The 57671-nt window shown below is 65.3% G+C and carries 47 protein-coding genes and 1 pseudogene (1 of these 48 only partly in view); 21 read left to right on the plus strand and 27 right to left on the minus strand.

Features of this window, described 5'->3' with window-relative positions; all coding sequences use genetic code 11:
* On the minus strand, positions 1–645 hold a 645-nt coding region (locus ACIPUD_RS34655; RefSeq protein ID WP_446482440.1), incomplete at its 3' end, for a flagellin N-terminal helical domain-containing protein.
* Between the two features lie 319 nt (positions 646–964).
* Between ACIPUD_RS34655 and flbT the strand changes: the two genes are divergently transcribed.
* On the plus strand, positions 965–1402 hold the full coding sequence (gene flbT, locus ACIPUD_RS34660; protein ID WP_085357252.1) for a flagellar biosynthesis repressor FlbT: 438 nt from the start codon (positions 965–967) through the stop codon (positions 1400–1402).
* A 118-nt stretch (positions 1403–1520) separates the two neighbouring features.
* Here the strand turns inward: flbT and ACIPUD_RS34665 are convergent, their stop codons facing one another.
* The 9 genes from ACIPUD_RS34665 to ACIPUD_RS34705 all read right to left on the minus strand — a co-directional run bounded on the left by ACIPUD_RS34665 (position 1521) and on the right by ACIPUD_RS34705 (position 15591).
* Positions 1521–3017, minus strand: a complete 1497-nt coding sequence (locus tag ACIPUD_RS34665; protein WP_446482441.1) for a pyridoxal phosphate-dependent decarboxylase family protein — start codon at positions 3015–3017, stop codon at positions 1521–1523.
* Entirely contained in the window at positions 3014–4267 is a 1254-nt protein-coding gene (locus ACIPUD_RS34670) for an ATP-grasp domain-containing protein (protein WP_446482442.1), read from the minus strand. Before ACIPUD_RS34670 ends, ACIPUD_RS34665 begins: the two co-directional genes overlap by 4 nt.
* Position 4268: 1 nt before the next feature.
* Positions 4269–5918, minus strand: coding sequence for a hypothetical protein (locus tag ACIPUD_RS34675; RefSeq protein ID WP_446482443.1), 1650 nt, complete (start codon positions 5916–5918; stop codon positions 4269–4271).
* Complete coding sequence (locus tag ACIPUD_RS34680) at positions 5908–6690, minus strand: hypothetical protein (protein ID WP_085348252.1); 783 nt, start codon at positions 6688–6690, stop codon at positions 5908–5910. The genes ACIPUD_RS34675 and ACIPUD_RS34680 overlap by 11 nt, the downstream gene beginning before the upstream one ends.
* A gap of 71 nt (positions 6691–6761) precedes the next feature.
* Positions 6762–9164: a flagellar hook associated protein gene (locus ACIPUD_RS34685; protein ID WP_446482444.1), complete on the minus strand. Its 2403-nt coding sequence runs from the start codon at positions 9162–9164 to the stop codon at positions 6762–6764.
* Positions 9165–9185: 21 nt separating this feature from the next.
* Positions 9186–11069 carry a flagellar hook-associated protein FlgK gene (flgK, locus tag ACIPUD_RS34690; protein ID WP_446482445.1) on the minus strand — a complete coding sequence of 628 codons (1884 nt, stop codon included), beginning with the start codon at positions 11067–11069 and terminating at the stop codon, positions 9186–9188.
* Between the two features lie 35 nt (positions 11070–11104).
* Positions 11105–13357: a flagellar hook-basal body complex protein gene (locus ACIPUD_RS34695; protein WP_204511751.1), complete on the minus strand. Its 2253-nt coding sequence runs from the start codon at positions 13355–13357 to the stop codon at positions 11105–11107.
* Positions 13358–13535: 178 nt separating this feature from the next.
* Positions 13536–14048 (minus strand): peptide-methionine (R)-S-oxide reductase MsrB, encoded by a 513-nt coding sequence (msrB, locus tag ACIPUD_RS34700; RefSeq protein WP_085357245.1) that lies wholly within the window; start codon positions 14046–14048, stop codon positions 13536–13538.
* Positions 14049–14133: 85 nt separating this feature from the next.
* Positions 14134–15591, minus strand: coding sequence for an NAD(P)/FAD-dependent oxidoreductase (locus ACIPUD_RS34705; RefSeq protein ID WP_446482446.1), 1458 nt, complete (start codon positions 15589–15591; stop codon positions 14134–14136).
* 194 nt (positions 15592–15785) lie between these two features.
* Between ACIPUD_RS34705 and ACIPUD_RS34710 the strand changes: the two genes are divergently transcribed.
* The 3 genes from ACIPUD_RS34710 to ACIPUD_RS34720 all read left to right on the plus strand — a co-directional run bounded on the left by ACIPUD_RS34710 (position 15786) and on the right by ACIPUD_RS34720 (position 17326).
* Positions 15786–16319, plus strand: coding sequence for a SixA phosphatase family protein (locus ACIPUD_RS34710; protein WP_446482447.1), 534 nt, complete (start codon positions 15786–15788; stop codon positions 16317–16319).
* A gap of 104 nt (positions 16320–16423) precedes the next feature.
* Positions 16424–16849, plus strand: coding sequence for a universal stress protein (locus ACIPUD_RS34715; protein ID WP_007602088.1), 426 nt, complete (start codon positions 16424–16426; stop codon positions 16847–16849).
* Between the two features lie 15 nt (positions 16850–16864).
* The gene (locus ACIPUD_RS34720) at positions 16865–17326 is read left to right on the plus strand and encodes a hypothetical protein (protein WP_085393893.1); all 462 of its coding nucleotides are present in this window, start codon (positions 16865–16867) and stop codon (positions 17324–17326) included.
* 894 nt (positions 17327–18220) lie between these two features.
* Here ACIPUD_RS34720 and ACIPUD_RS34725 read toward each other — a convergent pair.
* A complete protein-coding gene (locus tag ACIPUD_RS34725) occupies positions 18221–18457 on the minus strand; it encodes a DUF1127 domain-containing protein (protein ID WP_162496269.1) in 237 nt (78 codons plus the stop codon).
* Positions 18458–18641: 184 nt separating this feature from the next.
* Between ACIPUD_RS34725 and ACIPUD_RS34730 the strand changes: the two genes are divergently transcribed.
* Complete coding sequence (locus tag ACIPUD_RS34730) at positions 18642–19985, plus strand: aminotransferase-like domain-containing protein (RefSeq protein ID WP_247563330.1); 1344 nt, start codon at positions 18642–18644, stop codon at positions 19983–19985.
* Between the two features lie 18 nt (positions 19986–20003).
* Here the strand turns inward: ACIPUD_RS34730 and ACIPUD_RS34735 are convergent, their stop codons facing one another.
* Together ACIPUD_RS34735 and ACIPUD_RS34740 are read right to left on the minus strand one after the other, a co-directional pair.
* Positions 20004–20603, minus strand: coding sequence for a YdcF family protein (locus ACIPUD_RS34735; RefSeq protein WP_085383989.1), 600 nt, complete (start codon positions 20601–20603; stop codon positions 20004–20006).
* Positions 20604–20679: 76 nt separating this feature from the next.
* Positions 20680–21267 carry a hypothetical protein gene (locus tag ACIPUD_RS34740; RefSeq protein WP_446482448.1) on the minus strand — a complete coding sequence of 196 codons (588 nt, stop codon included), beginning with the start codon at positions 21265–21267 and terminating at the stop codon, positions 20680–20682.
* Between the two features lie 79 nt (positions 21268–21346).
* Between ACIPUD_RS34740 and ACIPUD_RS34745 the strand changes: the two genes are divergently transcribed.
* A complete protein-coding gene (locus ACIPUD_RS34745) occupies positions 21347–21781 on the plus strand; it encodes a hypothetical protein (RefSeq protein ID WP_377792157.1) in 435 nt (144 codons plus the stop codon).
* Between the two features lie 2 nt (positions 21782–21783).
* On the opposite strand, the pseudogene ACIPUD_RS34750 reads toward ACIPUD_RS34745, so the two are convergent.
* From ACIPUD_RS34750 to ACIPUD_RS34760, 3 genes and pseudogenes are all read right to left on the minus strand, one after another.
* Positions 21784–24172 (minus strand): annotated as a pseudogene (locus ACIPUD_RS34750) (EAL domain-containing protein).
* Positions 24173–24284: 112 nt separating this feature from the next.
* Positions 24285–25688: an MFS transporter gene (locus ACIPUD_RS34755; RefSeq protein ID WP_446482449.1), complete on the minus strand. Its 1404-nt coding sequence runs from the start codon at positions 25686–25688 to the stop codon at positions 24285–24287.
* Between the two features lie 153 nt (positions 25689–25841).
* A complete protein-coding gene (locus ACIPUD_RS34760; RefSeq protein ID WP_007612365.1) occupies positions 25842–26348 on the minus strand; it encodes a YciE/YciF ferroxidase family protein in 507 nt (168 codons plus the stop codon).
* 415 nt (positions 26349–26763) lie between these two features.
* On the opposite strand from ACIPUD_RS34760, the gene ACIPUD_RS34765 reads away from it, so the two are divergent.
* The 9 genes from ACIPUD_RS34765 to ACIPUD_RS34805 all read left to right on the plus strand — a co-directional run bounded on the left by ACIPUD_RS34765 (position 26764) and on the right by ACIPUD_RS34805 (position 38725).
* Positions 26764–27846, plus strand: a complete 1083-nt coding sequence (locus tag ACIPUD_RS34765) for a lysylphosphatidylglycerol synthase transmembrane domain-containing protein (RefSeq protein ID WP_018457547.1) — start codon at positions 26764–26766, stop codon at positions 27844–27846.
* A gap of 154 nt (positions 27847–28000) precedes the next feature.
* Entirely contained in the window at positions 28001–29953 is a 1953-nt protein-coding gene (locus ACIPUD_RS34770; RefSeq protein ID WP_446482450.1) for a hypothetical protein, read from the plus strand.
* Positions 29954–30252: 299 nt separating this feature from the next.
* Entirely contained in the window at positions 30253–31593 is a 1341-nt protein-coding gene (locus ACIPUD_RS34775) for an MFS transporter (protein ID WP_446482451.1), read from the plus strand.
* Between the two features lie 123 nt (positions 31594–31716).
* Entirely contained in the window at positions 31717–32622 is a 906-nt protein-coding gene (locus ACIPUD_RS34780) for a LysR substrate-binding domain-containing protein (protein ID WP_446482452.1), read from the plus strand.
* A gap of 124 nt (positions 32623–32746) precedes the next feature.
* On the plus strand, positions 32747–33691 hold the full coding sequence (gene kdgD / locus ACIPUD_RS34785) for a 5-dehydro-4-deoxyglucarate dehydratase (protein WP_446482453.1): 945 nt from the start codon (positions 32747–32749) through the stop codon (positions 33689–33691).
* A 24-nt stretch (positions 33692–33715) separates the two neighbouring features.
* The gene (gene gudD, locus ACIPUD_RS34790; protein ID WP_446482454.1) at positions 33716–35059 is read left to right on the plus strand and encodes a glucarate dehydratase; all 1344 of its coding nucleotides are present in this window, start codon (positions 33716–33718) and stop codon (positions 35057–35059) included.
* A 17-nt stretch (positions 35060–35076) separates the two neighbouring features.
* A complete protein-coding gene (locus ACIPUD_RS34795) occupies positions 35077–36525 on the plus strand; it encodes an aldehyde dehydrogenase family protein (RefSeq protein WP_446482455.1) in 1449 nt (482 codons plus the stop codon).
* Positions 36526–36654: 129 nt separating this feature from the next.
* Positions 36655–38196 carry a galactarate dehydratase gene (garD, locus tag ACIPUD_RS34800; RefSeq protein ID WP_085383954.1) on the plus strand — a complete coding sequence of 514 codons (1542 nt, stop codon included), beginning with the start codon at positions 36655–36657 and terminating at the stop codon, positions 38194–38196.
* 259 nt (positions 38197–38455) lie between these two features.
* The gene (locus ACIPUD_RS34805; RefSeq protein WP_027518960.1) at positions 38456–38725 is read left to right on the plus strand and encodes a hypothetical protein; all 270 of its coding nucleotides are present in this window, start codon (positions 38456–38458) and stop codon (positions 38723–38725) included.
* A 55-nt stretch (positions 38726–38780) separates the two neighbouring features.
* On the opposite strand, the gene ACIPUD_RS34810 is transcribed toward ACIPUD_RS34805, so the two are convergent.
* The 3 genes from ACIPUD_RS34810 to ACIPUD_RS34820 form a co-directional block, all read right to left on the minus strand.
* A complete protein-coding gene (locus ACIPUD_RS34810) occupies positions 38781–39137 on the minus strand; it encodes a hypothetical protein (RefSeq protein WP_446482456.1) in 357 nt (118 codons plus the stop codon).
* Positions 39138–39516: 379 nt separating this feature from the next.
* On the minus strand, positions 39517–40119 hold the full coding sequence (locus ACIPUD_RS34815; RefSeq protein WP_204511761.1) for a DUF2147 domain-containing protein: 603 nt from the start codon (positions 40117–40119) through the stop codon (positions 39517–39519).
* Positions 40120–40235: 116 nt separating this feature from the next.
* The gene (locus ACIPUD_RS34820; RefSeq protein ID WP_446482457.1) at positions 40236–41264 is read right to left on the minus strand and encodes an NAD(P)/FAD-dependent oxidoreductase; all 1029 of its coding nucleotides are present in this window, start codon (positions 41262–41264) and stop codon (positions 40236–40238) included.
* Between the two features lie 179 nt (positions 41265–41443).
* Between ACIPUD_RS34820 and ACIPUD_RS34825 the strand changes: the two genes are divergently transcribed.
* The gene (locus tag ACIPUD_RS34825; protein WP_446482458.1) at positions 41444–41911 is read left to right on the plus strand and encodes an acyl-CoA thioesterase; all 468 of its coding nucleotides are present in this window, start codon (positions 41444–41446) and stop codon (positions 41909–41911) included.
* A 12-nt stretch (positions 41912–41923) separates the two neighbouring features.
* Here the strand turns inward: ACIPUD_RS34825 and ACIPUD_RS34830 are convergent, their stop codons facing one another.
* Together ACIPUD_RS34830 and ACIPUD_RS34835 are read right to left on the minus strand one after the other, a co-directional pair.
* The gene (locus tag ACIPUD_RS34830) at positions 41924–42244 is read right to left on the minus strand and encodes a 2Fe-2S iron-sulfur cluster-binding protein (RefSeq protein WP_045008721.1); all 321 of its coding nucleotides are present in this window, start codon (positions 42242–42244) and stop codon (positions 41924–41926) included.
* Positions 42245–42409: 165 nt separating this feature from the next.
* Positions 42410–42754: an Hpt domain-containing protein gene (locus ACIPUD_RS34835; RefSeq protein WP_446482459.1), complete on the minus strand. Its 345-nt coding sequence runs from the start codon at positions 42752–42754 to the stop codon at positions 42410–42412.
* A gap of 425 nt (positions 42755–43179) precedes the next feature.
* Here ACIPUD_RS34835 and ACIPUD_RS34840 point away from each other — a divergent pair, with 425 nt between their 5' ends.
* Positions 43180–49020 (plus strand): apolipoprotein A-IV repeat region-like domain-containing protein, encoded by a 5841-nt coding sequence (locus tag ACIPUD_RS34840; RefSeq protein WP_446482460.1) that lies wholly within the window; start codon positions 43180–43182, stop codon positions 49018–49020.
* A 204-nt stretch (positions 49021–49224) separates the two neighbouring features.
* Here the strand turns inward: ACIPUD_RS34840 and ACIPUD_RS34845 are convergent, their stop codons facing one another.
* The 3 genes from ACIPUD_RS34845 to ACIPUD_RS34855 are packed head-to-tail and all read right to left on the minus strand — an operon-like array spanning position 49225 to position 52023.
* On the minus strand, positions 49225–50103 hold the full coding sequence (locus ACIPUD_RS34845) for an MlaD family protein (protein ID WP_085383964.1): 879 nt from the start codon (positions 50101–50103) through the stop codon (positions 49225–49227).
* 16 nt (positions 50104–50119) lie between these two features.
* Complete coding sequence (locus ACIPUD_RS34850; protein WP_247377986.1) at positions 50120–50890, minus strand: ABC transporter ATP-binding protein; 771 nt, start codon at positions 50888–50890, stop codon at positions 50120–50122.
* Positions 50890–52023: an MlaE family ABC transporter permease gene (locus ACIPUD_RS34855; protein WP_317246094.1), complete on the minus strand. Its 1134-nt coding sequence runs from the start codon at positions 52021–52023 to the stop codon at positions 50890–50892. Before ACIPUD_RS34855 ends, ACIPUD_RS34850 begins: the two co-directional genes overlap by 1 nt.
* A 143-nt stretch (positions 52024–52166) precedes the next feature.
* Here ACIPUD_RS34855 and dgcA point away from each other — a divergent pair, with 143 nt between their 5' ends.
* Positions 52167–53162, plus strand: coding sequence for an N-acetyl-D-Glu racemase DgcA (gene dgcA / locus ACIPUD_RS34860; protein ID WP_446482461.1), 996 nt, complete (start codon positions 52167–52169; stop codon positions 53160–53162).
* Here the strand turns inward: dgcA and ACIPUD_RS34865 are convergent.
* Entirely contained in the window at positions 53132–54328 is a 1197-nt protein-coding gene (locus ACIPUD_RS34865; protein WP_446482462.1) for an MFS transporter, read from the minus strand. The genes dgcA and ACIPUD_RS34865 overlap by 31 nt on opposite strands.
* Positions 54329–54403: 75 nt before the next feature.
* On the opposite strand from ACIPUD_RS34865, the gene ACIPUD_RS34870 reads away from it, so the two are divergent.
* On the plus strand, positions 54404–55786 hold the full coding sequence (locus ACIPUD_RS34870; RefSeq protein ID WP_446482463.1) for a hypothetical protein: 1383 nt from the start codon (positions 54404–54406) through the stop codon (positions 55784–55786).
* Positions 55787–56008: 222 nt separating this feature from the next.
* Here ACIPUD_RS34870 and ACIPUD_RS34875 read toward each other — a convergent pair whose 3' ends face one another.
* Positions 56009–56404, minus strand: coding sequence for a hypothetical protein (locus tag ACIPUD_RS34875; protein WP_018457527.1), 396 nt, complete (start codon positions 56402–56404; stop codon positions 56009–56011).
* Between the two features lie 88 nt (positions 56405–56492).
* Here ACIPUD_RS34875 and ACIPUD_RS34880 point away from each other — a divergent pair, with 88 nt between their 5' ends.
* Complete coding sequence (locus ACIPUD_RS34880; RefSeq protein WP_247377992.1) at positions 56493–56810, plus strand: antibiotic biosynthesis monooxygenase family protein; 318 nt, start codon at positions 56493–56495, stop codon at positions 56808–56810.
* Positions 56811–56840: 30 nt separating this feature from the next.
* Here the strand turns inward: ACIPUD_RS34880 and ACIPUD_RS34885 are convergent, their stop codons facing one another.
* On the minus strand, positions 56841–57284 hold the full coding sequence (locus ACIPUD_RS34885; protein WP_247377994.1) for an RbsD/FucU family protein: 444 nt from the start codon (positions 57282–57284) through the stop codon (positions 56841–56843).
* A 164-nt stretch (positions 57285–57448) separates the two neighbouring features.
* On the opposite strand from ACIPUD_RS34885, the gene ACIPUD_RS34890 reads away from it, so the two are divergent.
* On the plus strand, positions 57449–57671 hold the start of the coding sequence (locus tag ACIPUD_RS34890) for a caspase family protein (RefSeq protein ID WP_446482464.1). Its footprint extends 1577 nt past the window's final position; only the first 223 of its 1800 coding nucleotides appear in the window; the start codon lies at positions 57449–57451; its stop codon lies off the right edge, out of view.

Genomic DNA, 57671 nt, shown 5'->3' on the forward strand with positions numbered 1-57671 from the left:
AAACGTGATGGTCTTGCCGTTGACGGTGACCGTGTCGCCGTCAGCCGGCTGGGCGGTGCCGACCAGGCCGGTCGCCGTCGCCGCACCGCTCGCGATCAGGGTGATGCCAGCGGAGAGAGCCGTCGTGCCGTCACCAGCCGTTGCAGTCGCACCGGTGTTGACGCCCTGGGTCGCGCCCAGGGTGATCGCCGAGGTCGCCGCGTGCGTGCCGCCCGCCGTGCCGTCATACAGCACGTTGCTGAGCGCGGTGGCGCTTGCATAGGAAGTCGTGCCGCGCAGGTCGGACGCCGTCGCGCCCGAGATCGTGGCCGAGACGTTGGACTTGGTGGAGTAACCGACGGTGGTCTGCAGCGCCTGGTTGGCGATCGACTTCGCGCTGTCGATCAGCTTCTGCAGCGAGGTGATGCCGGTGTTGGCAGCCTGCAGCACCTGCACGCCGTTGGCGATACCGTCGAGCAGATTGTTGATGTCGCTGGCGCGGTTGTCGAGCGACTGGGCGGTGAAGAAGTTGGTCGGGCTGTCCAGAGCCGAGTTGACGCTCTTGCCGGTCGACAGACGGTTCTGCGTGGTGGCGAGAAGATCAGCGGTGGACTGGAGGGAGAGCAGGTTCTGACGAACCGAGGAGGAGAGAACGATACCGGACATTGGGTGTTACCTTTCTGGTAAACGACGCTTACTGTTACGCGTCTGCTTGGATCGAGCATGATCCAGCGACCGGCGGACCGTGGCGCCGAGAATCTAACGAAGCATGAAATGAAACCGGCGCTTTCGCTGAGTCGCGGCATGATTCGAAGGGGCAAACGGCTTCTGCCGCTCCGGCGCCGCATAGTTCGGCGTTGAAATGATTGGGGTTTTTCGTCCCCAGACCCGAGATTTACAACTCGTTAACTAGTCTTGATGGAGTATTGCGCCCTGATCCGCCGCAACACACGCTCGGTTACGAAAGCGTTGATGGAGAACAGGCATGGCCCTCAAGGTCGAGCTCAGACCGCACGAACGCATCATCGTCGGTAACTGCGTGATAACCAACACTGAACAGCGCGCCCGCCTTCTGATCGACGGCGACAACGTGCCGATCCTGCGCGAGCGCGACATTCTCACGCCGGAGACCGCCGATACGCCCGCCAAGCTCGTCTATCTGGCCGTCCAGCTCATGTACATCTCGCCGGATCCGCAGAGCCAGCACGGCACCTATTTCAACCTGGTGCGCGACATCGTCACGGCGGTGCCGAGCGCCTGGCCTATCATCGAGGACATCAACAACCACATCATGAGCGGCGACCTCTACCGGGCGCTGAAAGACGCCCGCAAGCTGATCGCCTATGAAGACAAGCTGCGTGAGCAGTTCGAGGCCACCCATCCCAAGGATGAGGTCAAGGAAGACGTCAGCTCGGCCGCCTGAGCGCTTCACGCATTGCAAACAAAAACGCCCCGAACCTGGTTCGGGGCGTTTTTCGTTCAACCGCTTTCAAGCGAAGGTACCGCTTCGCTTGAAGAAACCGCATCAAAAAAACCTGATGTCACTGCGCCACAAGCGGCGGCGCCTCGACCTCGATCACGCCGCCGCTGCGCCGTCCGCCGAACTCCAGCACGGCCGCGACCAGCGCATCGATATCCATCTCCGCGGTGCGGTGGTTGACGATCGCGGCACGGATCGCGAACCTGCCATCCAGCGTCGTGCTCGACGGCGCCGCGATGCCGGACTCCTGGATGTCGGCGACAATCTCGCGATTGATCGCATCGCCGGCGCGGTAGCGGAAGCAGACGATGTTGAGGTTCACTGGCGCCAGCAATTCCAGTCGCGGGTCGGCCAGAACGCGCGTCTCCAGATATTTCGCCAGCGCACAGCTTCGCGCGATCACCGCACCGAGCCGATTTGTGCCGAACGTCTTCAACGTGAACCACGTCTTCAACGCACGGAAGCCGCGCGACAGATCGGGGCCGAGATCGCAGGGCCAGATTGCGCCGGCCGCAAGCCCCCTCGCCTCGCGACGCAGATAGGCCGCGGGCTGCGCAAAGGCGTGCCGATGCTGCTCGCCGTCGCGCACCAGCAGGAAGCCGGCGTCATAAGGCACCTGTCCCCATTTGTGGAAGTCGAGCGCAATGGAGTCCGCAAGCTCGATGCCGCCGAGCAGCGGCGCAAGCTCGGGCGACAGAATCGCGAGCGCACCGAACGCCCCGTCGACGTGAAACCAAAGTCCCTCCTCGCGGCACAGCGCGGCGACGGCCTTGAGGTCGTCGATCGCGCCGACATCGACCGAGCCGGCGGAGGCGACGACGAGGAACGGTTTGAAGCCGACCTCGCGATCGGTAGCGATCTGCGCACGGAGCGCGGCAACGTCGATGCGATGATCCGCGTCGACCCCGATCTTGCGAAGGGCGTCGGTCCCAAATCCCGCGATATCCATCGCCCGCGATATGCAGCCATGCGCGGCCCGCGAAGTATAAGCCGTAAGCAGCGCGCCATCGTTGCCGATGCCGTACTGCCGCGCCAGCGCGCCGAGCGCAGCGGTGCGCGCGACCAGCACCGCCATCAGATTGGCCATCGACGTGCCCGTGACGAAGATGCCGCTCGCGCTCTCGGGAAACGCGAACAGGCGGCGCATCCAGTCGACGATCTGGCGCTCGACCTCGATCGGCATGTGGTCGCGCCCGCCGAGATTGGCGTTGAGGCCCGCGGCGAGCATCTCGGCGATCATGCCGACGGCCGTGCCGCCGCCATGCACCCAGCCCATGAAACCCGGATGAACATTGCCGGTCGCATAAGGCGCGACATACTCGGCGAATTCGCGGTAGACATCGGCGAGATCGCTGGCATCGCGCGGCACGTCCGTCCTGAATGCCGCACGGACCTCGTCGGGGATCGGCTGCCACACCGGGCGCGCGCGAATATTGGCGATGCCGTCGATCGTCTCGTCCAGCATGCGATGGGCGAGCGCGCGGAAATCGCTCCAGTCCTGCGGATCGAGCGAGGTGTGCGTGACGGAGCTTTGCGTGTTGCGGATGAGCTCGTTCATGCCGCACTCTCTTCTCTGGCCTGTGCATGCCGCGACAGCATCGCCGTGAATGCCGCAAAGATCTTGCGCATCTGCGGCGGCTTGTACGGAAACACGGCCGGCGGATCCATGTTGTGCACGACGGCGGTATTGTCGGCTTCGAAGACCAGCAGCTCGCGGTTCTGGTTCTCGGCGCAATCGACGATGAAGTAATCGAGGCCGACGCGCCTGCTCATCTCGTCGAGCGCGATTTTGTGGCGCGCGGCGAAAGCATGGTCGAAGTCGAGCATGAAGACGGCTTCCTCGGCCCGCTTCTCTTCGCTGAACGCCATGAAGGCGTTGAGATACCAGATGTCCCAGCGATCGGCGATTGCCATGTGGCACGCATAGGCTTTGCCGTCGACCATCGCGAGACGATATTTGCGGTAGAGCCCGTCCGGACTCGCATAGTCGACGAAACGTGCGACGAAGAAGTCCTGCTCTTGTCGCTCGGCGAGATAGGCCGCGAGTGCTCCAGCATCGTCGAGTTTCGCGAGACCGACGCCGGCATGCGTGCCGCGCGGCCGCACGATCATTGGAAAGCGCAGTTCGCCCGTGATCTCCTCGCAAACGATCCTGCCTTGCGAAAGATCCGACAATTGCGCACGCGTCGTGGGGGCGGTCACGGGAATGTCGAGGCCGGGCACGCCCGTCAACAGACGATACAGCTTGTCGCGATCGAGATTGCCAATGAGATCGGGACGATTGAGCAGCGGCTTCGGCCAGTGCGGCGCGGCCTTCTCGATCAGCGCGAGCGCCTCCCGGCACTCCTCGGAATCGGATGCGATCACGATGGCGACGTCGTGCTCGGGCAGAGTCTCCGGCAGGCCGATGCCCTTGACAACGTAGAGCGTCAACAGCTCGATGTCGGAATCTTCAAGCAGGAAGTCGATCGGCGTGTTGCCGCCCATGTCGATATCGGCGGCGAGCGCGAGCACGCGCAGGCGGGGTTTTGGAGCCGCGCAAGGCGTACGAAACAATTGGTGGAAGGAGAGCACCTCGGTCTGGATCACCAGCCCAGCCTCCTTCTCGCCGAGAAGCTGGGCAATCAGCGAGAGATCGAGGCCTTCGCCGGCCTCCGCCGTTCCCTCCTCGATCCGCGCCAGCAGCCGCTCGCGCAACGGATGCAGGTCACCGCCCTCGAAGGCGCGGCGCGTCAACTGCGCAAAGCCGATGCGGTCGGCATAGGTCGGCGCGGTCACGCCGCTCGGCGCGGAAACTGGATGTTGCATCTCACACCTCGAACGCGGACTTTGCCGGCACGGCCGCAACCGCGCCACGGTCAAGCAGCAGCTCGATCTTCACCAGCACATGGGCGATGCGATCGAGAACGTGCTGCACATTGCGTTGCGCCTGCATTGTATCCGGCGACCATGCCTCGGTCACCAATCGTGCGCCGACGCAGAGGCGCAACACGGCCTGCGGCGCACCGTCCTGCCGCTCCAGTCGGACCGGCTGGCCGACGAGACAGCGCTGGGCGGCCACTTGCCGGTCTGCCGCGCTGCCGCTGATCTCCTCGGCCATGTCGCACGCCAGCGCCCGATGCACGGCGCTGGTCTCGGCGAGCGAGACCGGCTTGCCGCCGCGCAGCAGCGTGAACGGAAAGATCGTGGCTTGCACGAACTCCTCGTCGTCCGCGCCGGACTTCTCGATCGCGGTGGGAACGGCACGAAGCGACGGCGACAACGCGATCATGCTGTCGGTGCCGGCTGCAAGCTCGGCCAGCATCCTGGCGCGGAAAGCCCCGGGCACGGCGTAGTAGCTGCCGATCTCGGCCAGCGCGGCCTCCCAGCGCAGCCATTGACCGAAATTCGGCCGGCGCTCGAACCGCGAGCGCAGCATCGTCCACGCCACCGGCCAGTCGCAGCGGCCGGCATAATCGAAGATGCCAGGCGCGATCCCGCCCATCCGGTCGATCGACCGCGACAGGCCTTTCGGCAGCAGCAGCGCACCGCTGAAGGCCGGTCCGCCGAAAAATTTCGAGCCGGTGATCAGCACCATGTAACCACGGTCGAGATAGGCGCGCAGCCGCCGGCGACCGAGCCGCGCCTGACAGGCATCGACGACAATTTGAACCTTGCGCGGCCAGCGCCGCGCGATCTCGTCGAGACACGCCTCGCTTGGGGCACGCCAACCGAGTTTTGACGAATCCATGATCTGCAACAAAACGCGCCGGCCTTGCGCGAGGCTGGTCTCGACCGCATGCAGCACCGCGGCATCGGCATCGGTGCGCATCGCAATGCCGGCCGCCATGTCGATCAGCGGCACCGCGATGCTGTCGCCGGCCAGCCCCGTCACCGCGCCGTCCTTGCGCACGGCCATGCCGCCTGCCGTCATCGTGCTGAAATGGTGGCCGCGTGCGGTATGCGGCGTCCCGCTTCCGGTCTGGTCGGCGCCGACCACGATCGTCACCGGCGCCGCGCCGAGCACCGCGCGGGCCACGAACAGGGCGTGAAGCTGGGAGTCCGTGCCGGACGGCGAGAACACGACGCCGATGCGCGACGAGAGCGCAAGGTGGCCGCGCAGCTCCTCGCGCATGTCCTCGCAGCGGGCGTCGAAGGCGATTTCGACCTCGTCGAACAGGCACTTGTGCATCAGCTCTTCGCGCGCCAGCGCGGCGCGGTCGTAGGCCATCTGCGAGATCGTCGATGCGGTCGCGGAGGCGAAATTCCAGAGCTCCGGCTCCGGCGAAGCCGCGCAGCCGTAGGCGTTGACACGGTCGTTCGGATCGAGCGCCAGCCGCGGATCTCCGCCGGAGGCGAGCAGCGTATCCAGTGGTGTGAAGAGATCGCGCAGGCGATAGCGCGAGCCGCCGACGGACGCGCGCTCGCTGGCTGACAGACGGGATGCGCCGGCGCTCATCCCGAAAGGCTCACGCCGCATCGGCCGCCGCCGCGGGCGCCGGTGCGAATTGCGAGGTGATGTCGCCGTGGAACACCGACGGTCCGACGTGATCGAGCGAGCTCTCGATGTCGGCCCAGATCTCACCGCCGATATCAGTCCAGCGCTTGCAGAAGGCGAAGTCCTCGGACAGATAGGTGCCGGTCGCCGCATCGATCATGCATTCGAACAAGGCAAACCGGTTGTGGCTCGCCGCCAGCGTATCGTGCGAATGCTCGTGGAAGAATTGCAGGGCCGCGTAGTCCGGATGGCGGCACATCGCCTCCAGCACAGAGCGCCGGATCATCAGGAAGCCGGTGCCGGCGTAGCGCACGCGGGTGAAGCCGTTCACTACCACGATGCGGTCGGGGTCCTCGATCTCGAGCACGTAGTCGAGCGATGCGGCCGGCACGTCGGCGCGGCCGGACTGGATCGCCCGCGCGGCCTTGTCCCAGTTGATCCGCTTGATTGGATAACAGCCGGCGACGACGTCCGCGCCGCACTCGATCAGCCGGAACACCTGCTCCGGCTTGAAGCCGATGTCGGCATCGATGAAGAGGAAGTGCGTCGCTTCGGGATCGTCCAGGAACATCGCGGCCAGATTGGCCCGCGCGCGCGTGATCAGCGCATCGCCGTCGCGCAGCAGCACCTTGAGCTCGAGATTGGCCATGCCGTGCACGGCGCGCTGGAGCGCGAAGATCGAGCTCGCATAGATGCTCGTCACCTGCCCGCCGAAACATGGCGTGGCCACCACCAGTTTCATCTTCTCCGACATCGTCAGCTCCGCCCCGCTGCAATCCTCACCAAGAGGTAAAGAGGCATGGTTAACGGCGCCTTAACGCCCGCTTACAGGAACTTGACGAGCGAGAGCTGCGCGAGGTTCGAGGTCACCTGGTAGGACGCCTGGAGCGCATTCTGGAGCGACAGGATCTCGCTCGCGACCTGGTCCGGCGAGGCTGATTCCGCCTGGTCGATGATGGTCTGGAGCTGCGCCTTGGCCTGGGTCTGGCGCGTGCCTGCGTCCTTCATGGTGTTCTGGGCCATCGCGATGTCGGTCTGGATGTCCTCGATGCGCTGCTGGCCTGGCTGCTTCGTCAGGGCCTGTGTCACCCGCAGACTCAGCGCGGCGACCTGCCCGCCCGAATACTGCCCGGTCGGTGAGGTCGAGAACGTCCCGAACACGGCGACCGCCTGCAGCTCCTTGCGGATCGCGTCCTCGTTCGCCTGCGCGCCATACTGCACCGTGACGGAATCGTCGACCCGGGCCATCGCGGTGGAGCGCGGCGAGCCGGGGCCGTCATTGCCCAGGTACCATTGCACGGTGGTGGCCGAGCCGTTCACCAGCGTCGTCGCCGAGCCGAGGGGCGACGAGCCGACGCGCAGCGGAGCCTTTGCCGCCGTGACCGGGGAGATCGTGAAGCCGAGCGCCGCGAACGCCGTGCTGTTCGAGCTCGTGATGTTGAGGCTCCCGGGATCGTCCGTGTTGATCGTGATCACGCCGCCATGGATCGTCGACGGCTTCGTGGTGCCGGTGATCTGATCGATCTTGCCAAGCAGAGTTGTGATGTTGTCGGTGATGTTGATCTGGTTTGGGCCGCTGGCGCCCGAGGGGACAAAAGTCAGCGTCTGACCGTTCACCGTGATCGTATCGGGATTAACGGCAGGCGGACCCGCCGACCCCGCCTGGAACGCCGCTGAGAGGACTTCCGGGCCGCCCGTAGTCGCAATGCCGCTCAGCACAGTTGAACCGGTGATCTGAGGCGTCGACGCCACGCTGCCGCGCGTCACGCTGCTGAGACCGAGCGCCGTGGCCGCCGCGCCGCCGGTGACCGCCACATCCGTGCCGGTGCCGGTCGCGATCTGGATATTGCCGCCGGCGCTCAGAGTTACGTTGGCGGCGGGGATGCCGGCGGCCGTCGCGATCGCATTCAAGATATCAGACACCTTCGCGGCGCTGCCCGAAGCCAGTCCGATAGTGGTATTGCCGCTGGCCGTTGTGGTGACGGTAGTGACGGTAGGGTCGAAGGTGATCGTGTGGGCGCCGCTCGCGCCGGTGATGGTCAGTGTGGTACCGGTCGGAGCGTTGGCGAGCGCGTTGAGAATGGTCCCGTTGAGATGGGGTGTCGCCGAAGAATCGAGCGACGTGGTCGTAGACGCAATCGCCAATGCGCTGTCCTGCAACGCGACCGAGCCCGTCCCGGTCGTCGAGGTATAGGAGCGCAGATTGCCGGTGGCCGCCACATTCGCCGTGGCGGATCCCGCCGTATTGAAGAAATTGTCACCGGCCGTGATAGCGGACGCCGCCACCAGCGAGGTGCCGGCGAGCTTCTTGATCGCGGTATTCAGCGCGGTGTTGAGGTTCGTCGCCGTGATGTTCGGGTCCGGAGGAACGACCGGAACGACATTGGGGTTACCGGGATCGATCGCAAAGCTGCCGACAGGTGTCGGCGTCGCGGTGGACGCCGTCAGGTCGATCTGCTCGGTCGAGCCATCGGGCAGCGTGAACTGCACGCTGAGCTTGTCGCCATTTTTCGGATTGACGCCGTTGAGGTCGACCGAGAACGACACCGGCGAGCCGCTCGGGCCGGTGACCGTCGCGCCGGTCAGCGTCGAGGAGACCGCGGCGATCTTCAGGCCGAATGGCGATGCCGCGAAGTCCTCGGACACCTTCACCGAGCTCGGCGTCGGCTGTGGCGTCGTCAGCACCAGCCGGCCCATGCCGTTGGCGCCGAGGTCGGCGGCCTGACGCTCCGCCATGACGGTCTTGAAGCCCGCCTGCGTCGTGGTGCCGTTGATGATGTCGCCGGCATTCGCGACCGACGGCGTGTTGAAGGCGGTTCCGGAGAACAGATAGCGGTTGCCGGACTGCGTGTTGAGAACGCCGACCATCGAGCCGAATTGCGCAGCCGCAGTGTTCTGCGCAACCGTCTGGCCGTTGACGTTGAGATCCTGCGCGGTGTTGGCCGAGCCCGTCTGCACCGTGTTGCGGATCGTGGTCAGCGACTGCAACGCAGTATTGGCGAGGTTGATGCTGACGTTGACATTGGTCATCGTGTCGGTATAGGCGGCGATGTTGGAGAGCTGCGCGCGCCCGGCGATCGCAAAGCCCTCGTTGGTGCCCATCCCGGAATAGTTCTGCGACAGCTTGCCGGTCGAGAGCTGCGTCGAGAGGTCGGTGAGCTGCTGGTTGATGTTGCGGATCTGCGAGCCGAGAACCGACGAAGAGTAGTTGATGCTGCTGATCGACATGTTTCAGAGCCCTGTTACTTGTTACACTTGAGCCTGGAGCAGCGTATTCATCATGCTCTGCACCACCGACATGACATGGGCGTTGGCGGCATAGGCATTCTGGAGCTGGATCAGGTTCGACATCTCCGAGTCCAGGTTGACGCTGGCGGTCGAGTTGAACTTGGCCTGCAGAGTCGAGACCACGACGCTCTGGCCCTGCTGGAGCTGGGTCGCCTGGGTCGCGGCATTGCCCTGAACGCTCAGGAACTGCTGGAGGTAGTTCGAGACGCTGCCGGTGAAGGGCTGGCTCGCCGAGCCCAGACCGGATTGCGGCGAATAGGAGAACACCGCCGAGGTGAGCTGCGAATAGAGATAGTCCGAGCGCGTGGTGTCGCCGGTGGGCGTCACCGGCGAGGTGTTGTAGACCGACAGCCTGGTCGAGTCGGTGGTGAGCTGCGTGTTCACGGCGATGCGTCCGGCAAGGCCGGTCATCTGCGAGCCCGATGCCGTGATCGCACCGGTGTAGAGCGCCTGCCCGCCATCGGTGAACAGCGGCAGTTGCGGATTGCCCGAGGTCAGCGACGAGATCGTCTTGGTGATCGAGGCCGAATTGACCTTGGCGAGGCCGCTGTTGTCGTCGGTAACCCGCAATGTGGTCGCCGTTGCCGGCGACGGGGCGGCGGCGAACGACAGATGCGAGCCGTTAAGCGCGGTGTTGAGCGCCGAGGCGATCGCGCCCATGCCGCCGGAGAAGTTCACCCCGATCTGCATCGGATTGGCGTTGGTGGGGTTCTGGAGCGGCAGCGCCGCCGGATCGGTCACGTTGACCAGCGTGACCTGCCGCTTGGTATTGGTGGTCGTGTCGGTGTAGGTGAAGTTGACGCTGTTGCCCGGCGCCGCCCCGGCAAGGTCGAGATCGAAGCCGGCCGGCGGGCCGGTGACCGTGCTGCCGGCCGTGGTCTTGTCCGACAACGCGCTCGACATCGTCGCGGCGAACTGGTCGATCTGGTTCTGCGCCTGCACCAGCGTCTGGTCGCGCAGCTTCAGATCGGCCGCGATCTGGCCCGAAGACACCACGTTGTTGGCGATGACGTCGACCGAGGATCCGTTCGGGAGCTTGATGTTGAACGCGCCGACGCCGGATTTGGCCGGATCGATGTTGTAGAGCGAAGTCGCCGACAGCGCGCCGGCGGACGCAAAGGTGAATTGCGACGCCAGCCCGGCGCCGACCAGCTGGATGCCGGTGGTCGTGTAGATGTTGGCCTGATTGGACCCGTCGGTGGTGACGTGGACGTCGACATATTTCGACAGCGTGTTGATGGCCTGGTCGCGCTGGTCCATCAATGTCGCAGCAGAGGGGTCGTGTTCCGACAGGCCCTGGAGCCGGGAGTTGATGTCGGCGACCTGCTGCATCGCCGCGTTGGCAGCTAGCGCCGAGGTGCTGAGATCCTGCTCGACGTTGGAGCGCAGCGACTGGATGCCCTTGGTGGTGAGGTTGAGCTGCTGCGCCAGCGTCTGCGCGGCGCCGAGCGCAACCGTTTGCGCCGACGACGAGCCCACGTTGGTCGACAGCGCCTGCAGCGCCGTGGTGAAACTGTTCAGCGCGGTTTCGAGCGTACCGCTGTTGCCGGGCGTGCCATAGACATTCTGAAGCTGCTTCAGGATGTTGGCCATCTGGTCGGCGTAGCCGCTGCCGCCGGTCTCGGTGCGCAGCTGTTTCTGCACATAGGTGTCGAGTTCGCGGCTGACGCCGGTCGTCGTCACCGTCGAACCGAAGTCGCCGGTGGTGACCTCGATCTGGTTCGGCGTCTGGACGACGTAACCCGGCGTCTGCGAGTTGGCGACGTTCGACGAAACGATCGAGAGTGCAGCCTGATTGGCACGCAGACCGCTCATCGCACTGGCGAGGGCTGAACTCAAACCCATGTTGGCTTGCCGCCTTTGGTTACGTCACGCCCCAATCAGCGCAACACGTTCAAAAGATCCTGAACCATCGTATTCGCCGTCGTGATCACCTTGGTGTTGGCCGAATAGGCCTGTTGGGTCACGATCAGCTTGGTGAATTCATCGGCGATGTCGGTGTTCGAGCCTTCCAGCGACGAGCCGCTGATCGAACCGGAAGCACCGTCGATGGCAGGGCCCGACTGTTCAGTCGCGGCGTAGGCGCCGCCGTCCTGCGCCTTCAGGTAGTTGGTGCCGTTAAAATGCGACAACGAGACCTGTGCGAGGTCGAGGTTCTGACCGTTGGAGAAGGTGCCGACCACGAGGCCGTTATTGTTGACGGCGACCGAGCGAAGCTGACCGGCGGCATAGCCGTTCTGGGTGATGGTGTTGATGGTGACCGCGCCGCTGGTGCTGGCATATTGGGTCAGTCCGCCTGAGGAGATGTTGAAGGAGACCGAGCCCAGCGACTGGCCGCTGACGCTGACATTGTTGATGGTGATACCCGAGCCGCTCGGGGAGGTCAGCGAGCCGTCGGCGGCAAAGGTGAAGGCCTGGCCGGTATTGACCCAGCCGACCGTCGTGCCGGTCGCATTCGGGTCAGTCTGGTAGAACATGTTCCAGGTATCGGCATGGCCGGCGCCGAGCGAGGCACTGTCGGTCTTGGCCCAACGCAATTGCAGGTTCACCGGCGTGCCGGCCGCGTTGTAGGCGGTCACCGCGCCACCGCTGATCGATTCCTTGGTGAAGGTCGCGATGTCATTGCCGATCACGCCGCCGGTGCCGGCAACGCCACCACCGTCACGATTCTTGGTGATGGTCGAGGTGAACCCGAGCGCGGCGAAGGCGGCGCTGTTGGAGCTCGCCACCGAAAGGTTGGAAGCTGTGCCGGTGTTCAGCGTGATCACGCCGCCACTGCTGACCGACGACCCCGTTGCACCGGAGAGAGCGTCGATCTTGCCGAGCAGCATCGTGATGTTGTCGGTGACGTTGATTTGGTTCGGGCCTGACGCGCCGGCGGCCACGAAGGTCAGCGGCTGACCATTGACCGTGATCACGTCGCCGGCGGAGAAGCCCGATGTGATCACCTCGGCGCCGCCGGCCGCTGCTGCGCCGCTCAGCACCGTGGCACCCGAGATCGCGGGCGAGGACAGCACGTTGCCGCCGCGCGTCACGCTGCTGATGCCGAGCGCCGTGGCCGCCTGGCCGCTACCAACCGGTACGTCGGTGCTCGTGCCGCTGGAGATCACGATGTTGCCGCTGGCGCTGAGCGATGCGGTAACGCCGGCGCCGCCGGCGGTCTGGATCGCGCTCAGGATGCTGGCCACGGTGGCCGTCGTGCCCGCGCCGAGACCGATCGTGGTGTTGCTGCCGACCGTCGTGACGGTGGTGCCGCCGTTGAACGTGACCGTGTTGCCGTTGATGTTGAGCACCTGGCCGCTAAGCGCGGTCAGGGTGGTGGAGGCGAGATGCGTACCCAGGGCGTTGTCGAGCGAAGTTGTGGTCGATGCGACCGCCGCAGAGTTGTTCTGGAGCGCCGTTGTGCCGGTCGCCGTGGTCGACGAGTACGGCGAGCGGACATTGCCGGTCGCGGCAGCGCCGGACGTCGTGGCGTTTGCATAGGGCGGAGGCGGCGTGCCGACCGGCAGCGGGTTGGCGGCGAAGTCCGACGGGTTCAGTCCGCCGGCGGCCAGCAGCGTCTTGGTTGCCGCCGTTGTGCTCGCCACGGTGTTCGGCTGGGTCGGCAAGTTCGCCGCGTATTGGATCGAGGTCGTCGCCTGCGCCGGGATGAAGTTGTTCTGGAATTTCAGGACCGTCGCAACGTTGCCTTGCGGGTTGCCGGTCTTCGGGTCGACCGTGACGCCCATCAGGTAATAGCCGGCTCCGTTGACCAGATTGCCGTTGGCATTGAGCTGGAAGTCGCCGCGCCGCGTGTAATAGGTGACGCCGCTGAACACCGGCGCATTGTCGACGACGCCCGTCGCCTTCTGGATCGAGAAGAAGCCGTCACCGGTGATCGCCATGTTGGTGGCGACGCTGGAGCCCGAGATTGTGCCCTGCGTGGTGATGGTGGCCTTGGCGTTGGCGGTCACGCCGCCCGCGACCTGCTTGCTCGGGACCGAGGAGTCGGGAATGAGATCGACGAAGCTGGTGCCGATGCCCTTGTAAGCGGTGGTGGATGAGTTCGCGATGTTGCCGGAAATGTTCTGCAGCGCGTAGGACTGCGCCTGCAGGCCACCCACCGAGGTGTTCATTGCATCGAAGATACCCATAACTTTGTCTCCAGATCCGATCTCGGCGGCCGGTCGACCATGGCCGCAGTCGGAGGAGACTGTCGCAAGGGCTATGCCAATGCGGGTTTTCTCATAAAATCAATGACTTAACGAAAAAGCCCCGGCCTGATGACCGGGGCACAATTGCCGGGACCGGCAACAATTGCCGGGACAAAAGCTAGGTTGCGGATGCAGCCGCGGGGTGGAAGACCAGCCCGAAACCGTCGATGCAGTAGCGCAATCCGGTCGGCTTCGGACCGTCGTCGAAGACGTGGCCGAGATGGCCGCCGCAGCGCCGGCAATGCACCTCGGTGCGGAGCATGCCAAAGGTGCGATCCTCGGTCTTGCCGACATTGCCCTCGATCGGCTGGTAGAAGCTCGGCCAGCCCGTGCCGCTCTCGAATTTGGTGTCCGAGGCGAACAGCGGCAGGTCGCAGCCGGCGCAGGCGAAGACGCCCTTGCGGTGCTCCTTGAGCAGCGGGCTGGAGCCCGGCCGCTCGGTACCCTCCTTGCGAAGGATCTCATATTGCTGCGGCGTGAGCTGCGCACGCCATTCGGCGTCGGTCTTCTCGATCTCGAATTTTTGCGCGGCTTTCTCTCCAGCCTCAGCCGGCGATGCTCTGAGCCAGCGAAAGGCCGCAAGGCCGAACAGGCCGGCGACAGTCGTCAACAGGATGCGGCGGTCAAACATCTCATTCTCCATGCGGGAGCGTCTACGCCCTGAGATACGGGCTCTAACCGTCGACGTTACACTTCCGGGCGGAGTTTTTCTCACCTTATCGCGAGGCGCTGTCGTCCTGCGGGACTGGTTCCACGGCTTCCGCCACAGGCTTCGGCGGTAGGGCCGGCCGGGGCCGAACCCCGGGCTGCGGACGGCGCGGACCGGTCCCGGCGGCCCGGTTGGCTTCGGCCAGCCGCGCCTCGCGTTCCCGGTCCTTGACCCTGGCACGCTCGCGATAGCGGGCCAGCGAGCCTGTGGCGGCGGAACTCGCCCTGCCCCAGATTCCGACCAGTTGCCCGGCAACCCGCCCCGTCGTTCCCCCCGCCCAGACCAGCTCGAACGGCGAGAACAGCTTCCAGCGCTCGTCGCCCCACAGGATGCTGCGGGCGATCATCTGCCCGGCCATGGCCGAGGTGTTCATGCCCTGGCGGCCGAAGCCGCTTGCGACCCACAGGCCTTTGCGCAACTGGCCGATCTGCGGCATCCCGTGCACGGTCTGGCCGGTGGCGCCGCCGAACATGTCGGTGATCTCGACATTGCCGAATTGAGGAAAGATCGACCGGATCCGCCGCCTGACGCTGCCTGCAAAGCGCTGCGGCCGTGCGGCCCAAGTGGTCTCCGGACTTTCCCACATCAGCCGGTCGCCATCGACGATCCGGAAATGGTCGACGCCGTCGGAATCCATCACCGATCCCTTGAAGCCGATGATCTCGTGCACGCGCTCGCCGAGCGGCGCGGTGATGCCGGCATAGCGCCAGACCGGCAGCAGCGTCTCCGACAGGCGCCGCAACGGCGCGCCGAGATGGATGTTGCCGGCGAGCACGATATGGGTGGCGCGCAGCCGCGCCGAGGGCGTGACGATGCGCTTGCGGATGCCGGAATGATCGATGCTGACGACCGGCGTGTCCTCGAAGATGCGGGCGCCTGCGCGCCGCGCCAGCGCCGCGAGGCCGTGCACATATTTGCGCCCGTCGACCTGGAACGCCTTCGGATAATACACGCCGTGGAAGTAGCGATCGGTCTTGAGTGCGGCGCGGACGCGATCGACCTGCCAGCCCTCGGCCTCGGTGTCGAAATCCTCGTTCAGCATCTGCAACCGGCTGATCAGCCGGTCGCCGGCATCGACGTTGGAGACCTCGAGCACGCCGTCGGTCGGGCCGATCCCGGGCATGTTCTCTTCGGTGGCGTTGGCCCGGACGAACTCGGCGCCCTCTTTCGACAGTGTCCACAATTCCCGCGCATCCTCGAAGCCGATGCGCTCGATCAGCTCGGCGAGCGGCAGCGCGAAGCCCGGCATCACGGTGCCGAGTTGATTGCCGGAAGCGTTCCAGCCGATGTGGCGGCCCTCGAGCACCGCGACGCTGGCCCCCAGCCGGGCCGCCTCGAGCGCAATGGAGAGCCCTGCAAGCCCCGCCCCGATCACGCAGATATCGGCGTCGAGATCAAACGACAGTCGCGCGCGTTCACGAAAGCCGGCTTCTTCCTGGGACACGCTTGTGAAAGTCTCGCTCATGCCGTTTCTTAGAGCATGATCCGGAAAAGTGTGCAGCGGTTTTCCGAAAAGATCATGCTCAAAACAAAAATTTAAAGCGCGATGGGGATTGTCCTAATCTCATCGCGCTTTAGAGGACTGTGCAGGCCCTTGTCACCTTGCCCTCAACCGGCACCTGTAGATTATTCTGGAACGCGTAACGATTCGAGAGTGCCATGCGCCGTTTGATGCTGCTGCGTCACGCCAAGACCGAGACTGACGCGCCGAGCGGCCGTGACCAGGACCGCCGGCTCGACGACCGCGGCCACAAGGATGCCGCCGAGATCGGCGACTGGATGGCCTCCCATCCCCCCTTTCCCGAGGCCGTACTGGTATCGCATGCCGTCCGGGCTCGGCAGACCTGGGACATTGCCTGGGAGACCATGAAGGACCGCGTCGCAGCGCCGCAGGTCGAGGTCCTGCCGGAACTCTACGCCGCCGATCCCGCCCACATCCTGGAATCCATTCGCACTGCAACCATTCCGGCTGATCCGAGGCAATTGCTGCTGGTCGGCCACAATCCGGGCATGCACGAGATCGCCCTGATGCTGACGGGCGGCGGCGATCCGGCCGCCGCCAAGGCGCTCGCCGACAACCTGCCCACGTCGGGGCTTGCGATCTTCGATTTTGACGTCAAGGATTGGGGTGACGTGGCTTACCGCCACGGTAGGCTGGTGCTGTTCGTCAGTCCAAGGCTGCTTCGAAGCTAAGGCTACTTCGAAGTTAAGGCTGCTTCGAAGCTAAGGCTGTTTCGATCGGGTTGATCGCGCGACGTGCCGGCAAGACGTCCTGACTGGAAGATTTGGAGGCGCAGATGTTCAAGTCGATCCTCGTGCCCATCGACCTCGCCGACACCGACCTGGCCAAGCCGGCGATCGCGACCGCCGCAACGCTGTCGCAGACCTGGAGCGGCGTGGTGCGCCTGCTCAACGTGCTGCCGATGACGCCGGTGATGCTGGCCGAATACGTGCCGGCCGATTTCGACGAGCAGCAGCGCCAGACCTCGGAAGAAGCCCTCGCCATCGTCGCACGCGAGTCCGGCATCGAGCCTTCCCGCATCTCCAGCGTGGTGCGCCAGGGCGGCATCTATCACGAGATCCTGGAAGAAGCCGTTCACATGAAGGCCGAGCTGATCGTGATGACCTCGCACCGGCCGGCGATGCGCACCTATTTCCTCGGCTCCAATGCCGGGCATGTCGTGCGCTACGCAAAATGCTCCGTGCTGGTGGTCAGGCACTGAGCTCGGAGCAATGTCGTGAAGCAATGGTGGCGGAGATGGACGTACGGGATCCCGCTCGCGATCGGCGATGCTTTATGGGAGGTGCTGGTCGTGCAACTGGCCGCACTGCTGGACAGGCTGACGGTGCGGAAGGTGATCGCCTTCATCCCCGTCGTGATCCTCGTACTGGCTTACTACCACAGGATCCCAATCCCGCCGGAATTGATGCTGGTCGGCGACTTCCTCGCCTATATCGACATCTTCGCGGTGCTGATCCTGCTCGGCGCGCTTAGCCGCGTCACGACGATGCTGTTCGTCCTTAAACAGGCCGCCGCACGTATCGCCAAGTTCGCGGGCAACGTCGCTGCACATTTGCCGCGTCGGGATGTCCGGCATCGGCGCCAACGCGGCGCAGCGACACGACCTCACCGCAAGCCCGAGCGCTCCGAAGACGATCGAGCTCTCGGCGGTGTTTGGGACCAGGCCGCCTTCGCCTGAGCCATATACAAGCTCGTAGCCCGGGTCAGCGAAGCGATACCCGATTCCCGGATATCGCTTCGCTCAGCCGGGCTACAAGCCTTGCATCGCCCGTCGGGCAAAACACCCAAGCTGTCGGTCAACGCGCGCCGCGAAAAATATTCCACTTACCGAAATTCGGAAACGGCGTATGTGTCGCGGCAACCCGGCCCAAGGAAGAGGGGCGTATCGCGATCGTCACGAACGCGGGCCGGACAGCGGCGGACGCTGGGCCACACCGGCGCGAATGGTTTCGCAGGGCGGGCAACCGTGAGCGAAGGCGTCGCGCACACGACCGGTGCTGACAGCGTACGGCAAAACCGTGTCGTCCTGACGCCCGGAGTCTGTGCGTCAAGTCTTGTGGTGATGTGGCGGCCCGACCGGGTTCGCGCATCAGCCATCCTTGAGGCGACGAGGGCAATAGTGCATCGCTCCCCGGGGAGAGCACGGCATAAGCCGTAAAACCGCTGCGCAGGGAAGGCCGGACGTTTTGGCTTCACCTGTATGCCGCTGTGCAGATTTTTTACTGCAACTTCGCACAGTGGACCGCCCGGCGCCCGGTCTTCCCTGCGCCCCTCTTTCATTTGAGGGTGAGGCATCGAGGCAAAGCTCGGGCGAACAAGCCGCGAGAGGGCGAAGGTGTGTCTGCAATGAAAGCGCGAGCTAAAGGAGCGACAGTGCTATCCACAAACGCCGTCATTGCGAGCGCAGCGAAGCAATCCAGGGTCTTTCCGCGGTGGGATTTCTGGATTGCTTCGCTGCGCTCGCAGTGACGATGTTGAAGCAGGCGTGCCCGAAACGCCAGTCTCGTGCCCCCGGACGCAGCGCAGCAGCCTCAGAACGCTGCTGCGCGTCCGGGACAAGGGCGAAAGCGTCCTACAGATACCGCGTCAGCTCTGCTTTAGCCTGACCGTAGACCGCGTCCTCGATCTGGCTGCGCGTGATGCCGATGTCGCGCAAGGCGCGGTCATCGAGGTCGTTCAGCGTCTTGACGGCGGAGCGGCGCTCCAGACTGTCGAACAGCGCATAGGCGCCGTTGGCCAGCTTGCGGAAAAATCCGTTTGACGAGGATGAGCGTAAACTCCGCCCGGCGGTCTGCGAGATCGTGGTCATTGTCCTTCTCCGGCCTGTTGTCCACGCGGCGAAGCGGATGCCGTTGGCGCAAGCGCCTGAGCGCATGCACCTCATTTGCCGTTGGATTGCTCTCGCTCTCCTCGGCTCAATCGTGAAGCTTGATGGAACTTAAATGCTCCAGTACACTACTCGGAGCAAGTGAAACATTGCTCTCGGTGCAATAATGTCCAAGTTCGAGTACGTGAAGCTTGCCGATGCCATTGCCTCGGATATCTCTAACGGCACGTTAAGGCCCGGCGACCGGCTGCCGCCGCAGCGCAATTTTGCCTATGACCGCGGCATCGCGGTCTCGACCGCGAGCCGGGTTTATACGGAGTTGCTCCGCCGCGGCCTCGTCGTCGGCGAAGTCGGCCGTGGCACCTTCATCTCCGGCGACATCAGGCGCGAGGTCGAGGCGCTGAGCGAGCCGCGCGACGCGCGGATCGATTTCGAGGTCAATTACCCGCTGCTGCCGCAGCAATGGGCAATGATCGCCAAAAGCCTTGCGGGCCTCGAGCGTGTCGACGCGCTCGAATCCGCATTGCGCGTCTCCACCAGCACCGGGACCAAGAGCGCGCGCAATGCGGCCGCCGCCTATCTCGCGCGCAAGGATTTTGCGCCGCAGGCCGAACAGATCGTCTTCACCGCGAACGGCAAGCAGTCGCTCGCGGCCGCCCTCGCAGCCCTCGTTCCCACCGGCGGTCGCTGCGGCGTCGAGGCGCTGACCTATCCTTACGTCAAGAGCATCGCCGCGCGGCTCGGCGTGACGCTGGTCCCGATACCGATGGACGAATTTGGCGCGCGCCCCGACGCCATCCAGAAGGCGCATCGCGAGGCGCATCTGTCGGCATTGTATCTCCAGCCCATCATCCAGAACCCGCTCGGCGTCACCATGAACGCCACGCGGCGCGCCGACATCATGCGCGTCGCCGAGAAGCTCGATCTCACCATCATCGAAGACGCCGTCTACGGCTTCCTGGCCGATGACACGCCGCTGGCCGCGCTCGGCCCCGACCGCTGCATCGTGATCGACAGCCTGTCCAAGAAGGTCGCCCCTGGCCTCGCGCTCGGCATCCTGGTCGCGCCGCCTCGATTGCGCGAGAACGTGATGAGCGCGGTCCGCACCGGCGGCTGGATCGCGTCCGGTCATGCGCTGGCATCCGGACAGCGACTGATGGCAGACGGCACCGTCGCCGAGCTGACGCGGTTGAAACGCATCGACGCCGCGCGCCGCCAGCAGACCGCGGCAAGGCTGCTCGCCGGCTACCAGCTCGCCGCGGATCCGCGCTCCTATCATCTCTGGCTCACGCTGCCGGCGCACTGGCGCTCGCAGACCTTCGTCGCCGCGGCAGCCCGGCGCGGCATCGCGCTGACACCGTCCTCGACCTTCGCGATCGCCCATGGCCACGCACCGAACGCAGTGCGGCTCGCCCTCGCTCCGCCTTCGTTCGAGCAGCTCGATTCCGGTCTGCGCACGCTCGTGTCGTTGCTCGGCACCAAGGAAGAGGATTTCGACTCGACGGAGTAGCGCGCGCTTGCCCCAAGCTCAGGCCGCCGGCCATTCCGCGATGAAGCCCCTCGCCTTGTAAGGCTCGATCTTGTCCCATTCATGCAGCATGCGGCGGCAAAATTCGGGATCGGTGTGCCAGAGCGCGCGCGACGTCGCAAAGCTGTCGACCGTGAGCAGCATTTTCTCGACCTCCGGCCAGTGCCGGTGCAGCGTCATCGGATAACGCCGCGCGGTCCAGGTGTTGCCGAGGCAGATCACGCGGCGGACATTGTGCAGCCCGAGCGCCGCGTCGATGATCGGCAGCGAGAGGATCACGTTCTCGCCGGTGTTTAGGGCACGATGCTCCTCGAGGATTCGGTCAGCCGGAATGCCCGCCGCGACCATCGCCGCCTTGATGATCGTGCACTCGGATTGCTCCGAGCCCGCCGTCACGCCGCCGCTGACAATCGACCAGCGAAAATAGCCCTGGCGCCACAGTCGCCCCGCCGTATCGGCCCGCAGCGCCACGTCCTCTCGGGTGCCGAACATGAACAGGAGGTCCGCCGGCTGCAGCGGCGTATCGATGAGGTGGGCGCGGTTGATCTCGGAGATCTCATCCGCCGAAGGCCTCCGCGTGCTGCGATCCAGGGTTGACATGGCAGCACGATGCGACACCGCCGCAACGGCGCGAAGTCACGTTTGATTGCGGCCCATTGCACCAAAGGCAAGGCATTTAGGGCAGCAACGCTCTCGGCAGGCGATCGAAGCTGTAGCTCCGCGGCTGGTTACGCCGGACGAAACCGCCGATCTGCCAGGCGAACAGCGCGGCAAAACCGATGATGAACAGCGCGCCGGCGAATTCGCCGATCGCGAGCGCCCGGACCAGTAGCCCCGTCATCGCCACTGCAAGCACCGCAAGAAAAGCCAGCATTGTCGCGTAGGTCTTGCGGCCAAGGCCCGCGGTCAATTCGGCGCGGCTGCCGGCCTGCGCCATGCGCGCGTGCAGCGCGACGATGAAGTTGCGAAATCCATTGTCCTGCGGCGCCATCAGGGCCGCGGTCTGCCAGCTCGTCGACAGGATCGCGATGCGGCCGCCACTGGCATGGCTGACATCGGCGCGAAAGCGGTGCTGCTGCATCGACACCGGGCGGAACGACAGCCGGATTGCACTGATCTCGTCATAACGCCACAGCGAGCTGCGGCCGCCGATGTGCCAGGACAGCCCCTCCTCCGTCAGTTCGAAGCGATGCGCCGAGCCGATCAGCGATGCCTTGTAGGCATAGCTCGCGCCCGCAGCCATCTCAGCTCCCGAATCCCGCATCTTCACAATCGATCCTATCCGGGCGATCCACTCTGCGATCCGCTTGCGTGAGCGCCCTGCCCCATCCTACAAGCGAGACATGGCTGAGACGATTTTTTTTCCGCGCCGCCTGATTCTCGGCGCCGCCGTGATCTCCGGCGTGCTGCTCGCGCTTGCCGTGCACATGCTGGGCGCGCGCTACGGGCTCGATCTCGGCGGTCTCTGGCACTCGGACACGCAGGAGTTCATACCGGCGGGCGCGGCGATCGCCTGGTGGCTGATCGCCTCCGTCGGCTTCTCCGGCGGCTATTTCACGGCGACATTGATGCAGAGCGCCGTCTCGGGCCAGATCCCGCAACGGATGCGACAATTCCTGATCGCGGTCGGCGTGCTGCTGCTTGCGGGTGCTGGCCAGGTGGCCTCGGCGCCGAGCCCGGTGCCGACGGTCTCGGGCGTGCTGGCCGGAATTGCCGCGCTGGGCCTCGGTGCTGTGATGGCGTTCTGCGGCGCGCATTTCGCACTGCGCCGCGGCTAACCTCAGGCGGTTGCGCGCAACGGCGGTCGGTCCAGCATGATCGCGACATCGGAAGCCGGCCGCGGCTTGCTGAACAGATAGCCCTGCGCCTGGGTGCAGCCTTCGCGCCGGAGCAGCTCGAGTTGCCCGTCGTTCTCGACCCCCTCTGCCGTGGTGACGATGCCGAGGCTGCGGCCGAGGCCAGTCACGGCACGGATGATCGCCATGGAATCCTCGCGCGTCGCGAGTTCCGACACGAAGGAGCGGTCGATCTTGATCTTGTCGAACGGGAAGCTGCGCAGATAACTCAGGGACGAATAGCCGGTGCCGAAATCGTCGAGCGAGATGCGCACGCCCATTGCGCGCAGCTCGTGCAGGGTGGTCAGCGTCGCCTCACTGTTCTGCAGCAGCACGGATTCGGTGATCTCGAGTTCGAGGCGGCGCGCGTCGAGGCCCGACAACGCCAACGCCTCGGTCACGGATGCGATCAGATTTGGGTTCCTGAACTGCACGGGCGACAGGTTGACCGCGACGTCGACATCGTCAGGCCAGGTCGCGGCGTCGGTGCAGGCGGAGCGTAGCACGAAATCGCCGAGCTGGATGATGAGGCCGGTCTCCTCGGCCAATGGAATGAAGCTGAGGGGCGCGATCAGGCCGCGCTGCGGATGATTCCAGCGCAGCAGCGCCTCGAACGCGACGACGCGACCGCTGGCGACGTCGCGGATCGGCTGGTAGTACGGCTGGAACTCGTCACGTTGCAGCGCCGCGCGCATATCCATCTCCAGCAGACGCCGTGCTTGTGCGCGCGCATCCATGCCGGTCTCGAAGAAGCGATAGGTCCCGCGACCATCCGCCTTGGCGCGGTACAGCGCGAGGTCGGCGTTCTTCAGCAGTTCATCGGGATTGTCGCCGTCCTGCGGGGACAGCGAGATGCCGATGGAGACACCGATGATGATCTGATGGTCGTCGATCTCGTAAGGCGCCGAGATCACCTCGACCAGGCGGCCGGCAAGGGACCTTGCCGCGGCTTCCTCGGAACGTCCGATCTGGACCACGGCGAATTCGTCGCCACCGAGCCGCGCCACGGTGTCGCTCTCGCCGACGGTGACCTTCAGCCTGCGCCCGACCTCCTTGAGCAGCGCAGTGGCCGAGCGAGTCGTTGATGTCCTTGAAGTGATCGAGATCGAGACAAAGCACGGCGAGCTGGTCGCCCGATCCGGTCCGGCGCAGTCCCTGCACGAGCTGCTCGTGGAACAGCACGCGGTTCGGCAAACTGGTCAGCGCGTCATGGCGGGCCATGTGCGAGATCTTGGCCTGGGCCGCCAGCCATTCGGTGATATCCTCGAAGGTCGCGACCCAGCCGCCACCCTGCATCGGCTGGTTGACGACCCGGATGGAGCGGCCGAACCTGGTCACGATGTCGGTCGTGGTGCGGCTCTCGCGCGCGTCGGCGACGAGGCGCGCGAAGAATTCGCCGGCATCGCCCTGCCACTGACCCTTCGCCTGCTCCTCCCGCAGCACGTCGACCAGCAGTCGGCCGGTGAGCAGGATGTCGGTGCGGCCAAGCATCGCAGCATAACGCTCGTTGAACAGGATGATCTTGCCGTCCGCATCGAACATGCACAGTCCCTGCGACATGTTCTCGAGCGCGGTATCCAGCACGACCTGCTGGCGGCCCAGTTCGCCCTTGGCGCGGCGATCGAGCAGCGCGGCCACCAGCGCAATCGCGATGATCGCAACTGCGGCACCCGCGGTAACAAAGGACAATGAGGCCGGCGGGATCGATAACCCGCTGATCGCGAGCGTCGGATCCGGCGTCAGAACGACAGCGCCCATTGCGGTGAAATGATGTGCGACGATGGCGACCGTCAGCAGTGTGCTTGCGGTCAGCGCGTGGAAGAGGTCGTCGCGCCGCGCAGCGACGAACAGCGCGAGCGCCGCGAAAACAATTCCGAACAGTACCGAGGCGGCAACCGTGCTCCCGATCCAGTCGACCCGTGCCGGCATCTCCAGGGCCGCCATTCCGGTATAATGCATCGTCGCGACCCCGGTGCCGACGATGGCGCCGCCGAGCACGATCCACGGCGCGCGCGCGGAAGATGCTGCGAGACTCAGCCCCACAAAGGTTACGGAGATCGCGAAGATCAGCGAAAGGATCGTCACCGGGATGTTGTAGGCGCCGGCGCCGCCAGGCCCGTAGGCGAGCATCGCGATGAAATGCGTCGCCCATATGCCGCATCCGCTGACGGCCGCATCCAAGGCGAGCCAGGCCAGGCGCCCCGGGCCGTGCGTCGCACGTGCCCGGTGAAACAGGCTGATCGCCGCCGCGCTTGCGAGCAGGCACACCGCGCCGCCAAGCGCGACGAGCCGCCAGTCGTGCTCCTCGGTGAGACAGTAGAGAACTTGATACATTGCGGGCCCCTATCGACCCGCACTTGAACCGACAGAGATGGACAGTCGGTAACCGGCTACGCGCCTGTTTCGGGGATGGTGAACGGAAGCTGTGTTCATTCGCTCGGATTGTTCATCCGCGCGAAGGCGCGCCGAGGCCGATCACGGCGGCGGCGAGCACGAGGACGATGGCCGATACCACCAGCGATGCGTGAAGGCCGGTCATGAACGCGCCTTCCGAGGCCAGCAGCGAACCGAACAGCGCAACGCCGAGCACGCTGCCTGTCTGCCGCGTCGCGTTCAGGACGCCCGCCGCGATGCCGGAGCGTGCCTTCTCGACGCTGCCCAGCAAGGTCGAGGTCAGCGGCGGCACCAGCAGCCCAAGTCCGCTGCTGATCGCGATCATCTGCGCAAAGATCGCCCAATAGCTCGTGCCGGCCTCGATCCAGAGCAGGCCGAGACAGCCGAGCGCCGAGACGCAGGCGCCGACGACGATGGTCGGGCACGACCCGATGCGCTCGGCGAGACGCGGCGCCAGCAGATTGACCGGCAGCACCACCGCCATCATCGGTACGAAGGCGAGACCGGTCCACCACGCCGACAGGCCGTTGATCCTCTGGAAGTAAAGACTGAGCACGAAGATCAGCCCGTAGATCGCGACATTCACGAGCAGGCCGACGAGCGCGGTCAGGCTGAACAGCCGGTGATCGAACAGGGACAGGGGCAGCATCGGCTGCGTCGCGCGGCTCTCGCGCCAGACGAACAGCACGGCCAGGAGAGCGGCTGAAGCGAACGCCGCGAGCACAGCCGGATGCTGCCAGCCAAGCGCGCCCCCCTCGATGATCGCGCCGGCGAGCGCCCCCAGCGCACCAATTGCCGCGAGCTGGCCGGGCAGATCGATCTCGCGTGAGGGCGCGCGCGTGGTCTCGGTCGCATAGCGCCAACTCAGCCAAAGGCCGATGAGGCCGATCGGAAGGTTGACGAGAAAGATCGCGCGCCAGCCGACCAGCGTGATCAGCGCGCCGCCGACGAAGGGGCCCGCGGTAAGCGCGAGGCTCGCACCGGCGGCCCAGATCGCGACGGCGCCGCCGCGCTCGCGGTCGTCCGGATAGGCATGATTGAGCAGGGCAAGAGAATTCGGCACCAGGATCGCCGCCGCCAGGCCCTGGACCAGCCGCGCCCCAATCAGCACGGTCGCATTGGGCGACAACGCACAGGCGAGCGAGGCCACGGTGAAGATTGCGAAGCCCGCCATGAAGACGCGCTTGGCGCCGATGCGGTCGCCGAGCGCGCCGGCCGTCAGGATGAAGGCGGCAAACGCAATGGTGTAGGCGCTGACAACCCATTGCAGCTCAGCGACGCCGCCGCCGAGCGTCCTGCCCATCGCGTCGAGCGCCGTGTTGACGATGGTGACGTCAAGTTGCACCACGCCATAACCAAGGCTCATCGCGGCAAGGGTGAGGGACGTTGCAAGCCGGGAGCCGGAATGCGGCACGCCGGCTTCGAAGGCTTCGTATCTTGCGGTGCTTACTCGCATGCTGCCATCTCGGTTGCAGCCCCATGCGAACGATACGCTTCCAGCCCCTCGTCATGTTACGACAAGGATCGAATGATGGATGCGTGACGGATGCGTCATGTTCGAGCGTCGCGCGGATGGCCGCGCGACGCTCTATTCTGGCTACGCCTGGCCTCAGCTCGCAGCGCGCAGATTCACCTTGCTCTCGGCGATCGTGGTCAGCTTCTTGTCGGTGGCCTTCTCCTCCTCGAGCGTCTTGGCGAGCACGCTGGCGCAGTCGTTGCGGCCGAGTTGCTTGGCCCAGGCGATCAGGCTGCCGTAGCGGACGATCTCGTAATGCTCCGCCGCCTGTGCCGCGTTGATCAGCGCGGCGTCGAGCACCGCCTTGTCGGCGACTTCGCCGGCGGTCTCGTCGGCTTCCTCGATGATGCCGTCGATCGCGGGGCAATCAACCGCCTTCACCTGCGCACCGTGCATCTTGAACACTTCCTCGAGGCGCTTGACGTGCTCCCTGGTTTCTTCGAGGTGCGTCAAAAAGCCCTGCTTCAGCTGCGGATCGGTCGCCTTATCCGCCATTTTCGGCAGAGCCTTGGTGAGCTGCTGCTCGGCGTAATAGATGTCCTGGAGCTGATGCACGAACAGGTCGTTCATGGTCTTGATGTCTTTTGTGAACAATCCCATCGGTCCGATCCTCTCGGGTTGTGGGAACACGGAGGCACCGGCTTGCAGGAGAAGCCGGTTATTCCGCCATGTTCGATTGCTGATGGGGCACTAACCAGCGCACGGCATCGTCGTTCCAAAAAAGCGCGCATCCTTTGCGCAGGAACAATGCCGGCCATGCAGGGTCTGAGACTATGTCACGGACGGACGCGACCGATCCCACGACTCATATGCTTAACGCGCGTCCGATGTGAACCGCGTATGACAAAGTAGCTGGTCGAGGCAGAACCTATCGTTGTCAAGGGCTGCACAAGTCACTGTTTTTGCCTTAAATGAGCTACATCATGCCTAGCGATCCAAGCCCACATCGGGCACTGATCGCATCCGACCGGCCAATGTCTGGCCTGGTCGGTCTTGCCCCCCGCCGGGAGGATGAATGCACGGACTGCTGACCGCGCTGAAGCGCGGCTTCAAGAGATGGATCGGCTGGCGGCGACTCGGCGTTGCGGCGAGCGTCTTCATCATCGCGTTCGCGATCACCACGCTGGTACGGACGCTCAAGGGCATCGACACCGGGGTCATCCTGACCGCGTTGACCGAGATCCCCCGCGGCAATATCGGGCTGGCGGCGATCTGCGTATGCTTCGCGTTCTGTACGCTGACCTTCTACGACTTTTTTGCACTGCGAACGATCGGCAAGAAGCACGTGCCTTATCGCATCGCAGCGCTCTCCAGCTTCACGTCCTATTCGATCGGCCACAACATCGGCGCCACCGTCTTCACCGGCGGCGCGATCCGCTTCCGGATCTATTCGGATTACGGGCTGAATGCGATCGACGTCGCAAAAATCTGCTTCCTGTCGGGCCTGACCTTCTGGCTCGGTAACATCTTCGTGCTCTCGATCGGCATGGCCATCCATCCGGATGCCGCCTCCTACATGGATCAGCTGCCGTCGTCGATCAACCGGCTGATTGCGATCGGCGGCCTCGCCTCGATCGGCGCCTATCTGGTCTGGCTGTGCATGGGCGAGAAGCGCCGCGAGCTTGGCCAGAAAGGCTGGAAGGTGGTGCTGCCGTCAGCGCCGCTGACGCTGGTGCAGATCCTGATCGGCGTCGTCGATCTCGGATTTTGCGCGCTGGCGATGTACCTTCTGGTGCCGGCCACTCCGCAGATCGACTTCCTGTCGCTCTCCGTGGTGTTCATTTTGGCGACATTGCTCGGCTTCGCCAGCCACGCCCCCGGCTCGCTCGGCGTGTTCGACGCCGCCATGCTGGTGGCGCTGCCCGAATTCGGCCGCGAGCAGCTTCTGGCCACGCTCCTCGTCTTCCGCATCCTCTATTTCGTGATCCCGTTCGGTCTTGCCATCTCCATCATGGGCGCACGCGAGCTCTGGATGAATGTGGTGGAGCCCTGGCAGGAGCGCCGACGGCTGGCGGAGGCCTGCGCGCAGGCCAACCTGCCCAAGCAGGTGGCAGCGATGGAGCGCGAGCGGTCGCTGCGGCAGGCCAGCAAACGCTGAGCGTGATCCGGAAAAGTGCGAAGCGCTTTTCCGGAAAGATCATGCTCCCACGATAGTCCGCTAGACGCCGACTGGCAAAACCGTCAGACCAATGTTGCAGGCGGAGGGCAGCTCTCTTATTTCCGCCTCAACTTTGCCGTTGAAGACGCGGGCCATGATCCCTTTCTTCCATCGCCGTTTCCTCGCCGGTGCCCTGCTGCTCGCCGGGCTCCTCACCGCCTTCCCGCTGGAGCGGGCGGCCGCGCAGGACGCGGGCGCCATGCAGATCAGCTGGGAGGTGCGCAACCGCTTCCGGCTGTTCCGTGAGGAGCGCGACTTCCTGCTTCATGTCGAGAATGCGCGTAACCGCAGCATCCTCGCCGCCGAGCAATCGCTGGAGCTCCAGAGCGAGGGCCGCGGCTGGGCCCGCAACATGGTCAACCGGCTCTGCATCGACCTCCAGGGCCGGGTCAACCAGCCCTGCACCCGCGACAACACGAAGGAAAACTACCTCACCCCGATCGACCATCCCGTCACCGTGCGCCTCGCCGGCCCGGTGCCGGTCGGCGCCACCTGCGCCTGGTCGTTCGACGACGGCGACGGACCGCAGCAATCCACCTTCGACTGCGCCGAGCCGATCAATCTGCGGGTCCGCTACGGCAAGCAGACGGTCGCGAGCGTCGATGTCTCCTCCGGCTCCGATCCGACCCAGCGGGTCCAGACCGAGATCCAGGTCCGCGACATCTTCGTCGCTGGCCTCGGAGACAGCATCGCCTCGGGCGAAGGCAATCCGGACCGGCCGCTGGCGCTGTCGGACGAAGGTTTTTGCTTCCGCTCCTATCTCGGCACCGCCGGCGCGCAGTATTACCGGCCGAGCCGAGCCGGCTTCAAGGGCGGCCGCGCCTGCGAAGCGCCGGATACGCTTGCCAACTGGCAGCGCTACAGCGCCCTCTGGTTCAACTCGCCTTGCCACCGATCGCTCTACAGCTACCAGGCCCGCACCGCGCTGGCGCTTGCGGTACGCTACACCCACGTCGCGGTGACCTTTCTGCCGCTCGCCTGCACCGGCGCCAGCATCAGCGACGGGCTGCTCGGCTCGCAACGCGCCCGCGAATGCCCGCCCGGCAAGACCGGCGTCTGCAACATCAGCGTGAACTCGCAGGTCGCCGAGCTGCGCGAGGCGCTGACCGCCGCCAGGAAACGCCAGCCCGAGCGCACGCTCGACCTCGTGCTGCTCTCGGTCGGCGCCAACGACGTCTATTTCTCCGGCCTCGTTGCCGACGTGATCGTCGAGACCGCAACCGAGCGCGCGATATTCCGCCGCTCCGGCGTGATGGCGAGCGTCGATGATTCCCGCGATGCGCTGGCGCGCGAACTGCCGCAGAATTTCGTCAAGCTGCGCGAGGCGCTGAAGCCGCTGGTCGGCGGCGACCTCTCGCATGTGGTCTACGTCTCCTATGCCAACCCGGCGCTCGCCGATGGCGGCGTGCCCTGCCGCGGCGGCCGCGCCGGCTTCGACATCCATCCGTCCTTCAACGCCGATCCGCAGCGCCTCGCCCGCGTCTCGACTTTCGTCGACACCGAATTCCTGCCGCAACTCAAGGGGCTCGCCACCTGCACCCGTGGCGCGCTGTGCCGCGATCCCGAGGCCGACCGCATGACCTTCGTGGATTCGCATCAGGCGGCGTTCGCCGATCACGGCTTCTGCGCGCATTCGGGCAACGATCCCGAATTCGACCGCACCTGCTTTGCCGAGAACGGCCAGAGCTTCAATCCTGATATCGTGAGTGCGGCGAGCCAGCCGATGCTGTGCGGCCGCGGCGCCTCCGAATTCCGCGCCTATTTGCCGCGCGCGCGGTGGATCCGCGACGCCAACGACAGCTATTTCGCCGCGATGACCTATCCGCAAGGCTTGCCGGCGGCGAGCCAGCCGACCGACATCCACGACGCAACCTGGGGCGTGCTCTCCGCCGTCTATGGCGGCGCCGTGCATCCGAGCGCCGAAGGCCACGCCGCGATGGCGGACGCGGCACTGCCGGCGGCAAGCGCCGTGCTGGGTCTGGATGCGGCACCGCCGGGCGTGACACGCGGGCTGCTCGCGCCGCTGCTGCCGGGCGCGCGGCAGTAGACGCGCGCAGCCTCTACCCGCACACTGTCATCGCCCGCGCAGGCGGGCGATCCAGTACTCCGTGACAGACGTGATTGAATCGAGACGTCGCGGCGTACTGGATTCCCCGCCTTCGCGGGGAATGACAACGGCGTGCGTGGTGCGATCGGGTTCGCCATCACCTCAGTCGTTCCTCCCACCTGCCGTTCCATCAATCCAAAAGCAGCATCGATCGATACTGCCTTGAACTTGGACACTTTGCCGCGCGCGCCTCTAGGAGTCGCAGTGGGGAAACGTTTCGAGTTCTAAGGAGGCGCGCAATGAGCGCAGTGATGTCCGCAGCGGATGTGAGAAGGTCTCGCGTCAGGCTGTTCATCGTGACCATGTTGTTCCTGGTCACGACCGTCAATTATGCCGACCGCGCCACGTTGTCGATCGCGGGCCCCGCGCTCTCCAAGGAGCTGCATCTCGATCCCGTGGCGATGGGCTACATCTTCTCCGCGTTCGGATGGTCCTATGTGATCGCGCAGGTGCCGGGCGGCTGGCTGCTCGACCGCTACGGCTCCCGGCTCGTCTATGCCTTCAGCATCATCGTCTGGTCGCTGTTCACGACGATGCAGGGCTGGGTCGGCTTCTTCAGCGCCGGCACCGCGATCACCGTGCTGTTCGGCCTGCGCTTCCTGGTCGGCATCGCCGAAGCGCCGTCTTTCCCGGCCAATGCCCGCATCGTCGCGGCCTGGTTTCCGAGCAACGAGCGAGGGACCGCGTCCGCGTTCTTCAATTCAGGGCAATATTTCGCAACCGTCATCTTCGCGCCGCTGATGGGCTGGATCGCGCACGACTACGGCTGGCGCTATGTGTTCTTCGTGATGGGCGCGCTCGGAATCATCATGGGCCTGGTCTGGATCAAGACCGTCTACGGGCCGAAAGAGCACCCCGGCGTCAACGAGGCCGAATTCGATTACATCAAGGCCGGTGGTGCGCTGGTCGACCTCGACGCTCCCAAGGAAGAGCGCGCGCCCGAGGCCGGCTCCGGATGGGACCATATCCGCCAGCTGCTTTCCAACCGCATGATGCTCGGCGTCTATCTCGGCCAGTACTGCATCAACACGCTGACCTATTTCTTCCTGACCTGGTTCCCGGTCTACCTCGTCAAGGAGCGCGGCCTGTCGATCCTGCAAGCCGGCTTCGTCGCGACCTTGCCGGCGCTGTGCGGCTTCATCGGCGGCGTGCTCGGCGGCGTCATCTCCGACGCGATCCTGCGCAAGACCGGCTCGTTGACGATGGCGCGCAAGATCCCGATCGTCGGCGGCATGCTGCTTTCGATGTCGATCATCGCCTGCAACTATGTCGACGCCCAAGCGCTGGTGGTCGGCTTCATGGCGCTCGCCTTCTTCGGCAAGGGCATCGGCGCGCTCGGCTGGGCTGTCGTCTCCGACACCTCGCCGAAGGAAGCCGGCGGCGTCTCGGGCGGCCTGTTCAACACCTTCGGCAATCTCTCCTCGATCAGCACTCCGATCGTGATCGGTTACATCCTGGCCGCGACCGGCTCCTTCAACGGGGCGCTGATATTCGTCGGCGCCAATGCGCTGGTGGCCGCGTTCGCCTATCTCGTGGTCGTCGGCAAGATCGAGCGCGTGGTGCTCAAACGTTCCTCCTGAGGGCTCCCCATGGGAGCTTGACCAGGCAACTTAACGGCGGCTTCACGGCCGCCGTCTTTGTTTTGGGAGTAATCGATGCTAGAAGCGCCGGGGAAACGCCTTATCCATCTAAGGCATGTATCGATGTTCGACCTCAACCAGCTCCGCTGTTTCGTCACGGTGGCGGAGGAATTGCATTTCGGCCGGGCCGCCGCGCGGCTGAACATGACCCAGCCGCCGCTGTCCCGGCAGATCCAGGTGCTCGAGCACATCATCGATGCGCCGCTGCTGGAGCGTACCAGCCGCTCGGTGCGCCTGACGCCTGCCGGGCGCAGCTTCCTGCCGGAAGCGCGGCGCATCCTGAAGCTTGCGGAAAGCGCCTCGCAGGTCGCCCGCCGTATCGCGCTCGGCAAGTCCGGCTCGCTGAAGATCGGCTTCACCGCGGCCGCAGCCTACGGCTTCCTCCCGGAGCTCGTTGCCGCCTGCCGCGCCAAGCTGCCCGAGGTGGACTTCTCGCTGAAGGAGATGGTGTCGGGCGACCAGTTCGAGGCGTTGACCTCGGGCCAGATCGATGCCGGCCTGCTCAGGCCGCCGATCGCGCGCCCCGAAATCGCCAGCCGCCGCGTCGTCGCCGAGCCCCTGCTCGCCGCGATCCCGAAAAAGCATCCTCTGGCGAATGCCGAGACCGTCACGATCAAGGATTTCGACAACCAGCCCTTCGTGATGTATTCGCCCTATGAGAGCCGTTACTTTCACGACGTGCTGGTGGCGCTGTTCACCCGCGCCGACATCCTGCCGCGCTATGTGCAGCACCTGAGCCAGATCCACTCCATCCTCGCCATGGTGCGCGCCGGCCTCGGCCTCGCCATCGTGCCGGCGGCGGCCGCGAGCCTGAAGATCGCGGACGTCCGCCTGCGGCCGCTGAAGCTGCGCACCCGCGTCCCGGTCGAGTTGTTCATGGTCTGGCGCCGCGACGACGAGAATCCGCTGCTCTCGGCGCTCGTCAAAATCGCGAGCGAATTGTCCTCGGCGGAGGTGATGGAAGATTGATGCTGATTTCGCATTGGTCGATATAGGCTTTGGCTTGGACCCGCATCGAACGGTCTCCTAAACCACGGCGCATGGACGCGCAGCCTTTGCGTCCTCCACAACACGAGACCAGGGAGCAGCGCCCATGAGCAAGATGACCCCGCAGGAAATGGCCCAGAAGATCGGATCCGGCCTCCTCTCCTTCCCCGTCACGCCGTTCAAGGCGGATTACTCCTTCGACGAGGCGACCTACCGCGCCAACATGGACTGGCTGTGCGGCTATGACGTCGCAGGCCTGTTCGCCGCAGGCGGCACCGGCGAGTTCTTCTCGCTGACGGCGGCCGAGGTTCCGCAGGTCGTCAAGATCGCCGTGGATGAGACCAAGGGCCGCGTGCCCGTGCTCGCCGGCACCGGCTACGGCACCGCCACCGCGCGCGAGATCGCGATCGGCGCGGAGAAGGCGGGCGCCGACGGCTTGTTGCTGCTGCCTCCCTATCTCACCCATGCCGAGCAGGACGGCCTTGCTGCCCATGTGGAAGCGATCTGCGCCTCCGTGAAGATCGGCGTCATCGTCTACAACCGCGACAACGCCATCCTCCAGCCCGATACGCTCGCCCGCCTCGCCGAACGCTGCCCGAACCTCGTCGGCTACAAGGACGGCATCGGCGACATCGAGCTGATGACGCGCATCTACACCAAGCTCGGCGACCGCCTGACCTATATCGGCGGCCTGCCGACCGCTGAGACCTTCGCGCTGCCCTATCTCGACATGGGCGTGACCACCTACTCCTCGGCGGTATTCAACTTCGTTCCGGAATTCGCCACCAACTTCTACGCCGCCGTGCGCAAGCGCGACCACGCGACGATCCACGCCGGCCTGAAGGACTTCATCCTGCCGTTGATCGCGATCCGCAACCGCAAGAAGGGCTATGCCGTCTCGATCATCAAGGCCGGCATGAAGGTGATCGGCCGCGATTCCGGCCCGGTCCGCCCGCCGCTGACCGACCTCACCGAGCAGGAGATCGCGGAGGTCACGGCGCTGGTGAAGAATCTGCCCGCCATCCGATCGTCACAACAGGCTGCAGAATAACAACAACACAGGGAGGAGCCTGCGATGGCCAACACCGAGATCACTGGCGCACCGGTCGTCACCGCGATGCAGGTGATCCCGGTCGCAGGCCGTGACAGCATGCTCCTCAATTTGAGCGGCGCGCATGCGCCGTTCTTCACCCGCAACATCGTCATCCTCACCGACAATGCCGGTCACACCGGCGTGGGCGAGGTGCCTGGCGGGCAGAAGATCTGGCAGACACTGCAGGACGCCCGTGATCTCGTGATCGGCAAGACCGTCGGCGCGATGAACAACATCCTCGCCGATCTCAGGACCGCCTTCGCCGATCGCGATGCCGGCGGCCGCGGCAAGCAGACTTTTGATCTCCGCGTCATGATCCACGCCGTCACGGCCGTGGAGTCCGCGCTGCTCGATTTGCTCGGCCAGCATCTCAACCTGCCGGTCGCGGCCCTGCTCGGCGAGGGCCAGCAGCGCACCAGCGTCGAGACGCTGGGCTATCTCTTCTTCGTCGGCGACGGCCGCAAATCCAAGCTCGACTATGTCGGCGGCGAGACCGGCAAGGCGGAATGGTTCAACCTCCGCCATCAGGAGGCGATGACGCCGGAGACCGTGGTGCGGCTCGCGGAAGCCACCCACGACCATTACGGCTTCGCCGATTTCAAGCTCAAGGGCGGCGTGCTGCGCGGCGAGCAGGAGATCGAGGCCGTCACCGCGATCGCCAAGCGCTTTCCGAATGCGCGCGTGACCCTGGATCCGAACGGCGCATGGTCGCTCGACGAGGCCATCAGCCTCTGCAAGGACATGCACGGCATCCTCGCCTATGCCGAGGACCCCTGCGGCGCCGAAGGCGGCTTCTCCGGCCGTGAGATCATGGCCGAGTTCCGCCGCGCAACTGGCCTGCCCACCGCGACCAACATGATCGCGACCGATTGGCGGCAATTGTCCCATGCGCTGCGCCTCGGCGCGGTGGACATTCCGCTGGCCGATCCCCATTTCTGGACCATGCAAGGCTCGGTGCGCGTGGCCCAGACCTGCCGCGACAACGGCCTGACCTGGGGTTCGCACTCCAACAACCATTTCGACATCTCGCTCGCCATGTTCACCCATGTCGGCGCCGCCGCCCCCGGCAAGGTCACCGCGATCGACACACACTGGATCTGGCAGGACGGTCAGGCCCTGACGAAGGAGCCGCTCCAGATCAAGGCCGGCAAGATCGCGGTGCCGGATAGGCCGGGCCTGGGTATCGAAATCGACAGGGCCGCCATCGACGCCGCGCATGACCTCTACAAGCAGCATGGACTCGGCGCCCGCGATGACGCTATTGCCATGCAGGACCTGATCCCCGGCTGGACCTTCGACGACAAGCGTCCTTGCCTGGTTCGTTAAAAACTCTGGAGGAAGCTATGACTGCGATCCTGAAGAACTTCATCGGCGGCGAATGGGTCGATGGCTCCGCCGTCACCAAGAACATCAACCCCTCCAACACCAACGACGTCGTCGGCGAATACGCCAAGGCCGACAAGGCCCAGACCGAGAAGGCGATCGCAGCCGCCAAGGCCGCCTTCCCCGCCTGGGCGCAGTCGACACCGCAGGCGCGCTACGACGCGCTGAACAAGATTTCGCTCGAGATCATCGCCCGTAAGGAAGAGCTCGGCCGCCTGCTCGCCCGCGAGGAAGGCAAGACGCTGCCGGAAGGAATTGGCGAGGTCGCGCGCGCCGGCCAGATCTTCGCATTCTTCGCCGGCGAGGCGCTGCGCATGATCGGCGAGAAGGGCGCTTCCGTCCGTCCCGGCATCGACGTCGAGCTCACCCGTGAGCCGATGGGCGTCGTCGGCATGATCACGCCCTGGAATTTCCCGATCGCGATCCCGGCCTGGAAGATCGCGCCGGCGCTCTGCTACGGCAACACCGTGGTGTTCAAACCTGCCGAACTGGTGCCGGGTTCGGCGCATGCGCTGTCCGAGATCATCACCCGCTCCGGCATCCCGGCCGGCGTGTTCAACCTCGTTGTCGGCTCGGGCTCCGTGGTCGGCCAGACCCTGATCGAGCATCCCGACGTCGCCGCGATCACCTTCACCGGCTCGGTGCAGACGGGGCGCAAGATCGCGCAGGCTTGCGTGACCTCGAGCAACATGAAGAAATTCCAGCTCGAGATGGGCGGCAAGAACCCGCTGGTCGTGCTCGACGACGCCGATCTCAAGACCGCCGTCGAAGTCGCCGTCAACGGCGCCTATTTCTCCACCGGCCAGCGCTGCACGGCGTCCTCGCGCCTGATCGTCACCGAAGGTATTCACGACCGTTTCGTTGCGGCGGTGACCGAGCGCCTGAAAGGCCTCACGGTGGACGACGCGCTCAAGGCCGGCGTGCATATCGGCCCGGTGGTCGACCAGAGCCAGCTCGACCAGGACCTGCGCTACATCAAGATCGGCCAGGACGAGGGTGCCAAGCTCGCCTGGGGCGGCGAGTTGCTCAAGCGCGAAACGCCCGGCCACTACCTCCAGCCGGCGCTGTTCACGGAGGCCAACAACAACATGCGCATTTCGCGCGAGGAGGTCTTTGGCCCGGTCGCCGCCGTCATTCGCGCCAAGGACTACGAGGAGGCGCTCGCGATCTCCAACGACACCGAGTTCGGCCTTGCCTCCGGCATCTGCACCAGCAGCCTGAAATACGCCTCGCACTACAAGCGCAACAGCGAGTCCGGCATGGTGATGGTCAATCTGCCGACGGCCGGCGTCGACTATCACGTGCCGTTCGGTGGCCGGAAGGGTTCCAGCTACGGCGCCCGCGAACAGGGCTCCTATGCCCGCGAGTTCTACACGACGGTGAAGACCGCCTATACCTATCCCGGCTAACCACGGGCAAGATATCGTAGGGTGGGCAAAGCGAAGCGCGCCCACCGCTTACGTTCGGCACGAAGCATGGTGGGCACGGCGCTTTGCGCCTTTGCCCACCCTACGACTTGAGTTTCCGAGGTAAAGCAGATGGACCAGTCAGTCGCAGCGAAAGAGCAGCCTCGCTACATCAAGCTCAACGAGCGCGACAACGTCGCGATCGTTGTCAATGATTTCGGGCTTCCCGCCGGCTCCCGCTTCGCCAGCGGGCTGACGCTGCGCGCCTTCGTGCCGCAGGGACACAAGACGGCGCTGGTCGACATCCCGCAGGACGCCCCGATCATCCGCTATGGCGAGGTGATCGGCCATGCGCTCGCGCCGATCCTGGCCGGCGAATGGGTGGACGAAGCGCGCATCCGTATGCCGGAGGCCCCTGCCCTCGACAAGCTGGAAATCTCCACCGCCGTTCCCGCGCCGCTGCCGCCGCTCGAAGGTTTCACGTTCGAAGGCTTTCGCAATTCCGACGGCTCGGTCGGCACCAAGAACATCCTCGGCATCTCCTCCTCGGTGCAATGCGTCAAGGGCACGATGGAATATGCGGTGAAGCGCATCCGCGCCGAGCTGCTGCCGAAATATCCGAATGTCGACGACGTCGTGCCGCTGACGCATGCCTATGGCTGTGGCGTCGCCATCAACGCGCCTGATGCCGTGATTCCGATCCGCACGCTGCAAAACATCGCACAGAACCCGAATTTCGGCGGCGAGATCCTTGTCATCAGCCTCGGCTGCGAGAAGCTTGCGCCCGAGCGTCTGGTGCCGGAAGGCGTCAGCAATGCCATCGTGCGCATGCAGGACGAAGCCTTCGACGGCTTTGGCGCCATCGTCGAGGCAATCATGACCCAGGCAGAGGCCCGCCTCAAGATTCTCAACAAGCGCACCCGCGAGACCTGCCCGGCCGCCGATCTCGTCATCGGCCTGCAATGCGGTGGCAGCGACGCGTTCTCCGGCGTCACCGCGAACCCTGCGGTCGGCTTCGCCGCCGACCTGCTGGTGCGCGCCGGCGCCACCGTGATGTTCTCGGAAGTCACCGAAGTGCGCGACGCGATCCAGTTGCTCACGCGGCGCGCCATCAACGAGGACGTCGGCCGCGCGCTGGTCCGCGAGATGGCCTGGTACGATTCCTATCTGGCCCGTGGCGGCGCGGACCGCAGCGCCAACACCACGCCCGGCAACAAGAAGGGCGGCCTCGCCAACATCGTCGAGAAGTCGCTCGGCTCGATCGTCAAGTCCGGATCAAGCGCGATCACCGGCGTCCTCTCGCCCGGCGAGAAGGCGACGCAGAAGGGCATGCTGTTTGCGGCAACGCCGGCGTCCGACTTCATCTGCGGCACGCTCCAGCTCGCCTCCGGCATGACGCTGCAGGTGTTCACAACGGGCCGCGGCACGCCTTACGGCCTTGCGGCTGCGCCCGTGATCAAGGTCGCGACCCGCAGCGAGCTGGCGCGACGCTGGAAGGACCTGATCGATTTCGATGCCGGCGGGATCGCCACCGGCGAGAAGACCATCGAGGAAACCGGCTGGGACCTGTTCCGCCTGATCCTCGACGTCGCCAGCGGCCGCACCAAGCCCTGGTCGGATCGTTGGGGCATCCACAACGATTTGACGCTGTTCAATCCGGCGCCGGTGACCTGAGCGCCGCGCGCGGACGCTGCCTCGCCGCGTGGATGCATTGGTGCCGTTTCGGGACGTGGGGCACCGACGCGTCACCGCGCGACCACTCCCGCGAAACCGTCCGGAAACATTGGCGCTGAAAACTTCCTTCGCGCTTCGTCGCTCGACATCACGCAATCAAACAGATCAGCGACCGCGATCGAATGTTCGCATACGAGCGAACCTGTTGCGGCATCGCCGCGACCTAACCTCCGATTGCCACTTCTCACGGAGATTCCCAATGCGCGTTCTTTCGATGATTGCCGTTGCCGCAGCGATGATTGCCAACTCGTCAGGCGCGTTCGCCGGCGAGCTTCCCTCTTACGAAGTGACGTCGTTTCCGATCTCGGCGACGCAAGTCCAGGTGCTCGGCGGCGCGGGCGTCGAGGAGCAGTCGACTGCGCCCGCGATGATCGTCGCCGGCATGCCCGCCTCGCCCGCGCAGATGTCGGTGCTGTCGCCACGCGTGAAGCGGCTTGCGAGCGTCAGCGCGAACAACGAGGCGCGCTAAGCCTCGACGCCATTCCGGGTTCGACGCTGCGCGTCGCCCGGGATGACGTTTCACTCTACGTCATGCTGCCCGGCATGAAGCAGCGCACCCGCGGATGGCCGTCGATATAGTGCTTCCACACCATGGTGCGGCCGATCTTGTTCGGCTCGGTGATGACGGCGCCGTCGGGCACGATCACCCATTCGCCGTCGAGATGCACGCGATAACGGCCCTTATCGGATTCCCAGTCCACGTCGGCGACCATATAGCCGTCGGCATCCGAGCAGCATTGGCCGTATTCGCTGTGCAGGCTCTCGAACCAGGGTTTTAATGGCGAGTTGGCGTAGCGCCCGTCGTCGCGCGCCATCATTGGGGCCGTCAGCAGCACCGTCAGGACCAGCAGCATGGCGGCACACGATATTGCACGTCTCATGTCGTCTCCGCGGATCGAGATCATCGCCGCGGGGCGATAACTGCCGTCCGCCTTCCGCGACTCGGCGAAGGCGTCAAGGACGGCGACTCATCCCCCAACAGCTTTGCGGATAGCTATGCAAATCCGGCGCCACCGCGCATTCCGGGGAACGACTGGCGCGCGTCCGGCACGCATTGGTCTTTCGACGGGTATGACCGCTGCTCGCGCGCCAAGTTCTCCGCTGTCTCAGCCGGCCGCATGCGCGATTGCGCACGGGGTCCACGGACACCGCGCAAGAACACCGAGAGGCTCCGGCGTACTGGAGTCCCCGCCTTCGCGGGCAATGACGGCGGTGTGTGGAGCTACGGAAGTTCAGGCGGCACAGCGCGTGACGTAGACCCTACTGCTTCGGCACCGGCGCCATCATCGCGCCGCCCTTCTTCGCCGCGGGCACGGGCACGGGCTTGGTCGCGGCGGTTGCTTGCGCCGGGAGATATTTCGCGACGATGGCGGGATCGACCTGCGCGATGTTGGCGTCGGGAAGACGCGTCCAGGTCTCGTCCTTGCCGAACAGGGAGATGCCGAGGAAACCGCGCATCGTCAGCGTCTGCCCATCCGGGCTGACCGTCATCTTGGCCTTCCAGATGTTGCCGTCGCGAGGATTGACCACGTTGCCGCCGTCATATTTCAGGCCGTCGCGCTTCATGTCGCGGATGAAGGAGAGCCCAAGCACCGGCGCGTTCTTGCGATCGTCCGTGCATTTCGCGCAGACCTCGTTCGGGTCGTCGCCGGGCCGCGGGAAGGTTTTTGCGATGACGCCTTCGAACACACCGTTGTGGTCAATGAAGAGAAACCATCCCACCGTCTTGCCGTCTTCGACCTTCTGCCAGAGGCCTGCGGCGGTCGGCTGCTGCACTTGCGCCACAACCGGGCTCACCGCACCGAGCGTCATCGCGAGCGCGAGGAGCGAGAACAGCCGAAAGCTGGAAAAGAGAGTCCGCATTATCATCACCTTGCTGAGCCAATCGCCTTGCTAAGCCGCCAACTGCAATGGCCGCAGACTACGGCGATTTCGCGAACTGTTCCAGCACCAGAAACATGGGGCATCGCCCGCCGCCATCAGTTGACGCCGAGCTTCTTTTGCAGGCTGGAGGACGACGTCGTGTACTGGAACACGAGCCGCTTCTCCGGATAGACGTAGCGATGGGCTTTTTGCGACATCAGCGCGCCCTCGTGGAAGCCGCACAGGATCAGCTTGATCTTGCCGGGATAGGTGTTGATGTCGCCGATCGCGAAGATGCCTGGCACGTTGGTCTCGAACGCGGATGTCTCGACCGGCACCAGATTGTTCTCCAGCGCGATGCCCCAGTTCGCGACCGGACCGAGCTTCATGGTCAGCCCGAAGAACGGCAGCATGGTGTCGCAGGTGATTTCGTTCACGCTGTTGTCGTTGCCCTTCACGGTGGCGCCGCTCAGCTTGCCCTCGTTGCCTGACAGCGCGGTGACCTGGCCGAGCCGCAGATCCATCTTGCCGGCAGCGACCAGCGCGCGCATCTGCTCGACGCTGTGGGGGGCGGCGCGAAAATCGTCGCGACGGTGCAAGAGCGTGATGCGCTTGGCGATCGGATGCAGATTGAGCGTCCAATCGAGCGCGGAATCGCCGCCGCCCACGATCAGCACGTTCTTGTCGCGGAACGTCTCCATCTTGCGCACGGCGTAGTGCACCGAGCTTCCTTCATAGGCTTCGATCCCCGGCACCGGTGGACGCTTGGGCTGGAACGAGCCGCCGCCGGCAGCGATCACCAGCACCTTGCATTCGAACACCTTGCCGGCGTCCGTGGTGCAGCGGAACAGCGGATCGCCGATTTTCTCGACGGTCTCGATCATCTCGCCGAGATGGAAGGTCGGATGGAACGGCTTGATCTGCTCCATCAGCGCCTCGGTGAGGCCCTGCCCCGAAACCTGCGGAATGCCGGGAATGTCGTAGATCGGCTTTTCCGGATAGAGTTCTGCGCACTGGCCGCCGACCTTGTCGAGGATGTCGACGAAATGCGTCTTCATGTCGAGAAGGCCCAGCTCGAAGGCGGCGAACAGACCGCAGGGGCCGGCACCAATAATCAGCACATCGGTTTTGATCGCGTCGCTCATGTCGTCTCTTTATCGGTCGTCGGTGGGACGGCGCCCTTCGGGCCGAGGTGACCCTGCCTGTCTAGCCAACGGGGATGGATCAGGGAAGGCATAAAAGCGGGAGCGCCCCGCGGCCGCGCCCACTTGCCGGGTCAGGATAACTGGGCTGTAACCAGCAACGATATGACGGAGATCAATCGGTGAACGCACCAAGTCGCCTCGATACGACGCCGCGCCTGGAGGACTACCCTTTTTGCCTCAGCGACAATGTCCGCTTCGGCGATCTCGACCCTAACCAGCACGTCAACAACGCGGTCTACGCCACCTATTTCGAGACCGGCCGTGTCACGCTGATGAAGCTCCCGGAATACGGCCTGACGCCGCCCGGACTTGCCTGGATCATGGTGCGGCTCGACATCCATTTTCGCGCGGAGCTGCATTGGCCGAACACGATCGAGCTCGGTCTCGGCGTCGTGAAGCTGGGACGAACGTCGGTAACGTTCGAGCAGGTGGTGTTTTCGGAAGGGAAGTGCATTGCATCGGCGACATCGGTCGCCGTGATGATCGACGAAGCGTCGCGCCGGCCGACGCCACTGATCGCGGAAGTGCTTGAGAAGCTCAGCCCCTGGCACAAGCGCGGCATCCAGGTCGCGCCGCCGAGCACATGATAGCTAACAGAGTTAGGCCTGGCGTTCCGGCGTCGCCACCACCAGGCCGTCGAGCTCGTCGGAGACCTTGATCTGGCAGGACAGGCGCGAGTTCGGGCGCACGTCGAAGCCGAAATCGAGCATGTCCTCTTCCATCGGCGTCGGGCTGCCGACCTTCTCGCGCCACGCTTCGTCGACATAGACATGGCAGGTGGCGCAGGCGCAGGCGCCGCCGCATTCGGCCTCGATGCCGGGAATGCTGTTGCGGATGGCGGCTTCCATCACAGTCGCGCCGTTCTCGACGTCCACCGTACGGGTTTCGCCCTTGTGATCGACAAAGTGGATTTTGGCCATGTGTGCTCGTGCTGCCGCGATCTAGGGAATGAAGGAGGGTCCGGGCTGTCCTATAACGGGTCGGTCAGCTCGGCGCCATAGCGTTTTGATGAAGTCGCGAATACCGCTTCGCGGGAAGAAGACCCGTCAAAACAAAAGACTACAGCACGGTTCTGGCCTGTCGGCTTAAGGATTCAGGATCGCCTCGATGGCGGCGCGAGCCTCGGTCACCGCCTCTTTCAGTGCGGCGAAGGCGTGAGGCCGGCCCTGGCCGGTCTGGATCGCGGTCTCCAGGCTGGCTGCGGCGTCCGCCACCGCAAAGGCGCCGATCCCGCGCGCCGAGCCCTTGAGCTTGTGGGCGAGTGCGCCGGCCTCGGCCGGCAGCGCTGCCATCGCCGCGATCAGGCGCACCGCCTGCTCGGCAAACATCGCCAGCACTTCCTGCTCCAGCTCGGAATCGCCGAGCGTCATGCGGGAGAGATGATCGAGGTCGAGCGGGCTGTCGGTGGGTGCAAGCGGGGGCGAGGGCATCCAGTCCATCCGTTGCAGTTCAGGTATCATGGCGCAGGCCCCGGCATCGCGCGATGTCCGCCAGTCCGGCGGTCAAGTTCCCTTACCCAAGCATAGAAATGGTTAACGAAATGTTCCGGCCGTTTTGCGCAAATCTGCCTGTTTATTGACGAAAAGTTGCCGCAATCCGGCGAGTCCGGTGGAGAATTCCATTTATTGCTAAGGCCTTACGGCACGATCCTGTTAACGATGATTAAGAATGTCTTAATCGCGGGCATTTCATTCGCGACGCTCTGCCAATAGGATGTTGGAGAAATTGGCGGACAAGCCGTCCGGGTGGGGATGGCTCGGAGATCCGCGCAAGCGGCATGATCCGGACTGTGGGCTTGCGTAGCGCGCAGAGCTCGCGGGGGGACGCGTACAAGTAACGAGGGCTCGGACTGAACATGGCAAACACTCCGAAAAAGGTCAAAGACCCCACAGAAGATGCGCTTTCTGCAATCCAGGAAGCCCTGAACATCAGCGACACGGCCGCGGACACCAGCCGCAACGCCTCGATGCGCAGCGAAACGTCGCCCCCGGTCGAGCCACCGGCTCCCCCGATGTTCGACGAACCGAGCTTCGACGCGCGCCCTGCCGCGAACGAACGTGCGATGTTCGACCAGATCGAGGAGCCGCGCTCCTCGCGCCGCGCCGCCAATGACGACCGTGCGACCATCGGCCAGCTCTTGCAGACGTTGCAGACGGGACGCCCGACCCGCAACATCTACACCGGCGCGACAATCTTCACCGTCATCTGGCTGGCGGCCTGCGCCGCGCTGACAGTCGGCTTCCTGCCTTCGATCCAGGCGGCGATGGGCCAGAGCGGCGGCGTGTTGGCCATTGCCGGCCTCGTCACGATGTTCTTCGCGCCGATCATGCTGTTCTTCTTCCTGGCGAGCCTCGTCTGGCGCGGCCAGCAAATGAGCTCGGTCGCGCAGGCTATGGCCCAAGTTGCGATCCGCTTCTCCGAGCCGGAAGGCTCGGCTTCGGATTCCATGGTGACCGTCGGCCAGGCCATCCGCCGCGAGGTTGCGGCGATGGGCGACGGCATCGAGCGCGCCATCGCGCGCGCCGGCGAACTCGAGACGCTGGTCGCCAACGAGGTCGCGGCGCTCGAACGCGCCTATTCCGACAACGAAGTGCGCATCCGCGCCCTGCTCCAGGACATCGCGCATCAGCGCGACAATCTGGTCGGCCAGGCCGAGCAGGTCCGCAGCGCCATCTCAGGCGTGCAGATCGATTTGCGCCATGACATCGCCCTGATCTCGGACGCGATCGCCTCGCGCGTCGACGAGGTCGCCAAGTCCATCACCGGCGCACTCGAAGAGCGCGGCGCCCACATCACCGGTGCGCTCAGCAACGCCGGCGACAACATGATTCTCGCGCTCGGCGAGCGCGGCGGCGACCTGCTCGACCGCCTCGAGGAGGCCAGCAACGAGACCACGCGCGCCGTGCTCGACGCCAGCGAGCGGCTGACCACCAGCCTCAATTTCAAGACCGGCCACGTTCACGACGAGTTCGTCGATCTCGCCGACCGCGTCCACGAAATGCTCAACGAGCGCATCGACCGCATCACGGGCGAGTTCGAGCAGCGCTCCGCCGCGATCGTCGACGGCATCTCCGAGCGCACCGAGCAGGTGCACGACAGCCTGAAGAATTCTTCGGACTCGCTGCTGCTCGAGCTCGAGCTGCGCTCCAACGACCTCTCCGCCAAGATCGACGACGCCGGCAACCGCCTCGCCGGCCAGATCATGACCTCCGGCGACAAGGCGAGCGAAGCACTCGACGCCACCGTCAACACGCTGGTCGCCAAGGTCGTCAGCCAGACCGAGACCGCGCATGACTCGCTGTCGCTCCAGATGAGCGCCTTCGACGAGCTGGTGAAGAACCAGGGCACCGAGCTGGTCGAGAAGTTCGCCCGCGACTCCGGCACGCTGGGCGCGCTGATCACCCGCCACATCTCCGAGTTCGACCGCACCGTGAAGACCTTCGGCGGCGAGATCGTCGATCGGATGGGCCAGCGCACGCAGGACATCCATGAGTCGCTGAAGACCTATGTCGATAATTTCGACACCCGCTTCACCGCCAATGGCGGCGCGATCACGGCTGTGCTCGACCAGCGCCTGGTGCAGTTCGAGTCCACGATCGGCGAACGTGTCAGCAACCTCGATGCCTCGCTGAACGGCAAGATCTCGAGCCTCGACTCCACGATCGACGGTCACATCAAGACCTTCGACGAACAGCTCGTCGGCCGCGTCGCCGCGCTCGAACAGTCGTTCGATACCCGTGCGAAGTCGGTCACCGAGACAATCGACGGTCGGCTCAACAACCTCGCCTCGTCGCTGACCGACGGCGCCGCGCAGGCGATCCAGTCGATCGACTCCCGCCTCACCCACCTCACGACGTCGCTGACCGACGGCGCGTCTCAGGCTGTCGAGACCATCGACAACCGCCTCAACCACCTCGCGACCTCGCTGACCGATGGCGCGTCGCAGACCATCCAGACGATCGACACGCGCCTCACGCATCTGACGACCACCCTCACCGGGGGCGCGTCGCAGGCGCTCGAATCCATCGACACGCGCCTCACCTACCTGACCAGCGCGGTGACGAACGGCGCCTCGCAGGCCGTGCAGTCGATCGATTCCCGCCTCACCCTGCTGACCTCGACACTCACGGACGGCACCGCGCAGGCGATCGAGGCGGTCGATCGCCGCATCACCGGCGTCGCCGAGATCATCGATGGCCGCAGCATGCACCTGACCGACACGGTCACGGCGCGCTTCCAGGACATCCAGCAGGCCATCGAGACCAAGGTCGGTGCGGTCGCCAGCGACATCGACGTGCGCGTGGCGCAGTTCGAGGACCTGCTCGGCTCGCGCGTCGAGGCCGTCGCCGGCCGCATCGAGAGCAGCGGACGCCAGGCCAGCGACGACATGATGTCCCGCGCCGAGATGATCTCGACCGCGATTCGCTCGCATGTCGAGGACGCCGAGCGCTCGCTCACCAACCTCGTGGTCAACACCAGCGAGACCATCCAGACCGGTGCGCGCACCGCGCAGCAGTCGCTGATGACGGTCTCCTCCGACGTCAACGCCCAGCTCAAGATGACCTCCGCCGAGGTCGAGCGTGCGCTGACCGCCGTCGGCACCGGTGCCGCGAACTCGATCCTGACCAGCGCCCGCGAAGCCCAGTCGACCCTGGTCGCCGCGTCGGGCGATGCCTCCAACCAGATCAAGGGGCTCGCGGCCGACGTCGAACGCACGCTGTCGTCGGCAGGCTCGGCGACCGCCGCCTCGATCCTGGCCGGTGCCCGCGAGGTGCAGACCACGCTCGTGACGGCGTCCTCGGATGCGGCCAACCACGTCAAGTCTCTCACCGCCGACGTCGAACGCACGCTGTCGTCGGCAGGCTCGGCGACCGCCGCCTCGATCCTGGCCGGTGCCCGCGAGGTACAGACCACGCTCGTCACGGCGTCCTCGGACGCCGCCAACCACGTCAAGACCCTCACCGCCGACGTGCAGCGCTCGCTGTCGATGGCCGGCACCACCACGGCGGAATCGATCACCGCCGGCGCCCGCGATGCGCAGAGCGCGCTGATCGCGGCCTCGAGCGAGACCGCCAACCAGATCAAGGCGCTGTCCTCGGACGTGCAGCGCTCGCTCTCGATGGCGGGCACCGCGACGGCAGAGACCATCATGACCGGCGCCCGCGAAGCCCAGAGCACGCTCGTCAACGCGTCCTCGGATGCGGCGAGCCAGGTCAAGTCTCTCGCCGCCGAAGTGCATCGCTCGCTCTCGCAGGTCGGCCAGTCGACCGCCGAGACGATCACGACCAGCGCCCGCGATGCCCAGAGCACCCTGCTGGCGGTCTCCGCCGAACAGACCGGCCAGGTTCGTTCGCTGGCGGCCGAGATGCAGCGCGCGCTGGCGACCGCCGGCGGCGCCACCATCGAGGCGCTCACCAGCGGCGTACGCGAGGCCCAGGGCACGCTGATCTCTGCCTCGACGGACGCTGCGAGCCAGATCAAGTCGCTGACCACGGACATCGAGCGCACGCTGACCTCGGTCGGCGCCGACACCGCCTCGACCATCCTCAACAGCGCGCGTGAGGCGCAGACCTCGCTGGTCTCGACCTCGGCGGATGCGGCAAGCCAGATCCGCACGATCTCCAGCGAGATCGAGCGTACGCTGAGCACCGCCACCGCGAACGCGACCAACGACATCCAGACCAGCGCGCTCAACGCCCAGAACGCGTTGATCAACGCCTCCAACGAGGCGAGCTCGCGGGTCAAGTCGAGCTCGGCGGACGTCGAGCGCTCGGTGCTCGCCGCCAGCAGCAGCTTCGGCCAGGCCATGACTGGCAAGACCGACGAGATCGTCACCTACGTGCAGCAGCAGTCCGATCGCCTCGCCAACATGATCGACGCCAAGCGCGGCTCGCTCGTGGACGCGATCGGCTCGAAGACCAGCCAGCTCACGCTCGACATCGACCGCGTCACGTCCGACGCGCTGAAGTCGATCGAGACGCGCGGCCATGCGTTCTCGCAGACCATGATGGGCAACGGCTCCGAGGTGGCGCGGACCATCAACTCGGCGAGCGAGATGGCGACCGGTGCCGTCAACAAGTCGCTCAAGGACCTCGAGCAGGCCTCGCGCGCGGCGATCGACCAGTCGCGCCAGGTCTCGATCGCGGCCGTCACCGAGATGCAGGAGACCAGCAAGATCCTGCGCACCGACACGGTCGCCCTGTTCGAGCGCCTGCGCGAAGGCAACATCCTGCTCCAGGAGGTGCTGACCGGTGCGCACGACAACCTCAACTCGCTCGAACGGGCGCTGGTGACGCGCGTCGCCGACTTCGTCTCGGCGATGAACGACGTCACCTCGCGCAACGGCGCTGCGACGCAGAACCTGGAAGACCAGCTCAACGTCTTCAACAGCAAGACCACCCGGGCGCTCCAGGATCTCGGCGAGCTGTCGACCCAGTTCGACGCGCACGGCAAGGCACTGGTCGAGGCCGCGCAGGTGGTGGAACAGAGCAACAAGAACACCACCGCCTCGCTCGCCGAACGCAAGGAGGCGCTGGAATCGCTCGTCACCACGATTGACCTGCGCACGGCCGATCTCGACCAGCGCCTGTCGCGCTTCACCGGCCTGCTCGATGAATCGCTGGCGGCTGCCGAAGAGCGTGCCCGCGACATCGCCCGCGTCGTCGCGGAGACCGCCGGCGCCGGTTCCGCCGCAATCACCCGCCAGTTCGAGGCGGTGCGGTCGGCCTCTGAAGAGGAGCACCGGCAGACCGTCGAGGCCATGCACGACATCTACCGCCAGACCACCGACGAGGCGGATGCGATGTTCAAGCAGTCGACCGAGAAGTTCACCAATCTCGTCTCCAGCATGAAGCAGATGGCCTTCGAGATGCACAACGAGCTCGAAGCCACCCGAAACGAGCTGCGCCGCGGCGTGCTCGAGATGCCGCAGGAGGCCGCCGAGAGCACTGCGCAGATGCGCAAGGTGATCGTCGACCAGATCGAGGCCCTCGCCGAGCTCAACCGCATCGTGGCCCAGCACGGCCGCGGCCTCGACGTCTCCACGACGGGCCGCGCCAGCGTGCAACGCCAGGAAGAGCCGATGCTGGCGGCCGTCGGCGCGCGCAGCACCGAGACGCGCATGCGCGAGAGCGCCAGCGCCTCGACGCTGCCGCCGCCGGACCTCGGCATGCCGGCCTCCTCGCGCCGCACCGAAGCTCCCCCGGTGGCGCCGGCCGGCAATGACCAGGGCCGTGACGGCTGGTTGTCCGACCTGCTTAGCCGCACGGACGCCAACCAGGGCGCGCCCAGCGGACGTGAGCCCCAGCGCGGCCGCCAGGCTGCACCGGCTCCGCAGCCGCAGGCTCCGCAAGGTGGCGGCAATCCGCTGGAATCCTTGTCGCTCGACATCGGCCGGCTGATGGACCGCAACCTAGCCTCCGAGATGTGGGACCGCTACCAGCGCGGCGAGAACAAGGCCTTCACCAAGCGCCTCTACACGCCCGCCGGCCAGAAGGCCTTTGACGAGGTCGCCCGCAAGTATCGATCCGACCGCAACTTCAAGGCCACGGTCGACCGCTATGTCGCTGAGTTCGAACGCCTGCTCGACGAAGTCGCCCGCGACGGCCGCGGCCCGCAGGAGCTGCGCAACCACCTGACCTCGGAGACGGGCCTGGTGTACACGCTGCTCGCTCACGCAGCAGGCCGGCTGGGGTAAGCGATCAGTCGCCAAGACGGATGACGAATGAAAACGGAGGCCTCACGGCCTCCGTTTTGTTTTGGGAACGTCGTTGCGCCTCTACAAACTCGTCATTGCGAGGAGCTCTTGCGACGAAGCATTCCAGACTGCTTCTGCGAGGCAGTCTGGATTGCTTCGCTTCGCTCGCAATGACGAAGGAGAGGGTCGAGGGCAACGCGCCTACTACCGCCTGCGCTCCGGCACGGCGGGTTTCGGCGGCTCGGGCGGCGGCGGCGGAGCGGCTGGCGGCGCGTTGTTGCTGGCGCCGAACAGGACGCGGGTCGGGTTGCGGTCGAAATTGTTGACGGCGCGGCTGATGTCGCCGAGCGTGCGGCGGCCGTCGGTCATCAATGCGCCGGAGCGCTTGTCGAAATCGTCGGCCAGTTCGCGGATCGACTTCACCGCCTGGAACAGCTCGCCGCCGTCCTTGCCGCCGGCGAGCGTGTTGAGGCCGAGCATGAGGCTATCGGCCTTGAGCATCACGCCGTCGACCTTGGCCATCACGCCGTCGATCTTCTCGGAGTTGCGGGCGAGCGAGTTGGTGAAGGTCTCGAGGTTCTTCAGCGAGTTCTTCACCGACTCCTGATTGTCGGCGACGATCTTGTTGATGTTCTGGAGCGTGCCGCGGATCGCCTCGGTGACGTCCTGGAGCTTGTTGGGATCGGCCGTCAGCGTCGGAATGCCGTCCTCGTCCAGCGGCGGCGCTGGCGCCGCCTCTTCGCCGCCCTTGAGCGAGATCGCGGCGACGCCGGTCAGGCCCTGGAATTCGAGGCCGACCAGGGTGTCCTTGCGGATCGGGGCATTGTTCTCGACCATGGCAAGTGCGACAACCCGCCGCGGGTTGTCGAGCTTCACCGAGACCACCTCGCCCACTCGGATACCGTTGAAATTGACGCTGCCGCCGTTGCGCAGGCCCGCGGCCGGGCCCTCGAACACGACGCGCAGGGGGCTGCGCTGCTTGGTGGTGTGCAGCGACTGAAACCACAGCACGAAGCCGATCGCGGCGGCGATCACCGCCAGCGTGAACGACCCGATCAGCACGTAATTTGCGCGCGTTTCCATCAGCTACTCCGGCACCTCAGCCCATCACCGCGCGAGCGCGCTTGCCATGGAAATATTGCCTCAGCCAGGGATGCTGCGAGGCCTGCATGTCGGCGATCGACCCTGCCGCAATGATCTTACCGTTGCCTAAAACGGCGATGCGGTCACATGCTGTGTAAAGGCTATCGAGGTCGTGGGTTACCATGAAAACGGTCAGCCCCAAAGTACGCTGCAGCGTCCTGACCAGCTCGTCGAAGTCGCCGGCGCCGATCGGGTCCAGGCCCGAGGTCGGCTCGTCCAGGAAGACGAGATCCGGGTCGAGCGACAGCGCGCGCGCCAGCGCCACGCGCTTGATCATGCCGCCCGACAGTTCCGAGGGAAAGCGATCGGCGACCTCAGGCTTCAGACCCACCATGGTGAGCTTGGCGATCGTGATCTCGTCCATCAGCCGTTGCGACACCCGCAGATATTCGCGCATCGGAAACTGGATGTTCTGCCGCACCGTGAGCGAGGAGAACAGCGCGCCCTGCTGGAACAGCACGCCCCAGCGCCGCTCCACGGCGCGCCGCTGCGACGTATTGGAGGCATCCAGATCAACGCCGAACACCTCGATGCTCCCTGCGACCTTCGGCACGAGGCCGATGATCGTGCGTGTCAGCACGGACTTGCCCGCGCCGGAAGGGCCGACGAAGCCTAAAATCTCGCCGCGCTTGACGTCGAGGTCGAGCCCGTCGAGCACGCGCGTCGCGCCGAACTGCACGGTGATGTCGCGGACGCGGATGATGGGGTTCTGGATCTCGCCCACCATCACATCCCGATCGAGGCGAAGAAGATGGCGAACACGCCGTCCATGACGATGACGAAGAAGATGCCCTTCACCACCGACGCGGTCGTGTGCTGGCCGAGCGATTCCGCACTGCCCTGCACGGCGAGGCCCTCGACGCAGGCGACGATGCCGATCACCGCAGCCATCACCGGCGCCTTGACGATGCCGACGATGAAATGGTCGATCGAGATGGCGTCGCGCAGGCGCAGCAGGAAGGCTTCGGGATCGACGCCGCCGTAGAGCCAGGCGACAAGACCGCCGCCATAGAGTGCGGCCATGGCGCCGAGGAAGGCCAGGATCGGCAGCGCCAGCACCAGCGCCAGCATGCGCGGCAGCACCAGCACCTCGATCGGATCGAAGCCCATGGTGCGCAGCGCGTCGATCTCCTCGCGCATCTTCATCGAGCCGAGCTCGGCCGTATAGGCGCTGCCCGAGCGGCCGGCGACCATGATCGCGACCAGCAGCACGCCGATCTCGCGCAACACCAGCACGCCGAGCATGTCGACGACGAAGATGTCGGCGCCGAACCTGCGGAAATGGAAGATGCCCTGCTGGGCGATGATGCAGCCGATCAGGAAGGTGATCAGCACCACGATCGGCACCGCGCGCCAGCAGACCTGCTCCAGATGATGCACGGTCGAGGTCAGGCGGAACGAGCGCGGATGAATCAGGGTGCGCGCGACCGCCGCGAGCACCGCGCCGAGCATGTCGATCAGGCCTGCGACCGTGCCGGCAACGCCGGCCACGGCCCGGCCGATCTGCTCCAGCATGCCGGTGATGGTGATCGTGCTGCTGTCGATGACAGGCGTCGCCCTGACCCGCCGCACCTCGTCCACAAGGCTGGAATAATTGGCGGAGAGGCCGGCGATCTGCGCCTCGACGGCGCCCTGCGTCAGGCTGCGGCGCAGCCGCTCGATCAGCCAGGCACCAAAGGTATCGAGCTTGGAGACCTCGGACACGTCGATGAAGATGCTTTGTGGGCCGCCGGCGAGCTTCTCGGCGTCAGCCACCATCCGCTCGAGGACCGGCGCGAAGCTCGCGGTCCAGGTTCCGGTGGCGCAGAGTGCCAGCGCATTGCCCTTCGCAATCCGTTCCAGCTTCGGATCGCCGTTCAAGATGTCCGCTCCCGTGCCGGGGCGCGAGAAACGGTTGAAATCAGATGGTTGCGCACGCGCCCTTACCCGGAGAAGGTATCCCCAACTGGTTAACCTTAGTTGCTAGAGGTAACCAGCAGGTTCAGATTTCGCCAGAGTTCAAAATGACTTCCAGCAAAGTTCCTGCCCTCGCTGCGCGAATCGAGCGCTTTCCCATCGCAGGCAGTTTCACCATCAGCCGGGGCGCCAAGACCGAGGCCGTCACCGTTGTGGCCGAGGTCCGCCGGAAGGGCCTGACCGGCCGCGGCGAATGCGTGCCCTATCCCCGCTATGGCGAGACGCCGGAGGCGACCCTTGCCGCCATCAAGGCCATGCAGGACGCCGTGGCCGGCGGCCTCACCCGCCAGGCCCTGCAAGCCGCCATGCCGCCCGGGGCGGCCCGCAATGCCCTGGATTGTGCCCTGATCGATCTGGAAGCCAAGGCGGCCGGATTGCGGGCCTGGAGCGTGCTCGACCGCCCGGCGCCGGGCGAGCGCACCACGGCCTACACGATCTCACTGGGCACGCCCGAGGCCATGGCGGCGGCGACCGCCAAGGCGGCGCACCGGCCGCTGCTCAAGATCAAGCTCGGCGGCGACGGCGATCCGGAGCGGATCACGGCGGTGCGCGAGGCGGCGCCCGAATCCGAGTTGATCGTGGATGCCAACGAGGCCTGGACCGAGGCCAATCTGGAGCACAATCTTGCGGCCTGCGAGGCCGTCGGCGTCACCTTGGTCGAGCAGCCGCTGCCCGCGGGCCAAGACGACGCGCTGGCGCGGATCAAGCGGCCGCTGGTGGTTTGCGCCGACGAGAGCGTGCACGACCGCACTTCGCTGGCGTCGCTCCGCGAGCGCTACGACGCCGTGAACATCAAGCTCGACAAGACCGGCGGCCTCACCGAGGCGCTGGCGATGGCCGATGCCGCGCAGGCGCTCGGCTTCGAGATCATGATCGGCTGCATGGTCGCGACCTCGCTGTCGATGGCGCCTGCGATGCTGGTGACGCCGCAGGCGCGCTTCGTCGATCTCGACGGCCCGCTGCTGCTGACGCGCGACCGCGATCATGGCCTGCGTTATGATGACAGCCTGGTCTACCCGCCGGACTCGTCGCTCTGGGGATGAGCTTTCAGCCGGTGCCGCGCCGACCAGATCACAAGCGCGCCGGCAGCGGCCATTGCCGCCATCACATAATAGAGGCCGTCGCCGATGCGGGCGTAGATCGCGCCCGACGCGATCGAGGTGGTCGCACCCAGCAGCCCGTTGCACGCCGCGTAATAACCCTGCCCCCGCGCGATCTGATGCGACGGCACGCGCTGCACCAGCAGACTCATGGTGCCGAGGATCGTCATCCCGAAGGTCAGGCCGTGGCCGAGCTGCACGACCGCGAGCAGCGCGAGCGGCGGATCGTACGCGGTGACGACCCAGCGCACGACCGCGCTCGCGCCCCCGATCGCCATGAGCGAGGACGGATGCAGCGAGAAGCGCGGCGACAGCGCGAACACGACGATCTCGGCGATCACCCCTAACGTCCAGAGGCCCGCGATCGTCAGCCCGCCGAGGCCGTGGGCCTGCCAGTTGATGGCCGAGAACGTATAATACGCGACGTGACTGCCCTGGATCAGCGCGGCCGAAACGATGATGGCCCAGAAGCCGGCATCGCGCAGCAGAGCCTTGCTCGCGTGCGCCGTTGTCGTCCGGCGCCTGACATCGTCGAGCGGCTGCAGCAGCGTGCCGGCGGCGACCGCAACCACGGCCCAGGCGACGATGACCCAGATCAGATCGCGCGCCGCGATGTGGTCTACAAGATAGCCGCAGGCAAGCGAGCCGGCCGCGAAGGCTGCCGAACCCCACAGCCGCACCGGCCCGTAATCGAGCCCGTAGCGGGCGACGCCACGCAGCGCATAGGCGTCGGTCAGCGGCATGGTCGGCGTCCACATCATGCAGGTCAGCGCATAGATCAGGAACAGCGCTAGCGGCTGCTGCTGCAAGCCGACCGCCGTGAACCCGATCGCCGTCGCCAGCACCGACACCATCATGCCGGCGCGAATCGCATGTCTCTTTTCAGCAAAGGCGGTGATCTGCGGCAGCGTGGTGAAGCGTGTGATCGCCGGCAGCGCGTTGATGAGGCCGATCCAGGCCGCGTCGATGCCGATCGCCTTCAGCCAGACCGGAAAGAACGGCAGATGCGTTCCCGACACCGCGAACACGGCCGAATAGAACAGCGCGAGGCTCACGGCGAATCGCCGCTTCTGAGATGCTGCGATGGGGATTTGTGATTCGGGTGCCATCAAACCAATTGCGATTCGGTCGATATCGTGATGATCGTTACTGTAACGCGCGGTGATTTGCGCGACGAGATTGACATGGCCAACGAAGCATTCGCCCTCTCGCCTATGTCTGCCCGTGCGGCCGAGCCGAACGAGCAGGATTACGACGCGATCCGCGAAGCCTTCATGGAGACCGCGCGCGGCCGCTGGTTCCTCGGCGAATACGCCAAGCGCAACCGCAATGCCGATACCCGCATGGTGCTCGACGCGGTCGCGAAAATCGAAGAAACCCTTGCGGCACAGCGCCAACCCGTCGTCGAGGACCGCCTCCCCGAAGCCTTGGTCGCCATCCGGCACGCGATCCGCGAAGCCGAGACGATTGCGATCGCGGCGTTCGATCCCGCGGCGATCGAGGCTAGCCTCGCGCCGATTCCGCGCGGCCTGCGTATCATCAAGGAGATATCCTGGCGCTGGCGCGAGATCGGCGCCGACGGGCGAATCTGCGACCTGATTGATTCGCAGCTCGCCTCGATCGAGGCGGCCTGCGCGCAGGTTTCGACCATCGACCCCCGCGCCGACCTCAAGGCCGCATTCGATCTGCTCAAGGACCGGATCGACCAAACCGACGCTGACGCAACACCGCAGGCCGCGCGCCCCTCGCCGGCTCCGGTGCAGGAGGCACCGTCGTCCGCTGCGGAAGCTCCGCTGGCGGAGGCCGCGCCTGCGGCGATGGCCAGCGAAGCACCCGTGGCTTTTACGGAGGCGCCGCAAGACATCGCAGAGGCGATCGAGCCCGAAGCCGCCGTGGAAGCGGCCGGAATCGTCTCCGAGGCCTTCTCCGTTGCCGAGCAGGCGACGGACGCCGCGCTCGAGCCGGAGACCGTCGCCGAGAGCCGGATCGCGCCTGAAGACATCGCTTTTGAAGAGCCGGCCACTGAGGCCTTCGGGGAGGTGACGGACGAATTTTCGCTCGATGCCGCCGCCGAAGCCGAGGACGAAGCCATCCTCGAGGCCATCGCGCTGGAGATGGCCGCGCCCGACCCCGAATTCGACGAGATCATCGAACCGGTCGAGATGGAAGCGACCGTTCCGGAACCGGTGGTTGCGGAGGCTGCAGCGCCCATCGCAGCCGAGATACCGGAGCCGGCCGCAGCCGAGCCAGTCGCCGCCGCAGCGGTGGTGGAGGAGCCCGTAGAGGAAGCGCCGATCGCGATGGAATCGCTGGCGCGCCTCACCAACGCCATTGCGGAAGCCGCCGCCGAAGTGATGGAGCAGCCGGCGCCCGTCATGGCAGCATCCGCGACATTCGGCGCGGCGCAGGCCACGACGCTCCCGATGACGTCGCCGGTTCCGGAAGCTTCGCTTGGCGCCACCATCCTCGCCAGTGGCATCCTGCAAAAGCCCCGCGCCGCCGCCAACGATCCCATGGCGCCAATCCGCCGCATGACCCAGGCCGAGAAGATCGCGTTCTTCTCGTAAGGGGATGCGGCCTGCTCCGTCTCGTGTCCCGGACAAGCGAAGCACAGATCCGGGACCCACGAGCCACAGCTTCCGTCGCCACATGGCCCCGGCTCTGCAGCGCACCGTCGAAGAGACGCCACGCTGCGTCCGCGGCACGAGAGCGGAATGAGGAAAACACTCTCTCCTCAACGTCATTGCGAGCGCAGCGCGCTCCGCTCGCAATGACGGATGCTCAGCCGATCACCCGCAATTCCACACCGCACCGATCGGCGTCCGCGTCCAGCACGGCCCAAAACTGCCGCCATTGTAGCGGCCGCCGCCGAAGCCGGGCCGGCCGAAATAGCGCCACTCGCCGTCCCAACCGTAATATTGGGGGACCGGATCGATATACCAATGGCGCCGGTCGCTAGGCGACATCCGCCGCATCGCTTCCTTCTGCTTGTAGAGCGGAATGCTGTTGCTCAGCGGCTGGCGATAGCCCGGCAGGAAGCCGTAACCATGCCAAGCTTGCTTGGGACGCTTTTGGATCGAAGCAGCCGGCGCGACAGCCGGCAGCAGCGATAGGACGATAGCGACAGATAGACATAAAAAGCGTGACATGGATGGACGATAGACGGCCGCTTGCGGAATGACCATTCAATTTCGAGTGCCAAGTAACAAAGCCCTCACGAAACCGAATAGCAGATCGAGCGGCAGGAATCCTATTGATTAAGGTCAAGGAAACATGATTGGCGAAGTGATTGTCATTGGCGATCTGCAATTGCGTGACGGCGCCTCTGTCGACGAGCACGACCGGCTCGGCGGGCGCATGTACGACATCGTCAGCCGTCTTCCCGGCTTTGTATCGGTCAAGTCGTTCAAGGCCGACGACGGCGAGGAGCTCACCGTGTTCCGTTTTGCCTCTGAGGAAGCGCTCGAAGCCTGGCGCACCCATCCCGAACATGTCGAGACGATGAAGCGAGGACATGCCGAATTCTACGCCAGCGGCTTCCTGCAGATCTGCAAGGTGATCCGCGAGGTCGGACCATTCGAGCACGCGTGACGCCGTCCCGCATGGTTCGATCGTGCGCTGCTAGCTGATCACACCCTTCCTGATCAGGAAGCATCCGTAACTGCTGCTGTCGCCGACCTGCACGACGCCAAAGCTCGCCGCCGCCGCGCGATAAAAATCCGGCCGCGAGAGTTTTCCGGGCGTGACGGGCCGGCCAGCGGCGCGTTCGATCTCGGCGAGCACCGCGCGCTGCACGTCGGGGACGCGGTCGGAATCGTCGACCGGCATCATCACGCGGACCGGATCGGGATCGAAATCGTCGAGCGGATAGACCGACATGATGGCGCGAATCGCGGTCTCCATGCTCATGCCCGGCAACTGGATCAAGCGCTGCGAATGCGTGCTCTGCGCGATGCGCGCCGAGGGGTGATTGGCATCGACGAAAGCGAGATCGTCGCCATGGCCCATGGAAGCCAGCAGCCAAAGCAGGTCGGGCGTGAGGATCGGATCGATCGATTTCAGCATGTGACGGACTGTCCTCCCATTGGGCGCCCACCTGGGCAGGTTCCAAGCGTGATTCAGATCACGCAGCCTACCATGGTGATGGGGATCACGGACATCAAACTCGAACGCGGCCAAGTTTGCCGGCAACCAATCTCGTATCGAGATCAGTGCCAAAGGAGCACGCCATGTTCCGCCTAAAACCTTTCCTGATGACGGCTAGCCTGCTGGGGAGCCTGTTCGGCTTTGCCTGCGGCCCAGTTTCCGCGCAAGTCGCCTCGGTCGAGCCGGCCCCTACCGCGCTGCAAGGCCCGGAACAGCGTGTCGCGCTCGTGATCGGCAATTCGAACTATCAGAACGCGCCGCAGCTCGCCAATCCGGACAACGACGCGGAGTCCATGGCGAAGTTCC

Source organism: Bradyrhizobium sp. CAR08, assembly GCF_052871955.1.

Excerpts from the sequence above, each read along its gene's own strand:
- kdgD (WP_446482453.1), top strand. The coding sequence starts at position 32,747 with ATGAGCAAGATGACCCCGCAGGAAATGGCCCAGAAGATCGGATCCGGC.
- flgK (WP_446482445.1), bottom strand. The coding sequence starts at position 11,069 with ATGGGTTTGAGTTCAGCCCTCGCCAGTGCGATGAGCGGTCTGCGTGCC.
- ACIPUD_RS34735 (WP_085383989.1), bottom strand. The coding sequence starts at position 20,603 with ATGTCAACCCTGGATCGCAGCACGCGGAGGCCTTCGGCGGATGAGATC.
- ACIPUD_RS34795 (WP_446482455.1), top strand. The coding sequence starts at position 35,077 with ATGACTGCGATCCTGAAGAACTTCATCGGCGGCGAATGGGTCGATGGC.
- ACIPUD_RS34765 (WP_018457547.1), top strand. The coding sequence starts at position 26,764 with ATGCACGGACTGCTGACCGCGCTGAAGCGCGGCTTCAAGAGATGGATC.
- ACIPUD_RS34840 (WP_446482460.1), top strand. The coding sequence starts at position 43,180 with ATGGCAAACACTCCGAAAAAGGTCAAAGACCCCACAGAAGATGCGCTT.
- dgcA (WP_446482461.1), top strand. The coding sequence starts at position 52,167 with ATGACTTCCAGCAAAGTTCCTGCCCTCGCTGCGCGAATCGAGCGCTTT.
- ACIPUD_RS34830 (WP_045008721.1), bottom strand. The coding sequence starts at position 42,244 with ATGGCCAAAATCCACTTTGTCGATCACAAGGGCGAAACCCGTACGGTG.
- ACIPUD_RS34670 (WP_446482442.1), bottom strand. The coding sequence starts at position 4,267 with ATGCAACATCCAGTTTCCGCGCCGAGCGGCGTGACCGCGCCGACCTAT.
- garD (WP_085383954.1), top strand. The coding sequence starts at position 36,655 with ATGGACCAGTCAGTCGCAGCGAAAGAGCAGCCTCGCTACATCAAGCTC.
- ACIPUD_RS34810 (WP_446482456.1), bottom strand. The coding sequence starts at position 39,137 with ATGAGACGTGCAATATCGTGTGCCGCCATGCTGCTGGTCCTGACGGTG.
- ACIPUD_RS34885 (WP_247377994.1), bottom strand. The coding sequence starts at position 57,284 with ATGCTGAAATCGATCGATCCGATCCTCACGCCCGACCTGCTTTGGCTG.
- ACIPUD_RS34705 (WP_446482446.1), bottom strand. The coding sequence starts at position 15,591 with ATGAGCGAGACTTTCACAAGCGTGTCCCAGGAAGAAGCCGGCTTTCGT.
- ACIPUD_RS34715 (WP_007602088.1), top strand. The coding sequence starts at position 16,424 with ATGTTCAAGTCGATCCTCGTGCCCATCGACCTCGCCGACACCGACCTG.
- flbT (WP_085357252.1), top strand. The coding sequence starts at position 965 with ATGGCCCTCAAGGTCGAGCTCAGACCGCACGAACGCATCATCGTCGGT.
- ACIPUD_RS34680 (WP_085348252.1), bottom strand. The coding sequence starts at position 6,690 with ATGTCGGAGAAGATGAAACTGGTGGTGGCCACGCCATGTTTCGGCGGG.
- ACIPUD_RS34880 (WP_247377992.1), top strand. The coding sequence starts at position 56,493 with ATGATTGGCGAAGTGATTGTCATTGGCGATCTGCAATTGCGTGACGGC.
- ACIPUD_RS34725 (WP_162496269.1), bottom strand. The coding sequence starts at position 18,457 with ATGACCACGATCTCGCAGACCGCCGGGCGGAGTTTACGCTCATCCTCG.
- gudD (WP_446482454.1), top strand. The coding sequence starts at position 33,716 with ATGGCCAACACCGAGATCACTGGCGCACCGGTCGTCACCGCGATGCAG.
- ACIPUD_RS34835 (WP_446482459.1), bottom strand. The coding sequence starts at position 42,754 with ATGCCCTCGCCCCCGCTTGCACCCACCGACAGCCCGCTCGACCTCGAT.
- ACIPUD_RS34695 (WP_204511751.1), bottom strand. The coding sequence starts at position 13,357 with ATGGGTATCTTCGATGCAATGAACACCTCGGTGGGTGGCCTGCAGGCG.
- ACIPUD_RS34815 (WP_204511761.1), bottom strand. The coding sequence starts at position 40,119 with ATGCGGACTCTCTTTTCCAGCTTTCGGCTGTTCTCGCTCCTCGCGCTC.
- ACIPUD_RS34710 (WP_446482447.1), top strand. The coding sequence starts at position 15,786 with ATGCGCCGTTTGATGCTGCTGCGTCACGCCAAGACCGAGACTGACGCG.
- ACIPUD_RS34730 (WP_247563330.1), top strand. The coding sequence starts at position 18,642 with ATGTCCAAGTTCGAGTACGTGAAGCTTGCCGATGCCATTGCCTCGGAT.
- ACIPUD_RS34865 (WP_446482462.1), bottom strand. The coding sequence starts at position 54,328 with ATGGCACCCGAATCACAAATCCCCATCGCAGCATCTCAGAAGCGGCGA.
- ACIPUD_RS34850 (WP_247377986.1), bottom strand. The coding sequence starts at position 50,890 with ATGGTGGGCGAGATCCAGAACCCCATCATCCGCGTCCGCGACATCACC.
- ACIPUD_RS34780 (WP_446482452.1), top strand. The coding sequence starts at position 31,717 with ATGTTCGACCTCAACCAGCTCCGCTGTTTCGTCACGGTGGCGGAGGAA.
- ACIPUD_RS34870 (WP_446482463.1), top strand. The coding sequence starts at position 54,404 with ATGGCCAACGAAGCATTCGCCCTCTCGCCTATGTCTGCCCGTGCGGCC.
- ACIPUD_RS34685 (WP_446482444.1), bottom strand. The coding sequence starts at position 9,164 with ATGTCGATCAGCAGCATCAACTACTCTTCGTCGGTTCTCGGCTCGCAG.
- ACIPUD_RS34770 (WP_446482450.1), top strand. The coding sequence starts at position 28,001 with ATGATCCCTTTCTTCCATCGCCGTTTCCTCGCCGGTGCCCTGCTGCTC.
- ACIPUD_RS34740 (WP_446482448.1), bottom strand. The coding sequence starts at position 21,267 with ATGCGGGATTCGGGAGCTGAGATGGCTGCGGGCGCGAGCTATGCCTAC.
- ACIPUD_RS34755 (WP_446482449.1), bottom strand. The coding sequence starts at position 25,688 with ATGCGAGTAAGCACCGCAAGATACGAAGCCTTCGAAGCCGGCGTGCCG.
- ACIPUD_RS34745 (WP_377792157.1), top strand. The coding sequence starts at position 21,347 with ATGGCTGAGACGATTTTTTTTCCGCGCCGCCTGATTCTCGGCGCCGCC.
- ACIPUD_RS34805 (WP_027518960.1), top strand. The coding sequence starts at position 38,456 with ATGCGCGTTCTTTCGATGATTGCCGTTGCCGCAGCGATGATTGCCAAC.
- ACIPUD_RS34845 (WP_085383964.1), bottom strand. The coding sequence starts at position 50,103 with ATGGAAACGCGCGCAAATTACGTGCTGATCGGGTCGTTCACGCTGGCG.
- ACIPUD_RS34665 (WP_446482441.1), bottom strand. The coding sequence starts at position 3,017 with ATGAACGAGCTCATCCGCAACACGCAAAGCTCCGTCACGCACACCTCG.
- ACIPUD_RS34820 (WP_446482457.1), bottom strand. The coding sequence starts at position 41,264 with ATGAGCGACGCGATCAAAACCGATGTGCTGATTATTGGTGCCGGCCCC.
- ACIPUD_RS34875 (WP_018457527.1), bottom strand. The coding sequence starts at position 56,404 with ATGGTCATTCCGCAAGCGGCCGTCTATCGTCCATCCATGTCACGCTTT.
- ACIPUD_RS34675 (WP_446482443.1), bottom strand. The coding sequence starts at position 5,918 with ATGCGGCGTGAGCCTTTCGGGATGAGCGCCGGCGCATCCCGTCTGTCA.
- ACIPUD_RS34760 (WP_007612365.1), bottom strand. The coding sequence starts at position 26,348 with ATGGGATTGTTCACAAAAGACATCAAGACCATGAACGACCTGTTCGTG.
- msrB (WP_085357245.1), bottom strand. The coding sequence starts at position 14,048 with ATGTTTGACCGCCGCATCCTGTTGACGACTGTCGCCGGCCTGTTCGGC.
- ACIPUD_RS34775 (WP_446482451.1), top strand. The coding sequence starts at position 30,253 with ATGAGCGCAGTGATGTCCGCAGCGGATGTGAGAAGGTCTCGCGTCAGG.